Here is a 55265-nt window from a genome sequence, read left to right as displayed (position 1 = left end):
CTCGCAGGGCACCCCGATCGGTCTCGAGGCCAAGAAGTACCTCGACGCCGGCAACCTGGTGCCGCCGGAGATCACCGTCAACATGGTGCGCGAGCGCCTCGTGGAGCCGGACGCGGTCAAGGGCTTCATCCTCGACGGCTTCCCCCGCTCCGTGGAGCAGGCCGAGGCGCTGTCCGGCATTCTCGCCGACGCCAACGTGGAGCTCGACGGCGTGCTGTCGTTCGTGGTCGACGAAGACGCCGTCGTGGAGCGCATGCTCGCCCGCGGCCGCGCCGACGACACCGAAGACGTCATCCGCAACCGGATGAAGGTCTACGCCGACGAGACCGCGCCGCTGCTGACCCACTACGCCGGTTCGATCACCGAGATCGACGGCATGGGCGAAGTGGCCGACGTGCACACCCAGGTGCTGAGCAAGCTCGGTAAGTAATAGTGGTTCGCTTCCGTAAGCGGAAGGTCGTTCCCTTCCGCACACCCGGCGAACTGGATGCGATGGAGGCGGCCGGCGTCATCGTCGGCGCCGCCCTCGTGGCCTGCCGCCAGGAGGCCAAGCCCGGTGTGACCACCGCCGACCTCGACGAGATCGCCGAAACGGTGATCCGCGAGGCCGGGGCAGTGCCGTCGTTCAAGGGCTACCACGGCTTCCCCGGGTCGATCTGCAGCTCGGTCAACGAGGTCGTGGTGCACGGCATCCCGTCCTCGAAGGTGGTGCTCGCCACCGGCGACCTGGTGTCTGTGGACTGCGGCGCCATTCTCGACGGCTGGCACGGCGACTCCGCCTGGAGCTTCGGCATCGGGCCGCTGTCGAAGCTCGACGAAGAGCTCAACGAAGCCACCCGGATGTCGCTGGAAGCGGGTATCGCGGCGATGATCGCCGAGGCCACCGTGAACGACGTCTCCAAGGCCATCGAAGCCGGGACCCGCGCCGCCGAGAAGCGGTTCGGCCGCTCCTTCGGCATCGTCGAAGGCTACGGCGGGCACGGCATCGGTCGCGAGATGCACATGGATCCGTTCGTGGCCAACGAGGACAATCCCGGGCGCGGCAAGGAGCTGCTGGCGATCGGCTCCACGCTCGCCATCGAACCCATGCTGACGCTGGGCGGTCCCGACACGTCGATTCTCGAGGACGACTGGACCGTCGTGACCGACGACGGCACGCGCGCCTCCCACTGGGAACACACCGTCGCGGTGACCGAGGACGGCCCGCGCATTCTCACACCGCGGCCCTGACCGTCGGCCGGTAGAACGCGACGCCGGCCAGGAGGACGGCTGCGGCGATCAGCGAGTAGGTGTCGCCGATCAGGTGCTGCCACCACGCCCACTCGAGTTCCGGGCTGTGCTGCGGCGATCGCCAGTACGGGACCAGCCAATGCGGTCCGATGGCGAAGACCGCGGTCACGGCCGTGGTGCCGGCGATGAGCGCCGCCCGGTGCGGGCCCCGCACCGCGGCGTCGACCGCCAGGACCAGCGCGGGCACCACCCAGACCCAGTGGTGCGACCACGACACCGGTGAGCAGAGCAGCACCGCCAGCGCGTTGACCACCATCGCCTCCGGTGCACGTCCGGCGCGCAGCAGCCGCACCATCAGGATCGCGGCACAGCCGACCACGATCGTCGCGCCGAGCAGCCACAGCGCGGCGCCGGCGTCCGGGGCCAGTCGCGCGAGCACACCCTTCCAGGACTGATTCGACGAGAAGAACGTCGTCCCGATGCGGTCCGTCCCGGTCAGCACGCCGCCGAACCAGTACTCCAGCGAATCGTGCCACGCGAGGAGGAAGCCGACGGCGGTGGCCGCGGCGGCCGAGCCGATGAGGGTGGCGACGGCGCGGACGTCGCGGTTGAGCAGAAAGAACAGTCCGAACGCCGCCGGGGTCAGCTTCACCGCGGCGGCGAGGCCGATCAGCATGCCGCGCGGCCACCAGGGTCTCTCGACCAGCAGGTCTGCGGTGACCAGGAACATCAGGATCAGATTCACCTGGCCGAAGCCGAGGGTCTCGGTGACCGGCTCCAGCTGGATGGCGACAGCGAGAGCGACGAGCATGAGTCCGACGGCGATCATCCGGTCCAGGTCGGGGCGGATACGGGTGTGGATGAGCCACACCGTGCCGGCCAACGACGCCATCGACAGGGTGGCCATCGCGACCGCGGCGGCCGTGGCGGGCAGGATCGCGAACGGGGTGAAGACGACGGCCGCGAGCGGGGGATAGGTGAACGGCAGCCAGATGTGGTGCACCGGGAACCAGGCGGCGTACAGGTCCACATCGTCGAGCCAGGCCTGCGCGCCGGCGCGATAGACGTCGAGGTCGATCTGGTCGTGGCCGAAGCCGAGCAGCAGGCCGAGAGCGAGGGACGCTGCGAAGGCGACCGCCCCGATCGCGAGCACGCCCACGGGGCGGGGGACGGGCACCTCAGACCTCGAGGAGCAGGGTCACCGGGCCGTCGTTGACCAGCGCGACCTTCATGTCGGCGCCGAACCGTCCGGTCTCCACGTGTGCGCCGCGCGCCCGCAGCTCCGCGACCACCGCGTCGACGAGCGGCTCGGCGACCGAGCCCGGTGCCGCCGCGTTCCAGGTGGGACGACGGCCCTTGTCGGTGTTGCCGTACAGGGTGAATTGGCTGATCACCAGGATGGGCGCGCCGACGTCGGCGGCGGACCGCTCCGGGCCGCCGTCGCCGTCGAAGATGCGCAGGCCCCAGATCTTGTCGGCCAGCTTCGTCGCCTGCGCCGATCCGTCGTCGTGGGTCACGCCGACCAGTGCAACCAAGCCGAGAGCGCCGTCGGCCAACTCCAGGGCGCCGAGGCATTCGCCGTCGACGGTGACCGATCCGGCGCTGACTCGTTGAATGACCGCTCGCACCCCGGTGACCCTACCGGGTGGGCTCGGGGCCGTCCGGGACGTCCGCGGGCGACGACCCGACGACGCGGTCCTGGCGCGCATACAGGACCAGGGAGTCGCCCCGGGTGAAGCCGGCCAGCGTGATGCCGTGGTCGACGGCGAGTTCGGCAGCCATCGACGACGGCGCCGACACCGCCGACAACACGGGGATTCCGGCCATCGCCGCCTTGAGGACCAGCTCGAAGCTGGCACGCCCGGAAACCTGCAGCACCGTGCCGGTCAGGGGCAGCCGCTGTTCGGTGAGCGCCCAGCCGACCACCTTGTCGACGGCGTTGTGCCGCCCGACGTCCTCGCGGACCACCAGCAGCTCGCCACTGCGCGCATCGAACAGGGCGGCCGCGTGCAAGCCACCGGTCTTGTCGAAGGCGGTCTGCTTGGCGCGCAGCCGGACGGGGAGGTCGAGCAGGAAGACGGCGCCCACCCGCACCGGATCGGTGTCCGGGCGAAAGCGCGAGGTGGTGTGGACCGCGGCGAGCGACGTCTTACCGCAGACGCCGCACGCACTCGTGGTGGTCACGTGGCGGGACAGATCGTCCGACGGTGGCGCGACGTGCTCGGCGAGCGTCACGTCCAGCGCCTCGCCGCCCCGGAAGCCGGCGGAGACCACGTCCTCGTGGGACGCGATGATGCCCTCGGCGACGAGGAAGCCGAGACTGAGTTCGATGTCGTCGCCCGGTGTGCGCATGGTGACCGACAGCGGCCGACCGTCGACCCGGATCTCGAGAGGTTCTTCGACGGCCAGCAGATCGGCGCGGGCGTCGGCGGTACCGTCCCGATGCACGCGCAGCACGCGTCGTCGTGCGGTGATTCGTCCCATCGGGGGCGATCCTAACTGTGTGCGATTCTGCTGGGGCGCGATCCTGCTGGGGCGGAAACCAGTCGGGCGCGCTACATGGCCTCTTTGATACCGGCATGCAGGAGCCACCAGTTGACCGGGTAGGCGGTGCAGAAGCCGGCGACCATGGCCAACTGCATCAGCAACCAGAACGTGGCGGTGTCGATGGCCACCGGGCCGCCGAGCCACTGCGGGAAGATCAGCAGCTGGGTGAGGGCCATGAATCCGTACATCCCGATCTGCCACGCAGAGAGTGACAGCACGTCCGCCTTGGTGGCGGCGGCGATGTTGCCGCCGACGCTGCGCTGCGGGTTCATCGGGGCGATCGCCGCGAACTGGAACGTGATACCGAAGGCGAGGGCCACGACGTAGGCGATCACCCAGCCCGCGTAGATCTGATCGTCGAACAGCCAATGCCAACCGCCGAGCACGGCGATCGACGGGATGGCGAAGAGCGCCCACTGCACCACCAGGTCGGCGAGTGAACAGCCGGCGCCGCAATGGCTGGTGCCTACGAAGACCGACACCGGGCGCGAGTGCGGCTTGCCGGACAGGTCGAGCGCGGGCGTCATGGATGTTTGACTTCTTAGGTGTAGAGGTTGTCGACGCTGTCGGGCAGCAGCACGGCCGCCAACCAGCTCACGGCCGAGATCACCAGGGCGCCGAAGATCGCCGACCAGAAGAAGTCATCCACTTGCAGGCCCCAGTGCGTCAGGTTGTTGGTGATCCACGCGGTCAGCTCGAGCATGAACGCGTTGATGACGATGTGGATCAGGCCCAGGGTGATGATGTAGAGCGGGATCGACAGGATCTGGATGATCGGCTTCACGAAGGCGTTCACCAGACCGAAGATCACGGCGATCAGCAGGACGACGCCGAACTTGGCCCACCAGTTCGTGAGCGATCCGAAGTCGAAGTCCAGCCCGGGAACCAGTTCCACTGCCACCCACAGGGAGAAAGCGGTCAGCAGCGTGCGGAGAATGAATGAGCGCATGGAGTCAGTCTGTCAAAGCCTGCCTCGTCGGGCGGCGATTGCCCTGTGTCGCATGCCCCACGCGCACCGATTGGCTCTGACGGCGCAGGTCGCGTAACATTGAACCTCGGTGCGTCGTGCGTTCTCGCATGCGTGCGACCAGTCGCGCGTTGCACCGACCGTAGCGGAAAACACAAGATTCAACCGGGAGACGCTTGCCGCGTCGACCAGAATCGCGGAGGACATGGCTAAGAAAGACGGAGCCATTGAGGTCGAGGGTCGCGTTGTCGAGCCCCTGCCCAATGCGATGTTTCGCATTGAGCTGGAGAACGGCCACAAGGTGCTCGCCCACATCAGCGGGAAGATGCGTCAGCACTACATTCGCATCCTGCCGGAGGACCGGGTCGTCGTAGAGCTCTCGCCCTACGACCTGAGCCGCGGCCGCATCGTCTACCGCTACAAGTAGACCGCCGGGCTCGCGGACGAGTCCGGAACTTGAATAAGGAGAAGCTGACGTGAAGGTCAACCCCAGCGTCAAGCCGATCTGCGAGAAGTGCAAGGTGATCCGCCGTAACGGGCGAGTCATGGTGATCTGCGAAAACCTGCGCCACAAGCAGCGCCAGGGCTGATCCGCGTTCTTCTTCAGGTCCGCTTGAAGAACACAACTGAACACAGGTAAGTGAAGGAACTCCCAGCACCAGCGGGCGCAGACGCGTGCCCGCCTACCCCCGGACAGAGGCCGGGGCCCGTCGCAGAGGCGGGACGGACTGGGAGCAGACCTCTGAAAATCGAAGGAAGAATCACATGGCACGTGTTGCCGGTGTCGATCTCCCCCGCGAGAAGCGGCTGGAGATCGCACTTACTTACATCTTCGGGGTGGGTCGTACCACCTCCAAGGAGATCCTTGCCGCCACCGGTCTGAACCCGGACATGCGCGCCAAGGACCTCACGGACGCTGACGTCAGCAAGCTCCGTGAGTACATCGAAGCCTCGGTCAAGGTCGAGGGTGACCTGCGCCGCGAGGTCCAGGCCGACATCCGTCGCAAGATCGAGATCGGCTGCTACCAGGGTCTGCGCCACCGTCGTGGCCTGCCCGTCCACGGTCAGCGCACCAAGACCAACGCTCGTACCCGTAAGGGTCCGAAGAAGACCATCGCCGGGAAGAAGAAGTAATGCCCCCCAAGTCACGTAGTGCCGGCCCGAAGAAGGGCACTCGTCGTCGCGACAAGAAGAACGTCCCGCACGGCCAGGCGCACATCAAGTCGACGTTCAACAACACGATCGTGTCGATCACCGATCCCGAGGGCAACGTGCTGAGCTGGGCGTCGTCCGGCCACGTCGGCTTCAAGGGTTCGCGTAAGAGCACCCCGTTCGCCGCGCAGCTCGCTGCCGAGAACGCTGCCCGCAAGGCCATGGAGAACGGCGTCAAGAAGGTCGACGTCTTCGTCAAGGGACCGGGCTCGGGTCGCGAGACCGCCATTCGTTCGCTGCAGGCAGCCGGCCTCGAGGTCGGCACCATCTCCGACGTGACCCCGCAGCCGCACAACGGCTGCCGCCCGCCCAAGCGGCGCCGGGTCTAGCGGAGAGGGAGGAAAAGGAAAATGGCTCGTTATACCGGCCCCGCAACCAAGAAGTCCCGTCGTCTTCGCGTCGACCTGATCGGTGGAGACCAGGCGTACGAACGTCGTCCCTACCCGCCCGGCCAGCACGGTCGCGCGCGCATCAAGGAGACCGAGTACCTGCTCCAGCTGCAGGAGAAGCAGAAGGCTCGCTTCACCTACGGCGTCATGGAGAAGCAGTTCCGTCGCTACTACGAGGAAGCCAACCGTCGCTCCGGCAAGACCGGTGACGAGTTGCTGAAGATCCTCGAGAGCCGTCTGGACAACGTCGTCTACCGTGCGGGCCTGGCTCGCACGCGTCGTCAGGCGCGCCAGCTGGTCAGCCACGGTCACTTCACCGTGAACGGCCACTCGGTCGACGTCCCCAGCTTCCGCGTCAGCCAGTACGACATCATCGACGTCAAGCCGAAGTCGCTGGCCACCCCGCCGTTCCAGATCGCCAAGGAGACCCTCGGCGAGCGTCCGGTTCCGGCGTGGATCCAGGTCGTCCCCTCGACTCTGCGTCTCCTCGTGCACAACGTGCCCGAGCGCGCGCAGATCGATGTGCCGCTGACCGAGCAGCTCATCGTCGAGTACTACAGCAAGTAATCGCCGAGGCAGCCAACGCTGTCCCGGTTCACCCTCGAGACCGTCAAATAGCGGGCGGTCGAAGGAGAATCACTCACCATGCTAATTTCCCAGCGACCCACTCTGTCCGAAGAGGTCCTCGCCGAGAACCGCTCGAAGTTCGTCATCGAACCCCTCGAGCCGGGCTTCGGCTACACCTTGGGCAACTCGCTGCGGCGCACGCTGCTGTCGTCCATTCCGGGCGCAGCAGTCACCAGCATCCGCATCGACGGCGTTCTGCACGAGTTCACCACCGTCCCCGGAGTCAAGGAGGATGTCACCGGCATCATCCTGAACCTCAAGGGCCTCGTGGTCAGCTCGGAAGAAGACGAGCCGGTCACCATGTACGTCCGGAAGCAGGGTCCGGGAGCCGTCACCGGCGCCGACATCGTGCCGCCCGCCGGCGTCACCGTGCACAACCCGGATCTGCACATCGCCACCCTGAACGACAAGGGCAAGCTCGAGATCGAGCTCGTCGTCGAGCGGGGCCGCGGCTACGTGCCGGCCGTGCAGAACAAGGCCACCGGCGCCGAGATCGGCCGTATCCCGGTCGACTCGATCTACTCGCCGGTCCTGAAGGTGACCTACAAGGTCGAGGCCACCCGTGTCGAGCAGCGCACCGACTTCGATCGTCTGGTGCTCGACGTGGAGACCAAGAACTCCATCACCGCGCGTGACGCCCTGGCGTCGGCCGGTAAGACGCTGGTCGAGCTGTTCGGCCTGGCGCGGGAGCTCAACGTCGAGGCCGAGGGCATCGAGATCGGACCGTCGCCTGCCGAGGCCGATCACATCGCCGCGTTCAGCCTGCCGATCGAGGATCTGGAGCTGACTGTCCGCTCGTACAACTGCCTGAAGCGCGAGGGTGTTCACACCGTCGGCGAACTGGTGGCGCGTACCGAGTCGGATCTGCTCGACATCCGGAACTTCGGTCAGAAGTCGATCGACGAGGTCAAGGTGAAGCTGCACGGCCTGCAGCTGTCTCTCAAGGACAGCCCGGCCAGCTTCGACCCCTCGCAGGTCGCGGGCTACGACCCGGCCACCGGGATGTGGAGTGATGAGTCGTCGTACGGCGACGACGCTGGTGAGGACTTCGCCGAGACCGAGCAGCTGTAGCTGTCGAAGACCATTTGAGACTGCCGGTCTGCGATCGGCGCCCCTCCTAGGAGAAACCAATGCCCAAGCCCACTAAGGGTGCCCGCCTCGGCGGGTCGGCCAGCCACCAGAAGGCGATGCTCGCCAATCTGGCCACGGCGCTCTTCGAGCACGGCCGCATCACCACCACCGAAGCCAAGGCCAAGCGCCTGCGTCCGTACGCGGAGAAGCTCATCACCCACGCGAAGGCCGGCGAGCTCGCCAACCGTCGCCAGGTGATGAAGGACATCCGCGACAAGGACATCGTCCACAAGCTGTTCGAGGACATCGCTCCGCTGTACTCGAGCCGTGACGGTGGCTACACCCGCATCATCAAGACCCTGCCCCGCAAGGGCGACAACGCGCCGATGGCCGTGATCGCTCTCGTGACCGAGCAGACCGCTTCCACCGAGGCCAGCCGCGCCACCCGCGCCGCTGCGTCCAAGGCTGCTGCGGAGAAGGTCGCCAACCCGGTGGCCGAGGTCATCGACGAGGCCACCGACGCCGAGGTCGAGAACGCCGAAGCCGTGTCCGAGGCCGCCGACGAGAACCAGGCTGCGGCTACCGCAGACGAGGCTCTCGCCGAGGGTGCCGACGTCGACGGTTCCGACGACGCCAAGTAGTCGGGCGCTCTGATTCAGACGCCTGCGAACGAACCCGCCGATCCCCGCGAGGGGGTCGGCGGGTTCGTCGTTTCTCCAATGCTGCGGCTGCGGCTGCTGATCGGGTACGACGGCACCGACTTCTCCGGCTGGGCCACGCAGCCTGGCCGACGCACCGTCTGCGAGACGCTGGAGTCGACGCTCGCGACCGTGCTGCGGGTGCCGGTCCGGCTCACGGTGGCCGGGCGCACCGACGCCGGGGTGCACGCCACCGGACAGGTCGCGCACTGCGACGTGCCGACCGCGGCCCTCGACACTCGCTCCATCGGCGGCGATCCCGCGCGCCTGGTGCGCCGCCTGGCCAAGCTGTTGCCCGCCGACGTGCGCATCAAGTCCGTCGAGGCGGTTTCGGCCGACTTCGACGCCCGTTTCTCGGCGCTGGCACGACGCTACGAGTACCGCCTGACCGACGCCGTCTGGGGCCCGGAGCCGTTGTCGGCGCGCCGCACCGCGGACTGGCCGCGGCCCCTCGATCTAGCGGCACTTAACGCGGCGTCGTCGTCGCTGGTGGGGCTGAACGACTTCGCCGCCTTCTGCCGCTTCCGCGAGGGCTCCACCACCATTCGCGAGCTGCAGGAGTTCGGCTGGCGGCGGGACGACGACGGCGTGCTCGTCGGGCGTGTGGTGGCCGACGCCTTCTGCTGGTCCATGGTGCGGTCACTCGTCGGTGCGGTCGCCGCGGTGGCCGAGGGGCGTCGGGACCTCGACTGGTGCGCCGGGCTGCTCGCCGAGCGGACGCGCAGTGCGCAGGTGCCGGTCGCGCAGGCGCGGGGTCTGGCCCTCGCGGAGGTCTACTATCCCCCGGAGCACGAATGGGCGGCGCGCAACGAGCGCACCCGCGACGTCCGATCGGCCGCGGACCTCGGCGGCGACCTGGGCGGCGACGGCTGCTGCGGCGACTGACCCCTCAGCGGTAGCTCGACAGCTCGATGAGGAGCTCGGCGACCAACGGATTGGGCGTCGCGTCCGTTCGTAGGACCGCCGACACGGGCAGGGTGAACTCGAGGCTGCGCCGGCAGGCGATGCCGGGGGCGAGCGGATCCTCGTAGAGGATGGTCCAGCTGTCGGGCTGATTGATCAGTTCGAAGGCCACCGGATGGCCGGGCCGCGACTGCGGCCCGTAGCGTGGCGTGACGCCGGCGCGGGTGAACACCTTCTCCACCAGTTTGTGCAGCAGCACCTGCTTGTCGGCCGCCGGGAGAATCAGCGGATACTCGGCCAACTCGGCGAGGTTGGGGCTGCGGACGTGTGCTGCGAGCGGGTGGCGCGCGGCGAAAGCGATCACCGGTTGATCCACCCAGAGCGGATCGCGGTACAGCCCGTCCCGATCGACGGTCCCGCGAACCAGTGCCAGATCCGCCTCGCCGCTCGCGACGGCGTCGATGCGCTGTTCGAACGGCTTGAGCAGGAAGTCGATCTCGGCCTCGGGATGGCGCTCGCGGACCGCGGCCACCGCGCTGAGCGCGGCGCGCGCGAAGGACATGTTGGCGGCGACCGCGACACGGTCGGGACGCGGGGTGACCGCGGCGATCGCGTCGTCGCGCAGCGTCAGCATCTGCTCGGCGCGGGGGAGTAGAAGCTCGCCCGCCTCGGTGAGCGTCACGGTGCGTCCGCTGCGGTGGAAAAGTTCGACACCCAGTTCGCGTTCGAGGGCGGCGACCTGGTGGCTGACCGCACTCTGGGACACGAAGCACGCGCGCGCGGCGGGCGAGAATCCCCCGTGTTTCGCGACGGCGACGAGGTAGATCAGCTGCCGAAACTCCATGACCTCATTGTATAAACAGAACAGATAGGTGCAATTCTATATCCCGTGGTTGTAGTCCTTGTGAAGTCGTCCTGCTATTGGACAGAGTGGTTCCATCGGTCGTCGAACTGGAGGAGTGGACTGTGCGGAGCACCGACGTCGTTGTGATCGGTTCGGGTTTCGGTGGGCTGTCTGCCGCCAAGCAATTGGCCAAGTCGAAGGTGCCGACCACGCTGATCTCGGCGACCCCCGAGCACCTGTTCCAACCGCTGCTGTACCAGGTCGCCACCGGCGTCCTCGACCCCGCGGAGATCGCCCCGCCGATCGCCGACGTCCTCTCCGACTACGAGACGATCGACGTCGTCCAGGGTTATGTGACCGCCCTCGACGCCCAGGCGCAGGTGCTCACCTATGAGACGGCCGACGGTCCGCAGCAGATCGGCTACAAGAAGCTGATCGTCGCGGCCGGCGCCGCGCAGGGCTACTTCGGCCACGACGAGTGGGCCGATCGCACGTTCTCGCTCAAGTCGCTCGACGACGCGACCACGCTGCGCGCCCACCTGTACGACTGTGTGCACGCCCCGCTCAACGACCAGGCCGCACACACCTTCGTGGTGGTCGGCGGCGGCGCGACCGGCGTGGAGATCGCCGGGCAGATCCGCGAACTGCACGACCGGTTCTACACCGAGGTGCCCGCCACCGTGTACTTGGTGGAGGGGGCGGGCGACTTGCTGCCGGTCTACGGCGGCCGTCTCTCGGACTTCGCCCGCGTGACCCTGGAGGAGGCGGGCATCCAGGTGCTGACCAATGCCTTCGTCACCGACATCGCCGACGACGTGGTGACCGTCTCCGGCGCCGACGGCGAGCAGCAGATCACCTCGCGCACCGTCGTCTGGTCGGCGGGCGTGAAGGCCACGCCGCTGGCGGCCGTGATCGCCGAGGCCACTGGCTGCGACACCGATCGCGCTGGCCGATTGCTCATCAACCCCGACCTCACCGTCGGCGGACGGGCCGACGTCTTCGCCATCGGCGACATGACCAGCCTGCGCGGTTACCCGGGTCAGAGCCCGGTGGCCATGCAGCAGGGTCGGCACGCGGCCGACATGATCCGCGGCAAGACCGTCACCGGCACCGCCTTCCGGTACCTCGACAAGGGCTCGATGGCCGTCGTGAACCGGCACAACGCCGTGGTCGACGCCCCGTTCGGCGTCAAACTGACCGGCTTCCTCGGCTGGCTCACCTGGCTCGGCGTGCACCTGTTCTACCTGGTGGGCTTCCGCAATCGGGTGGCGGCGGTGGTGTCCTGGTTCCGGTCGTTCGCCGGCAGCGATCGGCCCGGCTTCGATCAGCTGACGCTGCGCTCGGTTTCCAAGGCTTCGAAGATCGCGCCGAGCAAGTCGTCGTCGCCCACCATCTCGTCGAGTCGCTGACCGGCCGACATCAGCGCGTGCCAGTTGGCCGGGTCGAACTCGATCGGCTCGGTGGTGGCGATGAAGTTCAGGACGAGGTCGACGAAGCGTCGCGGGTCGTCGCGGAACGGGAAGTGCCCGGCGCCGTCGAAGATCTCCACCTGCGCGTGCGGGATGGCGGCGCCGGTCAGGGCGGCGTGATGGACCGGGATCACCGTGTCCTTGCTGCCCCACACCACGAGCAGCGGCAGTCGTTCGGTGAGGTAGGCGCGATCGAGCATGGTCACCGTCTGACCGCGCCAGTCCACGACGGCGCGCAGGGTCCGCGTGAACGCGGCGTGCGCGTGCGGGTCGGTGAGCTCGTCGACGATGCGCAGCAGATCCTGGTGATCGGTGATCAGCGCGCGCGGGGTGAGGCGTTCGGGCAACGCGGGCAGGTCGTCGATTCGCGCCAGTGACCGCGCCGTGCCGCGCACCAGCGGGGCCACGCCGGGCAGCCGCAGACCCCGCAGCAGCAGCGGCACACCGGGCACCGAGGCCAGGCGCAGCACCGGGTTCACATCGGTGGTGACGCCGCCCGCAGCCACCAGCACCAGACGCTGCACGAATCGCGGGAACTGGTAGCAGAACTGCATGGCCACGCCGCCGCCCAGGGAATGCCCGACGACGGTGACCCGGGTGATCCCGAGCACCACCAGCAGGTCGCGCATGCCGTTGGCGAACGCGGCCACCGAGTAGTCGGCCTGCGGCTTCTCCGACAGTCCGTGGCCGAGCAGGTCCGGTGCGATCACCGTGTGGTTCTGGGCCAACTCGTCGATGATCTCGTCGAACGTCGACGAGTTGTCACCGATGCCGTGAATCAGCAGGATGGCCGGTCCCTCGCCGGCGATCCGGAAAGCCCGGCGGTAGCCGTGGATCGTCCGATATTCGATTCGTGCTGTCATACAGGTCTCCCAATGCGGTGGCGCTCCGGCGCGCACGCCGGATGTACACCTCCTATTCAACCCCCGTTCGCCGGGCTATGCCCACTCGGAGGGCCTCATTCCGGTAGGAACGGGGGCTGTCGCCGCAGGGTGGTGCCGCCGAAATCGTCCGCGATGACGGCGGCCAACTCGACGAAGCCGCGCCGCGTGCGACGGCCCAGCAGGTCCAGGTCGATCGCCGCGCCCTCGGCCAGATGGTCGTCGAACGCGATGGTCTGCACGGCTCGGCAGCGCGTCAGGAAGTGCTGCGTCAGCTGGTCCACGTCGATGGACGACGACCCGGGCCGCGCCGAGCTGAGCACCACCACCGCTCGGGAGATCAGGTGCCCGAAACCGTGACCGGCCAGCCAGTCCAGGGTGGCCCCGGCGCTGCGGGCGCCGTCGAGCGCGGGCGAGCTGACCAGGATCACCGCGTCGGCGAGATCGAGCACGCCGCGCATTGCGGAATGCGACAACCCGGTCCCGCAGTCAGTGAGCACGATGTTGTAGTAGCGCTGCAGGACGGCCATCACACCGCGGTACTCGTCCTCGCTGAAGGCCTCGGCCGCGGCCGGATCGCGCTCGGAGGCCAGTACTTCCAGGCGGCTCGGCGCCTGCGAGGTGTGGGCGCGCACGTCCGAGTAGCGGTGGATCGCCGGATCGGCCAGCAGGTCGCGCACCGTGGAGTCGGTCTGCAGCGGAATGCGTTGGGCCAGCGTGCCCAGGTCCGGGTTGGCGTCGACGGCGATCACCCGATCCCCGCGCAGGGACGCGAAGGTGGACCCCAGTCCGACAGCGGTGGTGGTCTTGCCGACGCCGCCCTTGAGGGACAGTACCGCGATCCGGTAGTCGCCGCGGACCGGCCGTCGTACCCGTTCGAGCAGTTCCTGGTACTCCAGTTCGGCGGCCGACTGGCCCGGGTTCACCGCGCCGCCGGTCAGGCTGTGCACGGCGCGCCGCCAGCCGCCGGCGGGTGGCCGTCGTGCCTTGCGCAGCAGGGCCACCTGATCGAGGGCGGGACCGCGCGCGTACCCGGGCGACGGTGCCGGTGGCAACGGGGGTGACGGGGGCGGCGGCGTCGCCTGCAGCGGCGTTGCCTGCGGTGGTGGCGGCGGCGGTGGTGGCTGGTGGTCGGTGAGCCACGGCGGCAGCGTCGCAGGCGTCTCGGTCATGATTTCCCCCTCCGGTGATCGGGCGATGTCCCGAAGTGGCGAACGCTACGCCGGTCCCGGGCGCGCCACGCCCGAGAACACAGCGATGGAACCGGACTCGCCGCCGCAACGTCCAAGTGCGACGGGCCGCTGGTCAGCGCCCTGATCGACATCGCGTCGATCGGCATGTCGAGGGAACCGAAACGGCTGCCGCTGCGTCTAAACCACCATGAACCAACTCCATGAGGCGGCGTCGCCCTGCGGCGGCCTGGCCGTGACCACCACCGAAGAAGGACTGCCCGTGCGGGTCCGCATCGCGCCCGCTCAACTGTCGGCGAACCTGGACGTGGTCGCCGCGCGGGTGGTGGCGCTGTGCGCCCTCGCGCGCGGCGCCGGCGCCCATCGGCGACGCCTGGAACTGGCCGAGACCGGCACCCCGTGGGAGGTGCTCGACGCGCTCGGGCTGCCCGACCGGGCCGGGCTGCTCCGCCTGGAGGTCGACGCCGACCGCTGGTGCGGTGCGCGGTGAACGCGGACGTCGAGGTGGCCGGGGACACTGAGATGGCCGGGGACACGGGAGCGGGGGCGATGGATCGGATCACGGCGCGGGCCGCGGCGCAGCTCGCGGTGTTGGAGCAGGTGCGCGGCGATCTCACCGCGTTGTCGTCGACCGCCTCGGTCGACGACGGACGGGTCACGGTGCGCTTGGACGCGGGCGGCGGGCTGGCCGACCTGCACCTGGCCCCGGGTGCGGCGCAGGGCGACGCCGAACGGTTGGGTCGACTGATCACCGAAGCCGCCGCCGCGGCCGACCTCGAGTTGTGCGCGGCACGCGAGGCGATCCTCGCCGCGTTCACCGAGCAGTTCGACGACACCTCGGTGGAGTTCGCCGACACGCCGGGCGCGGAGGGAACCGGAGCGGTCCCGGCAACGTCCAATTGTCAGCCCACCGTGGTGCGGGAGCGGTCTTCAGCAGTCAGGAGCAACGATGAGTGAGATGACGGTCGCGGCCGGAGCCGTGGAATCGTTCGCCGCCGCCAGCGCCGCCTTGGGCGCGGCCACCGCGGCGGCCGGCGTGGCCGATGCGGGCGCGTCGGCGGTGCTGGCCGGGGCGTTCGGCGTGATCGGCCAGGAGTTTCTGGCCGCCTTCGCCGTGGCGCAGGCGAACCACCTCGCCGCGGTCGGGTCGCTGGCCGCCGTGCAGTCGGCGACCGCCGCCGCGGCTACCGCCGGTCTGGCCGCCGTGCAGGCAGCCGATGCGGCGGGCGGCGCCGGAATCGGCGCGTCATGAGTCCGACCGGAACGGGCACCGAGACCATCGGCGACCTGTTGGCGCCCACCGGGCTGCTCGACGTGCTCGACCTGACGCCCGCGCAGCTGCTCGATCCGCTGGCTCTGCTGACCCCGCTGCACGGTCTGCTCAGTGCGTTCGGGACGGGCGTGCTGCCCACCGGACCGGGGGATCCGACGGCCATGCTGAACGGTCTCGCGCAGACGTTGCAGACCGGCGTCGGGGCGGCGAGCGCCGCGATCGAGGCGCTCAGCGGGTTGTGGGCGGGCGACGGCGCGGCGGGCGCCGCGGCGAAGACGGCGCTCGCCGCGGGCAACGCCGGCGCGCTGGCCGCGCAAGGGGCGGCGATGGCAGCCGACCTGCAGGGCGGACTCGCCGTGGTGGGCACCGGCCTGGCGGCGCTGCAGGGCGTGATCGCCAAGACCGCGGGTCTGATCGCCGCCACCATGCCGGCCATCATGACCCCGCCCGGGCAGGCGGCGGCGCTGGGCTTCGCCGCCGAGGGCGTGACCGAGGGCCTGGCGGTGATCGCGGCGACCCGCGCGCAGCTCGCCGTCCCGACCGCCAAAGTGGCCGTCGACGGCGCGCCGGTCCCGGTGACACCGCCGCCGATCACCGCCGACACCGTGACCGGACTGCTGCAGGCGGCGCTGCCCCTGGTGTCGTCGGGTCTGCAACTCGTCGGGAACCTGGCGGCCCCGCCACCGACGCAGGCTGCGCCGACACCCACGGGCACCCCGCGCGTGCTCGGCGCACCGTCGCCCACCACGCCGGTTCTGCCGACCGCGGGAACACCGCCCGCTGTCGGCGCCGCCCCGGCCGGGGCCACGCCGTCGGCGACGCCGACCTCCGGCGCCGCGCCCACGGTCCGGCCGGTGGGCGTCGTCGACGTCCCGGCCGCTCCGGAACCGGCGTTGGCCGAGCGGCCGGTCAGCGGTGAACCGGTGGCCGGGGCCGAGGCGACCCCGTCGACACCCGGCTGGGACTGCCCGGTGACATCCGACGACAACCTTTGACCGGATCCCGAGGTGATCCGGCACCGAGAAGAGGAGCAAGCACATGTACGGCAACGGATTGAATCTGGACGTGGTGGCCGGTCAGGCCGCCACCTCCACGATCAAGGGGATCGTGGGTGACATGCGGGGCGTGATCGGTCGGATCAAGGCCTCCGCGGCCAGCGGACTGGGCGACTGGAACGGCGCGGCCGCGAAATCCTTCGACACCACCCATACCGACTGGCACACCACCGCGGTGCGCCTGGAGCAGGCGCTCAACGCGATCGAGAGCAAACTGACCACCGGTTTCCTCGGTTACGACGACTCCGACGCGGACGCGGGCAAGCAGATCGTCGGCTCGGCCGGCCTGAATCTCTGAGCCCCGCGACGACCGGCAGCACACGAGCAACAGCACACGAACATCCACACACCATCACCAACACGGGAACTGACGGGGGAGCACATCATGGGAGCGACGATTCGCTACAACTTCGAGGGCCTGGGGACCCTCGCCGCAGACTTGAAGGCACAGTTCGGACGGCTCGAGGAGCTGTCCGGGCAACTCAAGCGGCAGGTGCAGGCGCTGGAAGCCAACTGGCACTCCGGGGGCGCGGCCGCGTACCGGGGCGCGCAGGCCGACTGGGACCGTCTGTTCGCCGACGCCCGCCTGCGGTTGGACGGCCTCGGGTCGGGCGTCAGCAAGGCGAGCACGCGGATGCAGGAGACCGATCAGCGGGTCGGCAAGTCCTTCGCCACCTGACCGGAACACGGGCGCCGAGAATTCGGTGATATCCGGCGGATCGGGCCGTACGGCCCGATCCGCCGGGTGCCGTGCGCGTGCGCCGATTACGCTGACACTTCCCCGGACTGCTCCGATGTGTCCGGAACAACTGTTGTCGTCCGTTCGGGTGAGCGGAGAAGTGGAGACCAGCGTGTCGACAGAGGGCTCGAAGCGCGCGATCGTGGCCGCGTTGTTGGCCAACGGCGGAATCGCCATCGCCAAGTTCACCGGTTTCGCGATCACCGGCTCGTCGTCGATGTTGGCCGAAGGCGTCCACTCTGTCGCCGACACGTCCAACCAGGGTCTGCTGCTGTTCGGTCAGAACCGCGCCCGTAAGGACGCCGACCAACTGCATCCGTTCGGCTACGGCCGCGCCCGCTACTTCTACTCGTTCGTGGTGGCGCTGGTCCTGTTCTCACTCGGCTCGCTGTTCGCGCTGTACGAGGGCTACCAGAAGATCAAGCACGCCGACGACCACGGCCTCGACTCGCCGATCGTGGCCGTCGTGATCCTGCTGGTCGCGATCGCGCTCGAGTGCTACAGCTTCTTCACCGCCTACAAGGAATCCAAGCCGCTCAAGGGCGACGCGTCGTGGTGGAGCTTCATTCGCAACTCGCGCAGCCCCGAACTGCCCGTCGTGCTCCTCGAGGACACCGGCGCACTGATCGGTCTGGTGCTCGCGCTCGGCGGTGTCGGCCTGACCATGGCCACCGGCGACGCGATCTGGGACGGCATCGGCACCGTCTGCATCGGCGTGCTGCTCGGTTTGATCGCCGTGGTCCTGATGGTCGAGATGAAGAGCCTGCTGATCGGCGAGGGCGCCACCGAAGCCGAAGAGCTGGCGCTGGCGCAGGCGCTGCCCGGCGACGGCGTGGAGCGCGTCATCCACATGAAGACCCAGTACCTCGGCCCGGAGGAGTTGCTGCTGGCGGCCAAGATCGCCATCGCGCCCGGTTCGGACGCCGCGCAGGTCGCCGCGGCCATCGACAACGCGGAGTCGCGCGTGCGGGCGGCGGTACCGCACGCACGGCTGATCTACCTGGAGCCGGACATCGATCGCGCATCCCTCTGTGACACCGGCCGGTGACGACCGGGGGGCACGCAGCGCACAGGTGCGCTAACGTCAGGAAAATCGCGAACGAGAGAGGTGCCCGATGACGGAAACCGCGAACAGCGGCGCGCAGCGGCAGACCTGGACTTCCAACCGGGGGTTCATCCTCGCGGCCATCGGCTCCGCCGTCGGCCTCGGCAACATCTGGCGCTTTCCCGGCGTCGCCTATGACAGCGGCGGCGGCGCTTTTCTGATTCCCTACCTGATCGCCCTGGTCACCGCGGGTCTGCCGATCCTGTTCCTGGACTACTCGATCGGCCAGCGCTTCCGCGGTGCGGCTCCGCTGGCTCTGCGTCGCCTCACCAAGCGCGCGGAGGTGATCGGCTGGTTCCAGACCATGCTGCTGTTCATCATCTCGGTCTATTACGCCGCGGTGATCGCCTGGGCACTGAGCTACTTCTACTTCTCCTTCGGGAACAAGTGGGGCAGCGACACCACGGCCTTCTTCCTCAGCGATTACCTGCACGCCACCGACGAAGCCGGTGTCTCCACCGACCTGGTCGCCGGGGTCGCGTGGCCGCTCGCCGCCGTGTGGGTGCTGATCATCGTGATCCTGGCGCTCGGCATCGCCAACGGCGTGGAGAAGGTCAACGTCATCGGCATCCCGCTGCTGATCCTCGGCTTCGGCGCACTGGTGATCCGCGCGGTGACCCTGCCGGGCGCCACCGACGGTCTGAACGCACTGTTCACCCCGGACTGGGGTGCGCTGACCGACCTCAACGTGTGGATCGCCGCGTACAGCCAGATCTTCTTCTCCATGTCCATCGCCTTCGGCATCATGATCGCCTACTCGTCCTTCCAGCGGCGCCGGGCCAACATGACCAGCTCCGGCCTGGTGGTCGGGTTCGCGAACTCCTCGTTCGAGATCCTCGCCGGTATCGGTGTCTTCTCGGCGCTGGGCTTCCTCGCCAACCAGCAGGGCGTCGGCGTGGGCGAGTTGGAGGGGCTGACCGGCCCCATCCTCTCGTTCGTGACGTTCCCCGCGGTGATCTCCGAGATGCCCGGCAGCGTCCTGTTCGGCGTGCTGTTCTTCGGCTCGCTCGTGATCGCCGGCTTCACCTCGCTGGTGTCGCTGGTGGTCGGCGTCTCGATCGCCGTGCAGGAGAAGTTCGGCCTCTCGCAGCGCACCGCGGCGGTCACCGTGGGCGTGGTCAGCGCGGTGGTCTCGTTCTCGCTGTTCGCCACCACCACCGGTCTGTGGACGCTGGACACCGTCGACCAGTACGCCAACAACGTCGGCGTGGTGCTGTCCGCGATCGTGATGACGGTCTCGGTGGTCTGGGTGGCCCGCAAGGGCGACCTGCTGCGCCGTCACCTGAATGCCATCTCGACCTTCAAACTCGGGCGCTGGTGGCTGGTGCTGATCGGCATCGTCGGGCCGATCTTCCTCACCGTGATGCTGGTGCAGAAGGTGATCGACCTGATCAGCGACGGCTACGAGGGCTACCCGGACTGGTACCTCAACGTGTTCGGCTGGGGCACCGTCGGCCTGGCCGTGGTCGGCGCAATCTTGTTCACGGTGGCCAGTTGGGGCGGGCGTGACGACAAGGACTTCCAAGCCTGGCCCTCGGACGAATTCCTGGAAGGACAGAAGCGATGACCGGACCCGCTATCACTCTCCTCATCGTCGCGATTCTGCTGGTCTGGGGAGGCCTCATCGGCAGCATCAGCTATCTTCGAGCCCGCGCCGAAGTGGATCCGTCGACGCTGCCGCCACTGCCCGACGACGTCGTCGACGAGGCGCGGCAGCAGCAGGAAGCGCATCCCACGCGCGACACCTGATCGCACCGAGGAAGGCAGGCCGTGGACAATCCGTTCAAACGGGTCAAGTCCGTAGAACAGTCGATCGCCGATACCGACGAACCGGGCACTAAACTCCGACGGGAGCTGACCGCCTGGGACCTCACCGTCTTCGGTGTCGCCGTGGTGGTCGGTGCCGGCATCTTCACGCTGACCGCGCGCACCGCGGGCAACGTCGCCGGTCCCTCGGTGTCGCTGGCCTTCGTCATCGCCGCCGTGGCCTGCGGCTTGGCCGCACTCTGCTACGCCGAGTTCGCGTCGACCGTCCCGGTGGCCGGTAGCGCCTACACCTTCTCGTTCGCGGCCTTCGGTGAATTCGCGGCGTGGATCATCGGCTGGGACCTGTTCCTGGAGCTCGCGCTGGCGGCCTCGGTGGTCTCGCTCGGCTGGTCGGCGTACCTCGGCAACATCATGGGGACCCCGGCCACCGTGCACCTGTTCGGTGCGGTCGAGTTCAACTGGGGTGCGGCGCTGCTGATCGCGGTGCTCACCACGTTGCTGGCGCTGGGCACCAAACTGTCCTCGCGCGTGTCGGTGATCATCACCGCGCTCAAGGTGGCGGTGGTCCTGCTGGTGATCATCGCCGGCGCCTTCTACATCGACACCAAGAACTACACCCCGTACATCCCGGAGGCGGTGCCGCAGTCCGACACCGGTGGCAGCGTGTGGACGCAGAGCCTGCTGTCGGCGGTGACCGGCGCCGAGGGCAGCAACTTCGGCTGGTACGGCCTGCTCGCGGCGGCGTCGCTGGTCTTCTTCGCCTTCCTGGGCTTCGACATCGTCGCCACCACCGCCGAGGAGACCAAGAACCCGCAGAAGGCGCTGCCCCGCGGCATCCTGGCCTCGCTCGGCATCGTGACCGTCCTGTACGTGGCGGTGACGCTGGTGGTCACCGGCATGGTGCCGTACACCGACCTGGCCGACAAGGTGGATCCGAGCACCGGAGAGGTGATCGGCTCGACGCTGACCACCGCCTTCAACGCCCACCAGGTGACCTGGGTGGAATGGATCATCAACCTGGGCGCGCTCGCCGGTCTGACCACCGTGGTGATGGTGATGCTGCTCGGCCAGGCCCGCGTCGGTTTCGCCATGGCACGGGACGGCCTGCTGCCGCGCGGACTCGCCAAGACCAGCCGCCGCGGCACCCCGGCCCGGTTCACCGTGCTGGTCGGCGTCAGCTCGGGCATTCTCGCGGCCTTCTTCCCGATGGGCACCCTCGAAGAGATGGTCAACATCGGCACCCTGTTCGCCTTCATCCTGGTCAGCATCGGCGTGATGGTGCTGCGCCGCACCCGTCCCGATCTGCCGCGCGGCTTCCGCGTGCCGCTGATGCCGCTGATCCCGATCCTGTCGGTGCTGGCCTGCCTGTGGCTGATGATCAACCTGTCGGTGGAGACCTGGCTGCGTTTCCTGGTCTGGATGGCGCTGGGTCTGATCGTCTACTTCAGCTACGGGTACCACCGTTCGGTCTACGCGGAACGGGCGCGGGCCGAGCAGGCTGCGGCTGCCCAGCGACTGACCAGCTAACGTGGTAGGCCGCATGCCAGTACGTGTTTGACCGAGAGGGAACTTATGACCACCGCGCCCCACAGCGCACTGACGGCCGACGTCGTCAACGGAATCGACTTCAAGGTCGCCGACCTGTCACTGGCCGAGTACGGCCGCAAGGAGATCCGTCTCGCCGAGCACGAGATGCCGGGCCTGATGGAGCTGCGCCGCGAGTATGCCGACGTGAAGCCGCTGGCCGGCGCCCGCATCTCCGGTTCGCTGCACATGACCGTGCAGACCGCCGTGCTCATCGAGACCCTCGTCGACCTCGGCGCGCAGGTGCGCTGGGCGTCGTGCAACATCTTCTCCACCCAGGACCACGCGGCCGCGGCCGTCGTCGTCGGCCCGTACGGCACCGTCGAGGAGCCCACGGGCGTCCCGGTGTTCGCCTGGAAGGGCGAGACGCTGGAGGAGTACTGGTGGGCCGCCGATCAGATGCTCACCTGGCCCGACGAGCCCGCCAACATGATCCTCGACGACGGCGGCGACGCCACCATGCTGGTGCTGCGCGGCGCCGAGTTCGAGAAGGCCGGCGTGGTGCCGCCGACCGACGACGACCACCCCGCCGAGTACAAGGTGTTCCTGGCGCTGCTGCGCCAGACCCTCGCCGCGGACCCGCAGAAGTGGACCGTCATCGCCGATTCGGTGCAGGGCGTCACCGAGGAGACCACCACCGGCGTGCTGCGCCTGTACCAGTTCGCCGCCGCCGGCGAGCTGGACTTCCCGGCCATCAACGTCAACGACTCGGTCACCAAGAGCAAGTTCGACAACAAGTACGGCACCCGCCACTCGCTGATCGACGGCATCAACCGCGGCACCGACGTGCTGATCGGCGGCAAGAAGGCCCTCGTCTGCGGCTACGGCGACGTCGGCAAGGGCTGCGCGGAGAGCCTGGCCGGGCAGGGCGCCCGCGTGCAGGTCACCGAGATCGACCCGATCAACGCGCTGCAGGCGCTGATGGACGGCTACGACGTGGTGACCGTGGAAGAGGCGATCGGCAACGCCGACATCGTCATCACCTCCACCGGCAACCTGGGCATCATCACCTTCGAGCACATGAAGCAGATGAAGAACCAGGCCGTGCTGGGCAACATCGGCCACTTCGACAACGAGATCGACATGGCCGGCCTGGAGAGCGCCGAGGGTCTGACCCGCATCAACATCAAGCCGCAGGTGGACCAGTGGGTCTTCCCCGACGGCAAGAGCATCATCGTGCTCTCCGAGGGGCGCCTGCTGAACCTGGGCAACGCCACCGGCCACCCGTCGTTCGTGATGAGCAACAGCTTCGCGAACCAGGTGATCGCACAGATCGAGCTGTGGACCAAGAGCGACGAGTACGACAACGAGGTCTACCGCCTGCCCAAGCACCTCGATGAGAAGGTCGCGCGCATCCACGTCGAGGCGCTCGGCGGCTCGCTGACCAAGCTCACCAAGGAGCAGGCCGAGTACATCGGCGTCGACGTCGACGGCCCGTACAAGCCGGAGCACTACCGCTACTGAGTCACCTCACACAACGTCCCCCGGCCGATCGGCCGGGGGACGTTGTGCATCGACACGGTGGTAGAGCGGCGCTACGGGAGCACGATCTCGAAGGCCGGGTCCGACGGATCGACGACGGCGAACAGCTGCGCGAGGGCGTCCGCATCGCCGTCGACGGTGAGCCCGGCCGCGTGCGCCGCCGCCAGATCGCCGCTCGCCAGCGCGGGCAGCGCCGCGGCGGGCACGGTCACCGTGACCGCGACGTCGCCGGGCCGATCCGGTGCCTGGACGAGTACGCCGTGGCGCAGTCTCGTGCACAGCGTGCTGTCGTGCCCGGGGAAGTGCCAGCGGGCTGTGAAGTCGAGGTCCCAGGCGCGCGGGCCGTCGATGGTGATGGCCAGGCCGGTGAAGAACATCTCCGGGGTCAGATTGGTGAGCATGTCGGCGGACGCGGTGGCCGTGGGGGTGCCGAAGTTGCCGTGCCGCAGTTCGTACGCGCCGGACAGGTAGGCGCTGCGCCAGGTCCCGTTCTCGGCGCCGAAACCGAGCGCCTCCAGCGTGTCCGCGAGCAGTGCCTTGGCATCTGCGTGGTCGGGTTCGGCGAACACCACGTGGTCGAGCACCTCCGCCGCCCAGCGCAGATCGCCGTCGTCGAAACTCTTGCGGGCCTTGGCGACCACGGCGTCTGCGCCACCCATGAACTCGACGTAGCGAACGGCGGCGGCCTCCGGCGGGTGCTGCCACAGGCGGGCCGGGTTGCCGTCGTACCAGCCCATGTAGCGCTGGTAGATCGCCTTCACGTTGTGACTCACCGAGCCGTAGTAGCCGTGCGTGCTCCACACGCGATCCAGCGCCGGCGGCATCTGCATCCGCTCGGCGATCTCGGCGCCCGTGTAGCCCTGGTTGAGCATGCGCAGGGTCTGATCGTGCAGGTAGGCGTACAGGTCGCGCTGGATCTCCAGGAAGGCGACGGCGCGGTCGTGGTCCCAGGTGGGCCAGTGGTGCGAGGCGAAGACGACGTCGGTCTGGTCGCCGAACAGGGTGATCGCTTCGGTGAGGTAGTGCGCCCAGATGTGCGCGTCGCGGACCACCGCGCCGCGCAGGGTGAGGATGTTGTGCAGGGTGTGCGTCGCGTTCTCGGCGATGCACAGGGCCCGCCGGTCCGGGAAGTGGAAGTGCATCTCGGCCGGCGCCTCGGTACCCGGGGCTAGTTGGAAGACGATCGGCACGCCGTCGACGGTGAGCTGCTGGCCGGTCTCGGTGATGGAGACGGTCGGTGCGATGAGGGTGACGGTGCCGGTGGAGGTGGTCTGCCCCAGACCGGCGCCCACGCCGCCCTCGGCGTTGCGCGGCAGCGCCGCCCCGTACATGTAGCCGGCGCGGCGGGCCATCGCGGCGCCCGCGTACAGGTTCTCCTCGATCGCCGGTTCCAGGAAGCCGACCGGCGCGATGATCGCCACCTCGCCGGCGTCGACCGCCTCCTGCGTGGTGACGCCCTTGACGCCGCCGAAATGGTCGACGTGGCTGTGCGTGTAGATGACGGCCACCACCGGTCGGTCGCCACGGTGGGTGCGGTAGAGCGCGAGCGCCGCGGCGGCGGTCTCGGTGGAGATCAGCGGGTCGATGACGATGACGCCGCGCTCGCCTTCGACGAAGGTGACGTTCGACAGGTCGAAGCCGCGGACCTGGTAGATCCCGTCGGTCACCTCGAACAGGCCGTGCCGCGCCACCAGCTCGGACTGCCGCCACAGGCTCGGGTGGACGGTCGGCGGCGCCTCGCCGGAGATGAAGTCGTAGGAGTCGCAGTCCCACACCACGCGACCGTCGGCGGCCGTGATGGTGCCGGGCGAGATGGTGCCGAGGAAGCCGCGCTGGGTGTCGGCGAAATCCTGGGTGTCGTCGAACGGGTACGTCTCTGGCATGCGGGCCTCTCCCGGACGTGGCCGCAGCTCGGATAGCCGCAGCCGACGCTCTTCACCCTAAGCGGGGTCGGCGGGGCCGCACCGGGTTTTCGTCACGGCACCAGATCGAGGATCGCGTGCACGGCGGCGTCGCCGTCGGCGACGGTCCACGGCGAGATCCAGTGGGCGTCGACGAGATCCAGGTACGAGCGGTAGACGCGGGTCTGCAGGTCCGCGTCGCGCTCGTAGGCGTCCTTGGCGCGCCCGGCGTCGTCGTCGGCCCGGCCCTGCGCGCGTTCCATCGCGATCTCCGGCGGCACGCCCAGCAGCAGCTGGTGATCGGGGACGGGGAGCCCGAAGCGGGTGAACTCCAGGTCCGCGACCCAGCGCACCACCTCGCCGTCGGGGCCCTGGTCCAGGCGCGCGGCGCTGTAGGCGGCGTTGGAGGCCACGTACCGGTCGCACAGCACCAGGTCGTGCTCGTCGCAGGCCCGGCGCAGCCACTGGGACCAGCGGCGCCGGTCGAGGGCGAACAGCAGCGCCATCGCGTAGGCGCTCGCGCTGAGGTCGCCGTGTTCGCCGTGCAGGGCTTCGGCGGCCAGGTCGGCTTCCACCGACGAGCCGTAGCTGGGGAACGACGTGGAGGTGATCGTCATCGCGCGACCGGCCGCGGCCTCGTGGAACTTCCCGACGATGGTGTTCTTGCCTGCGCCGTCCAGACCTTCGATGGCCACCAGAATTCCCATGCCGGGAATCGTAGCCCGCTCGGCCCGGCGCGCCGGTCCGCGACCTCGCCCGCATCCCGTGCCACGATGGTGGCCATGAAGCCGCGGATTCTGGTTGTCGACGACGATGCCTCGCTGGCCGAGATGCTGACCATCGCCCTGCGTAACGAAGGCTTCGAGCCGTACGTGGTGGGCGACGGCTCGGAGGCGCTGCCTGCGGTGCGGGAACTGCGCCCGGACCTGGTGCTGCTGGACCTGATGCTGCCCGGCATGAACGGGATCGACGTCTGCCGCGCGGTGCGCGCCGAGTCGGGTGTGCCGATCGTGATGCTGACGGCCAAGACCGACACCGTCGACGTGGTCCTGGGCCTGGAGTCGGGCGCCGACGACTACATGGTGAAGCCGTTCAAGCACAAGGAGCTGGTGGCGCGCATCCGCGCCCGCCTGCGTCGCACCGGCGACGAGCCGGCCGAGGTGCTGGCCATCGGGCCGGTGGAGATCGACGTGCCCGCGCACAAGGTCACGCGCGACGGCGTCCCGATCTCGCTGACTCCGCTCGAGTTCGATCTGCTGGTGGCGCTCGCCCGCAAGCCGCGTCAGGTGTTCACCCGCGACGTGCTGCTGGAGCAGGTCTGGGGCTACCGTCACCCGGCCGACACCCGCCTGGTCAACGTCCACGTCCAGCGTCTACGCGCGAAGGTCGAGAACGATCCGGAGAATCCTGAGATCGTGCTGACCGTGAGGGGGGTCGGCTACAAGGCCGGTCCGCCGTGATCAATCGACGGCGACTCGATCGCACTCTGCACGCCATCCAACGCGCGGCCGCACGCATCGGCCGCGCGTTCGGTTCGCTGTGGCGTCGTTCGCTGCAGCTGCGCGTGGTGGTCTCCACCCTCGCGCTGAGTTTCGTGGTGCTGCTCGGCGTGGGTTTCCTGCTGATCAGTCAGATCACCGGCCGCCTGCTCGACGACAAGCAGGCCGTGGCGCTGAACCAGCTGGAACGCTCCCGGCTGCTGGTGGAGCGCGTGCTGACCTCCAGCGATGCCAGCGCGTCGACGCAGACCCGGCTGGCGCGCGCCCGGTCGTTGCTGACCGACGCCGACACCGATGCCGCGCAGGTGCCGTCGGCCGGCGGCGTCTACGACACCGTGCTGCTGGTTCCCGGCCCGGCCGGCCAACCGCCGGTGGCCGGGGTGGGTCCGGTCTCCGACATCTCGCTCCAGTTGCAGGAGATGGTCGCGCGCGGCCAGGTCGCCTACCAGTTCACGTCGGTGCGCAGCGGCGACGCCGCGGTGCCCGCGCTGGTGGTCGGCACCCCCGTGGAGACCGCCATCTCCGATCTCGAGCTGTACATGGTCTTCCCGATGGGCGGGGAGCAGAAGACCGTCTCGCTGGTCCGCAACACCATGCTGGTCGGCGGCGTGGTGCTCCTCGGACTGCTCGCGGCGATCGCCTGGCTGGTCTCCCGGCAGGTGGTGGGGCCGCTGCGCTCGGCGTCGCGCATCGCCGTGCGCTTCGCCGACGGGCGTCTCGCCGAGCGGATGCCGGTGCGCGGCGAGGACGAGTTCGCCCGCCTGGCGGTCTCCTTCAACGACATGGCCGAGAGCCTCTCGAAGCAGATCACCCACCTCGAGGAGTTCGGCGGGCTGCAGCGCCAGTTCACCTCCGATGTCTCCCACGAACTGCGGACGCCGTTGACCACGGTCCGGATGGCCGCCGACATGCTGTACGAGAGCCGTGAGGACTTCGATCCGCTGCAGCGCCGCAGCGTCGAACTCATGGACAAGGAACTGGACCGCTTCGAGACCTTGCTGACCGAACTGCTGGAGATCTCGCGGCACGACGCCGGGCAGGCCGACCTGGCCGCCGAGCGCATGGACATGGCGATTCCGATCGAGGCGGCGCTGGCCACCGTCGAACCGCTGGCCGCCGACACCGGCACCGAGCTGGTGATCGACCTGCCGAGCGAGCCGGTGCTCGCGGAGATCGATCCGCGTCGCATCGAGCGGGTGCTGCGGAACCTGCTGGCCAACGCCATCGATCACGGCGAGCACCGTCCGGTCACGTTGACCATGCGGTCCGACGGCGACGCGGTCGCGGTGACCGTGCGGGACCAGGGCATCGGCCTCAAACCGGGGGAGGAGAAGTTGGTCTTCAATCGGTTCTGGCGCTCGGATCCGTCGCGGGTGCGCCGCTCCGGCGGCACCGGTCTGGGCCTGGCGATCAGCATCGAGGACGCCCGCCTGCATCAGGGCCGGTTGGAGGCCGCGGGTGAACCGGGAGTCGGTTCCACCTTCCGCCTCACGGTGCCGCTGGTGCGCGGACACCAACTGCTGGGCAGTCCGCTGCCGCTCAACCCGCAGGTGTCACCGCCCCCGAGCTCCGGTTCCGGAGCGTCGAGTTCGAACGGAGGGTCGACCCGATGACCGCTCGGCTGCCCCGTCTGGCCGCCTCCTGGATGCTGGTGCTCGCGCTGGTCGTGACCGTGACCGGCTGCGTCGCCATCCCGGACTCGTCCTCGCCGCAACCGGTGGAGGGCTTCACGCGTTCCCTGCCGACCAACCTGGTGCCCACACCGCGGCGCAGCGACGACCCGGAGACGCTGGTCCGTAACTTCTTCAAGGCGATGGCCGAGCCGGCCGTCGGCCACCGCGCCGCACGCCGCTTCCTGACCCCGGGTGCCTCCGACCGCTGGGACGACCAGGGGCCCATGACGATCCTCAAAGAGACCCGCGTGGTGGTCGATGAGCGCAGCGAGAGCGCCGTGCGCCTGCGCGTGCTGGGGGAGAAGACCGGCACGCTCAGCGACATCGGACGGCTGACCCAGGCCTCCGGCGACATGGTGATTCCCCTGACGCTGTCCAAGGAGAACGGCGCGTGGCGGGTGTCCGGCGATCCGCCGGCCGGGACGATCACCGACAGCGCCCAGTTCGACGCCACCTACCGGCTCGCCGAGCTGTACTACCCGGATCGCACCGCGACCCGACTCGTCGGCGACCCCCGCTGGTTGTACGGCCTGACGGTCGATCCCACCGCCCTGCTCAATCGACTGCTCGCCGGTCCCGCTCCCGACCTGACCGGCGCGGTGGCGACCGGTGCGGAGAAGGATTTGGAACTGCGCGGACCGGTGGTGGTGGAGGGCGACCGCGTGGTGGTGAACCTGGGCGGTTCGGTGGATCCGGACGCCCGCCTGCGCACGGTGCTCGCCGCCCAGTTGATCTGGACGCTCGAGGCCGCGGGGATTCGCGGCACGTACCTGATCTCCGCCGACGGGGTGCCGTTGATCGCCGAGCGCAGCGACGGCTGGCGCACCGCCGACGTGGAAGCCTTCGACCCCGACCCCGGGACCGGCGATCAGCCGCTGCACGTGCTGAGCGGCGGGCTGTTCCGGGTCACGCCGTCGGGTTCGGTGCCCGTCGCCGGCCCGCTCGGCAACGCCACCGACCTGCGGGCGGCGGCGATCTCGGCCAAGCGCACGCGGGTGGCGGCGGTCGCCGACCGCGGCGGTCGGCAGGTGCTGTTGCAGGGCCCGTACGGCGGCGAGGTCACCGAGGTGCTGACCGCCGCCGAGATCACCTCACCGAGCTTCGGTGCGCTCACCGACACCGGTTACGCCCTGGTCGACGGTCGGCCGGTCCAGTGGAGTGTCGGCGACGGCGCGGCCGCCCGGGTGGTGCCGCTGGACTTCGGTGAGGTCACCGCCGTCGCACCCGGCCGCATCACGGCGTTCCGGGTCTCACCCGACGGCGTGCGCGTCGCGCTGCTCGTCGACGGCCGCGTCCTGTTCGCCGCACTGTCGGTGAGCGATCGCGGAGCGCCGTCGTTGACCGGCGTCAGTCCGGCGTCGACCGGGATCAGCACGCCGGTGGTGTCGATCGCGTGGGGCGGCGCCACCACCGTGTACCTGTCCCGTACCGGCACCGAGACGCCGGTGCTGCGGAGCCGGGTCTCCGGGCTGCCCCCGCTGCCGCTGGTCTCGGGCAACCTGAAGCCTCCGGTGGGCGCAGTCGCGGCCACCCGGTCGACGGTGTACGTCGCCGACCTGCGGTCGGTGATGGAGCTGGGTACCGCCCCCGGCAGCGCCGATCAGTACTGGACGTCGGCGGGACAGACGCCGGCCCGGGCGATTCCGGTGGTGCAGGCGGGCTGACCCGCCGAGCGGCCCGCCTGGGGATTCGACGGTAGACACCGTGGAGGACGGCTCCGCACCATGAAGTGATGGGCGGGGAAGTGATGGGCGGGGAAGCGATGGGCGGGGAAGCGATGGGCGGGGCGTCGAGAGCCGGAGAGGTGCTGGCGGCGGCACTGGACCTGGCGGCCCCCGCGGAGTGCGGCGGCTGCGGTCGGCCGGGCACGCCCTGGTGTCGGCGGTGCGCGAGCGCCGTCGTCGACGACCCGATCGCCCTCACCCCGCGGGTGGAGCTCGACGTCGCGGCGTGGGCCGCCGGTCGCTACCGCGGTCCGCTCGCGCGCGCCGTCGTCGAGCTCAAGGAACACCGTCGTCGTGATCTGATCCCGGTGCTGGGACAGGTGCTGTCACACGGACTGCTGCGGCTGGCCGAGTGGGAGCAGCTGCCGACCGCGCGGCGCCTGGCGCTGATCCCCGCTCCGACCCGCGCGGTGGCGGCCCGCCGTCGCGGCGGCGACCCGGTCACCGCCATCGCCCGGTCGGCGGCCGATCGTCTCGGCCCGCACGTCGCGGTGGTGCCGCTGCTGTCCACCGCGCCGTGGACCCGGGATTCGGCGGGGCTGTCCGCGGGTCGACGGATGGCGAACCTGCACGGCGCGGTCGCCGTGTCCCGGACTCGTCCGGCCGGCCTGCGACCGCCGCATCGCGACGTCGCCGTCGTGCTGATCGACGACGTCCTCACCACCGGAGCGACCGCCGCGGCGGCCGTCGCCGCACTGCGCGGGGCGGGGATCACGGTGGCCTCGGCGGTGGTGGTGGCGAGTGCCTGATGCGTCGTGCGACACGTTCGCTTCCCACTCCCGTGGAAATGTGGAGAAGCCGAGGCAGAACGGATAACGTCGACAGTGACAGCGAGGCGTTGCACTGCTGGATCTCTGGCAGTTTCGCTGCACCCAGATGGCGCGCAAAACCCTTGCGCGACTAGCGAATTGCACCTGCCCGGGATGGCGAATCCCGGGCAGCGCGATCGGAGGAGGATGTCGATGTCGGTTGTTCATCGCAAAGGACAGCGCGAGCCCAAGGGCCCTGCCCCCACCGCAGCCGAAGTGGACCAGGCGTTCGAGCGGCCGGCCTTCGTGCCGACCGTCGCCGAACCCGCCGAGCCGGATGCCGAGGTGGTGATCAGCGGGCGCAACGTGGTGGTCCCCGGACACTTTCGGGTGTACGTCGGCGACAAGCTCGCCCGGCTGGAGAAGTTCGATCCTTCGTTGACCCGCTTCGAGGTGGTGCTCTACCACGAGCCGAACCGTCGCCAGCAGAAGCAAGCGCAGGTGGTGGAGGTCACGGCCCGCGGTGACGGGCCCGTGGTCCGTGCCCAGGCCAGCGGTGAGAACTTCTACGCGGCCACCGAGCAGGTGATCGACAAGCTGCAGAAGCGGCTGCGTCGTGCCCGCAACCGCAACCGGATCCGCAAGACCGGCCCCGGTCGGCCGATGAGCCTGTCCGAGGCGGTGGCGCCCGGCGCGCTGGTCGACGACCCGAACCCGGAGACCCTCGAGGAAGCCGAGGACCGCTGGGACGACGGCACGGCCTACGAGCCCGGTCAGGTGGTCCGAATCAAGGATCACGACGCCGCGCCGATGACCGTCGACGACGCCCTGTACGAGATGGAGCTCGTGGGTCACGACTTCTTCCTGTTCCACGACAAGGAGTCGGACAAGCCGTCGGTGGTCTACCGCCGCCACGCCTTCGACTACGGCTTGATCCGCCTGAATTGACACTGTGAACCGGGCTGGCCTGAACGCCACGCCGGTCCGGACCGCTACCATGGAATCCGGTCTGCACGACGAGTGCAGACCGGATTCTTGACGTTCACGACCGATGGGGACTGTGACACCGTGCTGAACAAGCTGCTGCGCCTGGGTGAGGGCCGCCTGGTCAAAAGGCTCGACGCCATCGCCGACCAGGTCGAGGGCCTCTCCGGCGAGATGGAAGCCTTGAGCGACGATGAACTGCGCGCGAAGACCGAGGCCTTCCAGGAGCGCTTGGAGAAGGGCGAGACCCTCGACCACCTGCTGGTGGAGGCGTTCGCCGTCGCCCGCGAGGCGTCCTGGCGCGTACTGGACCAGAAGCACTTCCACGTCCAGATCATGGGCGGCGCCGCCCTGCACTTCGGCAACATCGCCGAGATGAAGACCGGTGAGGGCAAGACCCTGACCTGTGTGCTGCCCGCGTACCTGAACGCGCTCGGCGGCAAGGGCGTGCACGTGGTCACCGTGAACGACTACCTCGCCAAGCGCGACGCCGAGCAGATGGGCCGCGTCCACCGCTTCCTCGGCCTGCAGACCGCGGTGATCCTGACCGGCATGACGCCCGATCAGCGTCGCGTGGCCTACGGCGCCGACATCACCTACGGCACCAACAACGAGTTCGGCTTCGACTACCTGCGCGACAACATGGCGCACAGCCTCGACGAACTGGTGCAGCGCGGCCACAACTACGCCGTCGTCGACGAAGTGGACTCGATCCTCGTCGACGAGGCGCGGACCCCGCTGATCATCTCCGGCCCGGCCGATTCGTCGAGCAAGTGGTACAGCGAGTTCGCGCGCATCGCCCCGCTGCTGGAGAAGGACGTCCACTACGAGGTGGACATCAAGAAGAAGACGATCGGCGTGCACGAGAGCGGTGTCACCTTCGTCGAAGACCGCCTCGGCATCGACAACCTCTACGAGCCCGCCAACTCGCAGCTCGTCGGCTACCTGAACAATGCGATCAAGGTGAAGGAACTGTTCCACCGGGACAAGGACTACATCGTGCGCAACGGCGAGGTGCTGATCGTCGACGAGTTCACCGGCCGCGTGCTCGACGGCCGCCGGTTCAACGAGGGCCTGCACCAGGCCATCGAGGCCAAAGAGAACGTCGAGATCAAGGCCGAGAACCAGACGCTCGCGCAGATCACCCTGCAGAACTACTTCCGCCTGTACGACAAGCTGTCGGGCATGACCGGTACGGCCGAGACCGAGGCCGCCGAGTTCCAGCAGATCTACAAGCTCGGCGTGGTGCCCATCCCCACCAACAAGCCGATGATCCGCGCGGACCAGTCGGACCTGATCTACAAGACCGAAGAGGCCAAGTTCGCGGCCGTCGTCGACGACATCGCCGAGCGGCACGAGAAGGGCCAGCCGGCGCTGATCGGCACCACCAGCGTGGAGCGTTCGGAGTACCTGTCGCGTCTGCTCAGCGAGCGCGAGATCAAGCACACCGTGCTGAACGCCAAGTACCACGCGCAGGAAGCGCAGATCATCGCCGAAGCCGGCCGCACCGGTGCGGTCACGGTGGCCACCAACATGGCCGGTCGCGGTACCGACGTGGTGCTCGGCGGCAACCCGGAGATCATCGCCGACAGCCGCCTGCGCAAGGCCGGGCTCGATCCGGTGAACACCCCCGACGAGTACGAGGCCGCGTGGGACGAGGCCATCGAGGTGGCGCGCGCCGCCGCCGCCGACGAAGCCGTTGCGGTGGTCGAGGCCGGCGGTCTGTACGTGCTCGGCACCGAGCGGCACGAGTCGCGTCGTATCGACAACCAGCTGCGCGGTCGTTCCGGCCGTCAGGGTGACCCGGGCGAGTCCCGGTTCTACCTGTCGCTGGGCGACGAGCTGATGCGTCGCTTCAACGCTGCGGCGCTGGACACCATCATGACCCGCTTCAACCTGCCCGACGACGTGCCGATCGAGGCCAAGATGGTCACCCGTGCCATCCGCAGCGCGCAGACGCAGGTCGAAGAGCAGAACTTCGAGATCCGCAAGAACGTCCTCAAGTACGACGAAGTGATGAACGAGCAGCGCAAGGTGATCTACGCCGAGCGCCGCGACATCCTCGAGGGCGACGATCACCGCGAGCAGGTCCGCCAGATGGTCGTCGACGTGGTCGGCGCCTACGTGGACGGTGCGACCGTCGAGGGCTACGCCGAGGACTGGGACATCGACGAGCTGTGGTCGGCGCTGGGCAACCTGTACCCGATCTCCCTGGACGCTGCGGAGGTCTTCAAGGTCAACGAGTACGGCGAGCGCGACGACCTCGATCGCGAGGCGCTGCGCGAGATCGTGGTCGAGGACGCCCTGGCCGCCTACGACCGACGCGAGGCCGAACTGGCCGCGATCGGCGGCGACGATGCCATGCGCCAGCTCGAACGCTCGATCCTGCTGATGGTGCTCGACCGCAAGTGGCGCGATCACCTGTACGAGATGGACTACCTCCGCGAGGGCATCCACCTGCGGTCGATGGCCCAGCGCGACCCGGTGGTGGAGTATCAGCGCGAAGGCTACGACATGTTCATGGGCATGCTCGAAGGCATGAAGGAGGAGACGGTCACCCTCCTGTTCAACGCGCAGGTGCAGGCCCAGGCGCCCGGCCCGGCGCTCGGCAGCTCGGTCAGCGACATGCTGGCCGGCGCCGATCTGGGCGGCGCCGCGGCGGCCGCGGACGACGAGTCGCAGATCACCTACAGCGGTCCGGCCGAGGACGGGTCCACCGAGGTCCGTTCGGCGGTGGAGGAGCTGTTCTCCGGCACCCCGTCGGAGGTGCTCGACCCCGACGCCGGTTCGGCCGAGGCGGTCACCGGCTCGCGCAAGGAGCGCCGCGCCGCGGAGCGACGCAACCGTCGCCGCAAGTAGCACTGTCGCAAGTAGGCACCCCGCTGCGGGAGAAGCAACTGATTTCCCACTGATCCGGCGCGTCGTGGAACCGAAATGGTTCCACGCGCGTCGGATGTGTATGAGGGGGACACTGCTCGAGACTCAACCACCGCCGACCCTGCTGCACGGGGCGGCTTCGCCACCGTCGAACGGGGCGGCTCAGCCACCGTCGAACGGGGCGGCTCAGCCACCGCAGGAGGGTGCGGTGCCGCCGCCGGAGGCGCCATCGCCGGATCTGCAAGCGGTCACGGCGGCGCGCGCCGCCGCGGTGGCCGTGCTGGCGCGCACGTTGGAGGTGCTCGACGGCCGGCGCCCGCGGGGACAGTTGGCCGGCGCGGTGGCCGAACCGGTGCTCGCGCAGATCACCGTCCTCCTGCAGCATGGCATCGCCGGGGAGAGTGTCGACTGCGCCCGACTGCACCGTCTGCACGTGCAGCTGCGCTCGAGCGTGGCGGCCGAGTTCTTCGGCACCTCGGTGCGCGGCGAACGGGTGCGGGCGCTGGCCGGTCGCCTGGAGTGCCGCGAGGTGCGGGTGTCGTCGCCGGGAACCGCCCGTCGCACCTGCGCACGCTGGGTGGTCACCGAGTTCGCGATCGTCTGAACGGCGCCCCGCCGGGCCGCCTCGGTGGAGAACGTCGCCCCGGTACGCGTGCGGACCGGGGCGTTCTATCATCGACTCATCATGGTGAATCGACTGTCGCCGGACGAAGCGATGTTCTATTTCCTGGACGGGGACGGTTCGACGACCCATCTGGGCGCCCTGCTGATCCTGGACCCGGCGCGCACCGCCGACGGTCGGCCGCCGCTGACCTATGCGCGCCTGGTCGCCCTCGCCGAGAACCGCCTGCAGTCGGTCCCGCACTACCGGCAGAAGGTCACCGAGGTACCCCTCGGGCTGGCCCGGCCGCTGTGGGTGGACGATCCCGATTTCGACATCACCTTTCACGTGCGACTGTCGGCGCTGCCGCAGCCGGGCAGTGACGAGCAATTGCAGGAGCTGATCGCGCGCGTCCTGTCCCGCCCGCTCGATCGCACCCGCCCGCTGTGGGAGATGTACCTGATCGAAGGCCTCGCCGACGGTCGGCTGGCGATCCTGACCAAGACCCATCGCGCCCTGCTCGGGGACGGGACCGCGCCGGAGATGAGCGAAGTCGTCGCCGATCCGACGGCCGACGCGGAGCCGCTACCGGACGAGCTGTGGATGCCGGGCCGGCCGCCGGGCGGGCACAGCGTCGCGCTGGGTGCGTTGGCCGAAGCGTTCGCCCGTCCCGGCGAACTCCTGGAGTCCTTCTTCCAGAGCAGCGGGCCGGTCGCCGACCTCCTCACGCTCGCGGACCGCTCGGCCCGCCTCGTGGGCAGCACCGTGCAGCAGCTGGTCAACACCGCGCCGGACAGCGCGCTGAACACCGATACGAGCGCCGCCCGGCTGTTCACCTGCACCAGCGTTCCGCGCGCGGACTGCGTGCGGATCGCCGAGCACTTCGAATGCAGCTTCAACGACGTCGTCCTCGGCATCATCACCGGGGTGATGCGGCGGTGGACGCTGTCGGTGCAGGAGTCGATCGGGCACGGCGAGACCATCCGCGCGGTGCTTCCGCTGGGGGCACGCGAACCGATCAGCGACGACCGTCGCGACGGCGGCTGGATGGGCGAGGGCGGCGCGGAGTTCGTCACCGACCTGCCGGTGGGGGAGGACGCCCCGGCGGTGCGCCTGCTGCAGGTGGCCGGGCTCGCCGACCGCTACTCGCAGTCCCAGCGCCGGATGACCGCGGGACTGCGCCCGATGTTGCCAGAACTGGGCGTGGTGCCGTTCGCGGACCTGTCGACCCGGGTGTTCAACAGGCTGTTCGAGCGCTCCTACAACGTTCCGATCCGGATGAGCGACCACCGGATCGAGCCGCTGTACGTCGGCGGTGTCCCGGTGGCGGAACTGTTCAGCATTCCCGCGCTCTTCGGGCAGCGGGCCCTGGCGATCAGCGTGAACGAGTACGACGAGCACGTCGAGTTCGGCTTCGTCGCCGACCGGAACGTGGTCGGTGATCTGCCGGCGATGGTCGAGTACGTGACCGAATCGCTGGACGAACTGGCGGTCGGCGGTTTCGGACCGCGTCCCTTCGATCCCGAGGTGAACTCATGAGGGTGTATCTGCCCGCCACACTGGCCGATGTGCAGCGACTGCTCGACGACGGGCAGTGGATGCCGTTGGGCGGCACCGGCTTCGCGTTGACCCCCGCTCTGCGGGAGGCGTACTCGGCCGGCGACGACGAGGAACTCGCCGAGGTCGCGCAGCGGGAAGCGGCCCGCGCCAGCATCCGCCTGCTCGCCGCCACCGAGTCCGAGCTGCCGGTACGCCGCGTGGTGGTGGTGGCCGAGCGGACCGACGCCGTCCCGCGTCCGGACCTGGATACCGCGGTGGTCCGGATCAGCGGCCCGGTGACCGAGAAGCAGGTGGTGGCGGTGCACGTCGACGGCGCCGACGCGGAGCCGTCGGTGCGCGCGGCGGTGGAGTGTATCGACGCCGCCGACTTGGGCGACGAGGACGCGGAACTGACGCTCGGCGACGCCGAGGACCACGACCTCGCCTGGTTCGCCACCCAGGAACTGCCCTTCCTGCTGGAACTCCTCTGACGCGTGCGCCAACTCTCGGCTTGCGCTGGGACATTACGGTTCCGTAAGTTACGGTTCCGTAGGTAGGCTGGTCTGGAAAGGGAGTCGCAATGGGTTCATGGCGGGAACGGTTCGAGGCGCCGGCGTTGGCGGCGTCGTCCAACAGCAGGCGATCGCAGTGGCTGCGGGCCACGTTCGCACGGGTCACCACCCCGCTGCTGCCCGACGACTATCTCCACCTGGCCAATCCGCTCTGGTCGGCGCGCGAACTGCGCGGCAAGATCGTGTCGGTGACCGCCGAGACCACCGACTCGGCGACCATCGTGATCCGTCCGGGGTGGGGCTTCTCGTTCGACTACCACGCCGGCCAGTACGTCGGCATCGGTATCCCGGTCGACGGCCGGTGGACCTGGCGCTCGTACTCGCTCACCAGTGATCCGGACACGTCCCGCGGCGACAAGACCATCGCGATCACCGTCAAGGCGCTGCCCGAGGGCTTCCTGTCCTCCCATCTGGTGAACGGCCTGGCGCCCGGCACCGTGGTGCGGTTGGCCGCGCCCGCCGGCGAGTTCGTCCTGCCCGAGCCGCTGCCGGAGAAACTGCTGCTGGTCACCGCGGGCAGCGGTGTGACGCCGATCGTGTCCATGCTGCGCACCATGCGTCGTCGCGGGCATCGCGGCGACGTGGTGCTGGTGCATTCGGCGCCCGCCGAGGCCGACGTCCTGTTCGGCGACGAGCTCGCGGCGATGGCGGAGGAGGGGCTGATCACTCTGAAGTCCTGGTACACGCGCACCGACGGCCGGCTCGACAGTCAGGCGCTGACCAAGCTGTGCCCGGACTGGGCGCAGCGGCAGACGTGGGCGTGCGGGCCGGGCGGTTTCCTGGACATGCTGACCGACGCCTACGAGGGGGCCGGCGTGGCCGACGCGCTGCATATCGAGCGGTTCGCGCTCGAGCGCGGCGCGCACGACGCCCAGGGCGGCACGGTGACCTTCGGTACCCGCGACAAGCAGATCGAGGTCGACGGCGCCACCACGCTCCTCGAGGCGGGCGAGCAGGCCGGGGTGCCCATGCCGTACGGCTGTCGGATGGGTATCTGCCAGACGTGCGTCGTGATGCTCGACAAGGGCGCCGTCCGCGACCTGCGAACCGGGGTCGAACACGTCGAGGGCGAGCGCATTCAGACGTGTGTGAGCGCAGCCGCGGGCGACTGCACGCTGGATGTTTAGCCCAGAGGCTGGACAACCTACGATCCCGTAACCTACGCTGGCGTAAGTTACGGAAACGTAGGAAGGAGCGCCTGTGGCAATCAAGGACATTCCGGAGTACGCGCATTTGAGCGAGGACGACGTGGCAGCCATTGCCCGGGAACTCGATCAGATCCGCACCGACATCGAGGCCGATCGTGGTGAGCGTGATGCCCGGTACCTGCGGAACACCGTGCGCCTCCAGCGCGGCCTGGAACTCGGCGGTCGAGCACTGATCTTCGGTTCCGGCAAGCGCAGCATGTGGTGGGCCGGTGCCGGCGCCCTCGGCGTCGCCAAGATCATCGAGAACATGGAGCTCGGGCACAACGTGATGCACGGGCAGTGGGACTGGATGAACGATCCCGAGGTGCATTCGACGTCGTGGGAGTGGGACAACGCCGGTCCCAGCGCCCACTGGAAGCACCAGCACAACTTCGTCCATCACAAGTACACCAATGTGCTCGGGATGGACGACGACGTGGGCTACGGCCTGCTCCGGGTGACCCGCGATCAGCGGTGGCGCCCGTTCTACCTCGGCAACATCGCGTGGAATACGCTGCTGGCGCTGGGTTTCGAGTACGGCGTCGCCGCGCAGCACCTCGAGTTGGCCAAGAAGCGCACCACCGAGGAAGAGAAGCTCGAGCTCAAGAAGAACCTGAACGTCGTCGGGCGCAAGATCGGTAAGCAGGCCGCCAAGGACTACGTCGTGTACCCGGCGCTCGTCGGTGCGGCCACCCGCAGCCGCCGCGGCTTCCGCAAGGCATTGACCGCGAACCTCCTGGCCAATGTGATCCGCAATGTCTGGACCAATGCGGTGATCTTCTGCGGGCACTTCCCCGACGGAGCGGAGAAGTTCACCAGGCGGGACATGGCCGTGGAGAACCAGGGTGAGTGGTACCTGCGTCAGATGCTCGGCAGCGCCAACTTCCGCTCCGGGCCCACGCTCGCCTTCATGAGTGGAAATCTCTCGTATCAGATTGAGCACCACATCTTCCCGGACCTGCCGAGCAATCGCCTGGCGGAGATCTCCGTGCGAGTGCAAGCGATTTGCGCCGAGTACGACCTGCCGTACACCACCGGCTCGTTCCCGGTTCAGTACGCCAAGACCTGGCGCACCATCGCCAAGCTGTCGCTGCCGAACAAGTACCTCAAGGCCACCAGCGACGATGCGCCGGAGACGGCCTCGGAGCTGCGCTTCAAGTCTGATCCGGAGCAGCGTTTGGTCGCGCAGGTCGATCCGCGGACCGGACGTCGGCGGGGACTGAAGTCGGCGATGGTGCGGTTGCGCGAGCGCCGCCGCGGGGGGCCCAGTGCGGTCGATTCTCAGCGCGGTCTTGCGGCATAGCGGGCGTCCGTGGCCAAGAAATCTGACACACAGGCATAATGGTTTGTAATGGCCATCTCAGACATCAATGAATACGCGCACCTGAGTGATGCGGACGTCGAAGCCCTCGGCGTCGAACTCGATGCGCTGCGTCGTCGTATCGAATCCGAACTCGGTGAGAGCGACGTGAAGTACCTGCGGCGCACCATCATGGCCCAGCGTGCCCTGGAGGTGGCCGGACGGCTCGCGCTGTTCGGCAGCCACCGCAAGTCGTTCTGGGCGGCGGGCACCGTCGCGTTGTCGCTGGCCAAGATCATCGAGAACATGGAACTCGGGCACAACGTGATGCACGGGCAGTGGGACTGGATGAACGACCCCGAGGTGCACTCCACCTCGTGGGAGTGGGACATGGTGTGCGCGGCCCCGCACTGGAAGCACTCGCACAACTACATCCATCACAAGTACACCAACGTGATCGATATGGACCACGACGTCGGCTACCGCACCCTGCGGGTGACCCGCGACGAGCAGTGGGAGCCGAAGAACCTGGCGCAGCCGCTGGTCAACATGCTGCTGGCGCTGACCTTCGAGTGGGGTATCGCGCTGCACGACCTGGAACTGAAGGAAACGCTGCGCGGTGAGAAGCCGCGCGAGGAGACGATTCCGGAGTTCAAGCGTTTCGGCCGCAAGGCCGCTCGGCAGCTCGGCAAAGACTACGTGCTCCTCCCCGCGCTGACCGGCCGGAACTTCAAGCACACCCTCACCGCGAACCTGACCGCGAACGTGGTCCGGAATCTGTGGGCATACGTGGTGATCTTCTGCGGGCACTTCCCGGACGGCGCGGAGAAGTTCACCGCCGACACGCTGAAGGAAGAGACGCGGGGCCAGTGGTACCTGCGTCAGATGCTGGGCACCGCGAACTTCGACGCGGGTCCGGTGATGGCCTTCATGAGCGGCAACCTCTGCTACCAGATCGAGCACCACCTGTATCCGGACCTGCCGAGCAACCGCCTCGCCGAGGTCTCGGTGGCCGTGCGCGAACTGTGCGACAAGTACGACCTGCCGTACAACACCGACACCATCACCATGCAGTACCTGCGGACGCTGCGGACCATCAACAAGTTGGCGCTGCCGGACCGGTTCCTGCGGGACTCCGTCGACGACGCCCCGGAGACCGCTTCGGAACGCCGGTTCGACGACCTGCCCGCGCAACCGGGCGGGCTGCGTACCGCGCTGCGTGCGCTCAAGGCCCGACGCGGCAACGGTTCGCTGCGGCATCGCCCGCTGATCTGACGCGGCGTCAGGCGTCGGGGCTCTCCGGTCCGGGATCGGCCGGGCCCACGTCGCGCACCGCGGCCAGCAGTTCCCGCACCGCCATCGCGCGTCGGTGGGAACTGTCGGTGAGCTGATCGAGTCGGCATTCGGGATCGGCCGGCGGCCCCAGGTGGGTGCAGCCGCGCGGGCAGTCCTCGATGGCCTCGCGCAGATCGCCGAAGGCGTCGATGATTTCGGCGGGCGTCACATGCGCCAGGCCGAACGAGCGGATACCCGGCGTGTCGACCACCCAGCCGGGCGTCGGCAGCGGCAGCGCCACCGACTGCGTCGAGGTGTGGCGGCCCTTTCCCACGCCGGAGACGCGGCCCACGGCGCGCTCGGCATCCGGTACCAGGCGATTGACCAGCGTCGATTTGCCGACGCCGGAATGGCCGATGAGGGCGGTGAGACGGCCGTCGAGCACACCCTGGAGTTCGGTGAGGTCGTCGTCGCGTCCGGCGACGATCACCGGCAGATCCAGGTCGGCGAAGTGGGCCGCGAACTCGGCCGGTCCGGCGAGATCGGATTTGGTCAGGCACAGAATCGGCGACAGCCCGCCCGCGTAGGCCGCGGCCAGGGCGCGTTCGACGAAGCCCGTGCGCGGCGGGGGATCGGCCAGAGCGGTGACGATCAGCAGTTGATCGGCGTTGGCCACCACGATCCGCTCGTACGGGTCGGTGTCGTCGGCGGTGCGCCGCAGGACGGTGCTGCGCTCGTCCACCCGCACGATGCGGGCGAGGGTGTCCGTTCGCCCGCTCAGGTCACCGACCACACCCACCTGATCGCCCACCACCACGGGGGTGCGGCCGAGTTCGCGGGCCCGCATCGCGACGAGCCGCCGGTCGGGGTCGCCGTCGATCACGCAGCCCCATCGGCCGCGGTCCACCGACACCACCATCGCCGTGGCGGCGTCGGCGTGGGCCGGACGCTTCTTGGTGCGCGGACGGGTGCCTTTTCCCGGACGGATCCGGACGTCGGACTCGTCGTAGGAACGGGCGGACCGGCTCATCGCGTTCCGGCGCCGACCAGCGCCGCCCACTGGGCGGGGAAGTCGGGCATGGTTTTCGCGGTGGTCTCGACGTTCTCGATCAGCATTCCCGGCACCACCAGGGCGAGGGCGCAGCCGGCCGTGGCCATCCGGTGGTCGGCGTAGCTGAGCCAGGTGTCCGGCCGCAGGTTCTCCGGTGCGGTACCGACGATCACCAGGCCGTCGGGAGTTTCGGTGGCGTGGCCGCCGAGGCGGTTGATCTCGGTGGACAGCGCCGCGAGCCGATCGGTCTCGTGGCCGCGCAGGTGCGCGATGCCGCGCAGCGTGGAGGTCCCCTCGGCCACCGCGCACAGGGCGGCGATGGTGGGGGTCAGCTCGCCCACCGCGTGCAGGTCCAGGTCCACCGCGGTCAGGCGCTGCGGACCGGTCACGGTGAGGAGCCCGTCGTCCGATCGCGTGGCGACCGCACCCATGCGTTCCAGGATGGGCACGATCTGCGCGCCGGGCTGGGTGGTCTGGGCGGGCCAGCGGGGTGTCGACACCGAGCCGCCGGTGATCGCCGCCGCCGCGAGGAACGCGGCCGCGTTCGACAGATCCGGTTCGATCTCCCAGTCCACCGCGCGGATGGGTCCGGGCGCCACCGACCAGCGGGTCACCGTCCCGTCGGGACCGGCCTCGGTGACCACTGCGACTCCCGCGGCGGCCATCATCTCGACGGTCATCTCCACGTGCGGCATGGACGGCACCGGCGGGCCCTCGTGGACGATCTGCGCGCCGTGGGTGAACCGGGCCGCCGACAGCAGCAGTCCGGAGACGAACTGGGAGGAGGCGGAGGCGTCGATGGTCACCGGGCCGCCGGGCAGGGTGCCGTCGGCGTGGACGGTGAAGGGCAGTCGGTCGCCGTCGATGTCGGCGCCGAGGGTGCGCAGGGCGTCGAGCACGGTGCCCAGCGGGCGGTGACGGGCCTGCTCGTCGCCGTCGAACTCGATGTCGCCGGTGCTCAGCGCCGCGACCGCGGGTAGGAAACGCATCACGGTGCCGGCCAGGCCGCAGTCCACGGTCCGGGTGCCCGCGGGCGTATCGGCGGCAGGCGGGATCGGGGTCACGGTCACATCGGTCGGATCGTCGTCGGCAAAGGCGAGTCCCGCCCCGAGGGCGGCCAACCCGTCGAGCATCAGATCGGTGTCGCGGCTGCGAAGGGTTCCGGTCAGGCGCGACGGCCCGTCGGCCAGCGCGGCCAGGATGAGCGCCCGGTTGGTGATGGACTTGGAGCCGGGCAGTTCGACGGTGGCGGAAATCGGGAGGTCAGCGGTCGGTGCGGCCCAAGCAGTCATGGGTCCCAGTCTGTCATGATCGGTCTCGCCGACGGCCCGGCGCGTCTGCCCGGGCGGTCAGCGGAGGTCGCGCCGGAGGGGGTGATCGTCGGGAATCTGCACCAGGATCAGGCCGCGCCCGTCCGGGTCGTGGATGGTCATCTCGATCAGCCCCCACGGTTTGGTCTCCGGTTCCGCGATGATCTCGACGCCCGCGGCCACGAGTTCGGCGCGGGCGGCGGCGAGGTCGCGCACTTGCAGCCACAGCAGGTCCGCGGGGGTGGGGACGTCGCCGGCCAGGTGGCCGGGAATCTCGATCAGGCCGGCGCCGGCGTGGAAGACGGTCCCGCCGGGATACTCGCGGGCCACGGGCAGCGACAGGACGTCGCGATAGAAGTCGGTGAGGGCCGCTGGGGCGGTCGAGCGCAGCAGCACCCGGCTGGTCACGATCTCCATGTTCTCCACGGTAGTCAGGTTCTCCACGGTGGTCCGGGAACGGCCGTCCGCGGACTACCGTCGATGCCATGACCGAGCGTGGATGTCGTGGCTGAGCACAGCGCGGGCATTCTGCTGTATCGAGGCGGCGGCGACCGCCTGCGAGTGCTGCTGGTGCACCCGGGCGGACCGTACTGGGCGAAGAAGGACGAGGGCGCGTGGTCGCTCCCGAAGGGCATCATCGAGCCCGGCGAGGATCCGTTCGGCGCGGCGTGCCGGGAGTTCGCCGAGGAGACCGGACAGCCGCCGCCGACGGGGACGCCCATCGATCTGGGCCGGGTGCGATTGCGCAGCGGCAAGTATGTGGACGGGTTCGCGGTGGAAGGCGATTTCGACCCGAAGACCCTGCGCAGCAACACCTTCACGATGATCTGGCCGCCCCGCTCGGGGATCGCCGCCACCTTCCTCGAGGTCGACCGGGCGGACTGGTTCGACGTCGAGATCGCCATCCGCAAGGCCAATCCGGCGCAGGCGGAGCTGATCACGCGGCTGCGCGAGATCCTCGACCCCGACCGGTAGGGGGGGGCCACCCCGACCTTCGAGGTGCCCCCCTACCGCGGACCTGACGGTGACGGTCGGGTCAGAAGCTGAAGAACCACGGATTCGTGGAGCACACCAGCTTCGGGTAGCGCTGCGGATCCAGGGTGTGCAGGGCGATCGACAGTGCCCGGGGCGAGTACGACAGGGAGATGTGGTCGGAGGTGTCCGCCTCGCAGCCGTCCTGCAGCGTGATGTTCTGGACGTTCGAGTAGCCGCGGAGGAACGTCAGATCATAGGGAGTGGTCACCTCGTCGTAGCGGGATCCGACGATCGTGTACCGGACGTCCGGGTAGACCCGGTGGTGCCTGCTGTCGCGGTATGGAGCCTCGTTGTTGACGTACTTGACCGTCGGAGAGTCGACGGTCTGGTCGATGCCCGCGGAACCGACCAACAGGGTCACCGGGGCGAGCACGTCTAGGCCGACGTTGTTGATCGCGCGACCGAGCCAGCCGATGCCGAGCAGGGTGGTGCCGTTGTTGGTGGCGCCGTAGGTGATCAGGTTATCGACCTTGCGATGGCCGTTGAACCGCTTCATCCAGTAGCGCGCGAGGAGCCCGCCCTGCGAGTGCCCGATCAGGTCGACCTTCTCGGCGCCGGTCTTCGCCAGCACCTTGGTGATGTAGGGATCGATTTGTTCGGCGGAGCGACTCACCTCGGCCACCCCGTTGGTTCCGGGGAGGACGGTGCCCAGGCCGCCGACGTCGAGCAGATCGGTGCGGCCGTAATTCGGCGCGAAGACGCAGTAGCCGGCCTTCTTCAACGCGGGGGCGAAGGCCGCCCAGTTGTCGTAGGCGTTCTCCCAGGTGCCGTGCAACAGCACCACCGGGTTGTGTCCGGGCTTGGGCTTGCAGTTCCAGTCGTTGGCGCCCGGCGGTGCCGCCAGGGGATGGACCTGGCTGTAGGCGAACGCGGGCCAGAAGCCGCCCTGCCGCGGCCCCTCGCCTGTCGTCGACGGCACGGGCGGCAGCTTCCGGGTGGGACCGGTCCAGTCGACCTGGTGGGTGCCGGCGTTGACGGCACGACGCCCGACCGGCGAGCCCGCGTTGATGTAGTCGGTCAGTTGCTGCACCGCGGCGGCATCCGAGGTCGGATCGGCGGGCGGTGCGGCGTGCGCCGGAGCCAGCTGGGCGGCGGTGCCGCACATCGCGATCGCGGCGACGATCGCGACGATTCTGCCCCTTCGGGTGATGGACGTCATGCTCGGGTTCTCCTTTGCTCCCACGCCATAACTGGCCGGTAACTTACGGGTGAGTACGTCACCGTAGTAGTGAGATTCGGCTCACGTCAACCAACGTGGGAGTACGAGTGTTCACTTAATTGGACAATTGGGTGTGTCATATTTCCGCAGGTAATTCCGATATGCGGATGGGATGCGACCGTTTTGGTGGACGGGTATTCCGATTGTGGTGAGGGTGTGGGCGGGGGCGGCGGGCCCGTGACCGGCGAAGACCGTTATCGCCGGATCGAGCGGTATCAATCACGCCGCTGGGTAGGATCAGGCCGCGAACGGCCGCCGGGGGGGCGGCCCGGGGGAACGTCGGGGAGGACGAGAGATGGCTCGCAGCGGGGAGATCGGAGTTCCGGCGGCGACCGCCATCGGTGTCGGCGGCATGATGGGTGCCGGGCTGTACACCCTGGTCGGGCTGGCGGCCGGGACGGCCGGTGTGTGGATCTGGGTGTCGTTCCTGGTCGGCGGCGTGGTCTCGCTGTTCAGCGTCTACTCGTACGCCAAACTCGGTGCGCGGTTCCCCAGTCGCGGCGGCGCCGCCGAGTTCCTGATCCGCTGATTCGGCGACGGCATCGTCTCCGGCGGGTTGAACGTCTTCCAGTTCCTCGGCTGGATCATCGCGATGGCGCTGTACGCGAGCGGTTTCGCCGGTTATATGCAGCACCTGACCGGACTCGGAGGCAACGAGTGGGCGGGGAAGGCGATCGGCGTCGGGCTGGTGCTGTTCCTGATGGGTGTCAACTTCATCGGCGCCAAGATCGTCGGTCGCACCGAGCTGCTGGTGATCGGCGTCGAACTGGTCATCATCGTCGGCTTCGTGGCCTTCGCCGCGGTGAAGGCCCAGCCGGCCGACTTCAGCGATCAGGTGGGCGGCGACGGGGTGCTCGGCATCCTGGTGGCGGCGGGCATGCTTTACGTCACCTACGAGGGTTTCGGGGTGGTCACCAACTCCGCGGGCAACATGGCCGATCCCAAGAGGCAGCTGCCGCGCGCCATGTACTCGGCGCTGGCCATCGTGATCGCGGTGTACGTGGCCGTGGCGGTAGTCGTGGTGATGGTGATGAGCCTGCAGCAGATCGACGCCGACGCCGGACACGTGCTGTCCGAGGCGGGCCGCGCGGTCCTGGGCCAGACCGGCTTCCTCATCATCAGCGCCGCGGCCCTGCTCGCCACGGCCTCGGGCGTCAACTCGACCCTGTACGGCAACGCCAACCTGGCCTACACCGTCGCCAAGTCGGGGGAGATGCCGGCGGACTTCGCGCGCGGGGTGTGGCGCTCGGGTACCTGGGGGCTGGTGGCCGCCGGGATTCTGACCTGCCTGTTCGTGCTGTTCTTCCCGCTCTCGGCGGTGGGGCAGATGGCCAGCCTGGCGTTCCTCATCGTCTACGGCTCGGTGAGCCTGGGGCACCTGCGGGTGCGCCGCCAGACCGGCGCCAAGGCGTACCTGCTGATCGCGTCGGTGGTGCTCAATGCCGCGCTGTTCGCGCTCCTGCTCTACTACTCGATCACCTCCGGGGAGGCGAGCACCTGGATCGCGCTGCTCGCGGTCCTGGTCTTGAGCTTCGTCTTCGAATACCTCTACCGCCGGATCACCGGCCGGAAGCTGCGGATCAGCGCGGAGTCGCTCGCGGCCGAGGGCGCGGTGACGTCGGGGCGGCCCGCACCCGCCGCCGCTCCGGCTCCCGCGGCCGCCGACGACTGAGCGGTCAGCGCCCGGCGAGGAACTCGCCGAGCCGGGACAGGCCCTCGTTGAGATCGTCCTCGCTCGTCGCATAGGAGAGCCGTACGTACCGCTCGGCGCCGATCTCGCCGAAGTCCTTGCCGGGGGTGAGCGCGACCCGCGCCCGATCCAGCGCCTGATCGCAGAACTCCGACGCCGACAAGCCCGTGCCCGAGACGTCGACGTAGACGTAGAACGCACCGTCCGGGGTCACCGGCACCGGCAGGCCGATCTCCGCCAGCCCGTCGAGCACCAGCTGTCGGCGGCCCCGCAGAATCGCGCGCCGCTCCTCGGCGAGCGCGATCGTCTCCGGTGTGAAGCAGGCCAGCGCGGCGACCTGGGCGGGCGTCGGCGGACAGATAAAGAAATTCTGGGCGAGCTTCTCGGCGACCGGGACCATTTCCTCGGGCACCACCATCCAGCCCAGTCGCCAACCGGTCATGCCGAAGTACTTGGAGAAGCTGTTCACCACGATCGCACCCGGATCCGCGGCGGCGATACTGCGCGGCGCGGTGCCGTCCGGGGCGTCGTCGGCCAGCCCCAGGTAGATCTCGTCGACGATCCGCCAGCCGCCGCGGTCGGCCACCGCGCCGGTCAGCGCCAGCAGGTCGTCGTAGGGCAGGGACGTCCCGGTGGGATTGGCGGGGGAGGCGGTGATCACCCCGCGGGTCCGGTCGGTCCACGAGGCCTCCACGGCGGCGGCGTCGAGCTGGAAGCGGGTCGCCGGGCCGGTGGGCACCAGCCGCACGTTCGCGCCGAAGCTCTCCGCGAAGCGGCGATTGCACGGGTACGAAGGATCGGCGACGAGGACCTCGTCGCCGGGGTCGATCAGGGCCGCGCAGGACAGCAGCAGCGCGGCCGAGGCTCCGGTGGTCACCACGACGCGCTCGGGAGCGATCGGGGCGCTCAGCCGGTCGCGACTGAACTCGGCGATCGCCGCACGCAATTCTCCGGTGCCGGTGGCCCCGGTGTACGGCATGGGGCGGCCGTCGGCGATCCGGCGGATCTCGGACAGGAACGCCGGGGGTGCGCCGAAGTCCGGCTCACCGATGTTCAGCTTCACCACGTGCGCGCCGCGGGCCTCGATCTCGGCGGCGCGTCGACCGTATTCCATGGCGTAGAACGGGGTGACGGCATCGGCGCGGCGGGAGAACTTCATGACCTTAGATCTTAGGTCGGCGCGGCGAGGGTCCGTCAGTCGGGAATCCAGTTGAACTGGTCCGGGTCGGGGCCGCCGCGAGCGTTCGCGTCCAGTGCCGCGATCCGGGTCATCTGCGCCTCGGTCAGCACGAAGTCGAAGAGGGCGAAGTTCTCCGCCATCCGGGTCGGGGAGACGGTCTTCGGGAACACCACGTCGCCGCGCTGGATGTGCCAGCGCAGCACCACCTGGGCCACGGTTCGGCCGACCTCGTCGGCGATCGCCGTCAGCACCGGATCGCCCAGCACCTTGCCCTGCGCGATCGGGGACCAGGCCTCGGTGACGATGCCGTGCTCGTGGCCGAAGGCGCGCAGCGCTTCCTGCTGGAAATACGGGTGCACCTCGATCTGGTTCACCGCCGGGACCGTCGCGGTCTCGGTCAGGATCCGCCGCAGGTGCGGGATCTGAAAGTTGGAGACGCCGATGGTGCGGGTCAGGCCTTCCGCGGCGAACCCCTCCATCAGGCGCCATGTGTCGACGAAGTCGCCGACCGCGGGCATCGGCCAGTGAATGAGGTACAGGTCCATCGGGCCGCCGAGGGCCTCCACCGAGCGCGCGGTCGCGGCCTTGGCGGCGTCGGCCTCGTGGGAGTTGTTGTTGAGTTTGCTGGTCACGAAGATCTCGTCGCGTGCGATCCCGGACTCGGCGATGGCCTCGCCGACGCCGCGTTCGTTGCCGTACATCTGGGCGGTGTCGATGTGGCGGTATCCCGCCTCCAGGGCAGCGAGGACCGCGGCCTTGGTCTCGGCGGGCGGAATCTGGAAGACGCCCAGGCCGAGTTGGTCGATGGCGACGCCGTTGTTCAGGACGAGGTGGGGAACCGAGCTCATGCTCTGTTCAAGCGGCGCGACCCGACGAGGTATTCCCGGGCGCGTGTTGGCGTGCCGGTGGTTCCGGGGGAACCCCGATCTTCACCCCTAGATCCCGGCTCCGGCCGTGACACCGGCGCCGATTACGGGCACGGTGGAGCCATGAGTACTTCGACATCCACCGGCACCTCGTTCTGGAAGATCCTCGCGATCGTCATCGGCGTGCTGATTCTGATCTCCATCGGCTGGTCGCTGGTCAAGGCCTTCATGTGGCTGGTGGTGGTGGCGCTGGTGATCGTGGGCGCCTTCACCGTGTTCAAGGCGTTCGCGAAAAGCTAGCGCCGGATCAGCTGTGGCTCCGGTCGCGGCCTCGGCCGGTCACGGGCGCACGACGAACTTGCCGCGCGGGTGGCGGCCGGCGACGGCCGCGAGCGCTCGCCCGGTGTCGGCGAGGTCGTAGACACCCGCGATCTCCACGACGATCCGGCCGGCAGCGGCGTCCTCGAGCAGGCCGGGGACGGCGTCGCGACGATGCCGCTTGGACTGCGGGCCGCTGCCGTCGATGACGGTGATGCCGTCGCCGGTGCGCCCCCACGCCGCGATGCTGACCACGCGGTCGGCCGGCACCAGACCCAGCGAGACGTCGATCGCCGCATCGGTGCCCGCGGTGTCGGCCACGGCCGTGACCGGTGCCGGCGCGACGGCGCCGATCGCAGTGGCCAGGTCGCCGTCGTAGGCGACCGGGAGGGCGCCGAGGCCGCGCAGATAGTCGTGGTTGGCCGCGGACGCGGTCGCGATGACCGTCGCGCCGAGAGCGACCGCCCGCGCGACGACGATGGAACCGACCGCCCCGGCGCCGCCGTGCACCAGCAGCACGTCGTCGGCGGTCAGCCCGAGGGTCGCCGCGATATCGGCGGCGGTGACCCCGGCCAGCAGCAGGGCCGCCGCACGCTCCCAGCCGAGCGCGGACGGTTTGCGGTGCACGTTGGCCGCCGGTGCGGTGACGAACTCGGCGAAGGCGGCGCGAGCCGGATACACCACCACCTCGTCGCCGATCGCGAAACCGGAGTCCGCGCCCGCGGCGTGCACCACTCCGGCCGCTTCGCCGCCCAGATCCAGGGGCAGCTTCGCGGGGTCGGTGCCCATCTGTCCGCGGACCAGCTTCGCGTCGAAGGGATTCACCCCGGCGGCCCGCACGCGCACCACCACCTCGTCGGGGCCGGGCTCGGCCACGTCGGCGGGAACGAGCCGCACCGACTCGGTGGGCTCGCCGTACCGGGTCGCGACGATCTTCTGCGCCATGCCGTCCTTCTGTGCCATGCCGTCGAGAGTAAACACGATCGACCGCGTGGGGTGGGGCCCGGCGCCCCGCGGGCCGATAGCGTTGCGGGGGAGTTCATCGAGAGAGGACGGCCATGCTGCCACTGAGTGTTCCGGGTTGGGTGCCGATCAACGCCGAGCAGCAGCGCTGATCGGGCGCGCACGGTGCCTCGTCGTCTGCTCGCCGACCTCGCCGATGTGGTCGGCGCGGGTCATGTCCTGACCGATCCGGCGATCGTCGCCGGCTACCTCACCGATTGGACGGGACGGTGGAGCGGCGCCGCGCTGGCCGTCGTGCGCCCCGCGGACACCGCCGAGACCGCGGAGGTGGTGCGCCGGTGCGCGGCGGCTGGTGTGGCGATCTGCCCGCAGGGCGGCAACACCGGTCTGGTGGGCGGCGGCGTGCCACCGGCCGACGGCGCGACGGCGATCGTGCTCTCGAGCACCCGGCTGACCCGCCTCGACGGCGTCGATGCGTCGGCCCGCGCCGTCGGGGTCGGCGCGGGTGTGACGTTGGCGCAGGTGCAGCGCACCGCGGCCGCAGCGGGCCTGGCGTTCGGTGTGGACCTGGCCTCCCGTGATTCGGCGACGGTCGGCGGCATGATCGCGACCAACGCCGGTGGCATTCACTTCGTCCGCTACGGCGGCATGCGGGCCCAACTGCTCGGCATCGAGGCGGTGCTCGCCTCCGGCGAGGTCCTGCGGCGTTGGCGTCCGCTGCGCAAGGACAACGTCGGCTACGACCTGCCCGGACTGCTGGCCGGCAGCGAGGGCACGCTGGCGGTGATCACCGGGGCCCTGCTGTCGCTGGTGCCGCCGAGCCGGAGCGGTGCGGTGGCCGTGGTCGGTGCGGACAGCGTGGCGCACGCATCGGCGTTGATCGACGCGGTGGAGCGGGCCGGGATGACCATGCAGGCGGCCGAGTTGATGACCGCGGCGGGCCTGGACCTCGTGCATCGCCACGGGCTGCGTCGGGCCCTGCCCGCGGGCACTCGCTTCGCCGTGCTGATCGAGGTCGCCGGTGCCGATGTCGGCGAGTTGGCGGCGGTGCTCGACCGGGCCGCGGCGGCCGCGGCCGTGCTCGACGACACTCCGGCGGCGGAGTTGTGGGCGCTGCGCGAACGGCACACCGAGTCCATCGCGCGCGACTCGAGCACCCCGGTGGTCAAGCTCGATCTCACGGTCCCCGCCGCCGCGATGGATGCGTTCGTGGCGACCGTGCAAGAACTGGCCGCCGCCGCGGGGGCCCGCCCCATCCTGTTCGGGCATCTCGCGGACGGGAATCTGCACGTCAACCTGCTCGACGTCGAGCCGGGGCGCGCCGAGGAGCTGACCGATCGCGTCCTGCGCGCCGTCGCCGCACTCGGCGGCAGTATCAGCGCCGAGCACGGGGTGGGGCGGGCCAAGGCGCCCTGGCTGTCGCTCGGGCGTAGCCCGGTGGACGTGGCGACCATGCGGGCGGTCAAGCGCGCGCTGGATCCGGACGGGTTGCTCAATCCGGGGGTGCTCGGCCTCTGAGATCCGGGCACCGGCCCTGTGTTCGGCGCGTGACCTGAGTTACTGTGAGTGTCTGTCACAGTAACTTTTAGGTGGGCTATTGATGGGTACAGAGAACCTCGACCACGACGCGGTCATCGTCGGCGCGGGCTTCGGCGGTATGGGTGCCGGGATCGAGTTGCGACGCCAAGGCCTGGAGAATCTGGCCATCCTGGAGCGCGAGGACGATCTCGGCGGTACCTGGCACGTCAACCACTATCCGGGGCTGGCCGTCGACATCGCGTCGGTGACCTACTCGTACTCGTTCGAGCCCAACCCGCACTGGTCGCGGCTGTTCGCGCCCGGGGCCGAACTCAAGAAGTACGCCGAGCATGTCGCCGACAAGTACGACCTGCGCCGGTTCATGGAGTTCGGGGTGGTCGTCGAACGGGCGGAATGGAACGACGACGGACAATTCTGGACCGTGTACACCGCCGACGGCCGCAGTCGCACCGCTCGCTATCTGGTCACCGCGACCGGCTTCCTGTCCCAGCCGCACACGCCGGACTTCCCGGGCATGGAGACCTTCGCCGGCAAGATCATCCACACCACCGCCTGGGAAGACGGCTACGACTTCGCCGGTCAGCGTGCCGCGGTCATCGGCACCGGTGCCACCGCGGTGCAGCTGATCCCGGAGATCGCGCGGAAGGCCAAGGCGCTCACCGTGTTTCAGCGCACGCCGATCTGGGTGGTGCCCAAGGTGGATTTCCCGATCCCCGCCCCGGTGCAGGCCGTGTTCGCCAAGGTGCCGCTCACGCAGAAGGCCGCGCGGCTGGTCAACACGAGCATGCTCGAGGCCTTGATGGTGCTGGGCGTGTTGCACTACAAGCAGGCCAAGCCGGGCAACCGGCTGGCGGTGCTGCTGGCCAAGGCACACCTGCGCGCCCAGGTGCGCGACGCCGACACCCGTCGCAGACTGACCCCAACGTACGACTTCGGATGCAAGCGCCCCACCTTCTCCAATACCTACTTCCGGGTGTTCAACCAGCCGAACGTAAGCCTGCAGACCTCGTCGATCGAGCGTGTGGAGCCGGACGGCATCGTCTGCGCGGACGGCACCAAGGTCATGGTGGACACGCTCGTGCTGGCGACCGGATTCAATCTGTGGGACACCAACTTCCCGGCCTTCGAGATCATCGGACGGGACGGCCGGAACCTGGGTCAATGGTGGCGAGAGGGACGTTTCCAGGCCTACGAGGGCATCACTGTCCCCAAGATGCCGAACTTCCTGAGCCTGAACAGCCCGTACTCCTACAGCGGGCTGAGCTACTTCACCACCATCGAGGGGCAGATGAAGCACATCGCACGGCTCTTCGGCGAGCTCCGTCGCCGCGGCGTCGACACCTTCGAGGTGACCGAGGAGGCCAACACCCGCTTCCTCGACCGCTCCACCGCGGCGCTGGACTCGTCGGTGTTCTACGCGGGCGACTGCACCGGGTCGCGCAGCTACTACTTCAACCAGCACGGCGAAGCGACGCTGCTGCGGCCCAGCTCCACCCTCGCCACCCTCCGCGAGATGGAGAGCTTCCCGCTCGAGGACTACACCTTCGCCTGACCCGGGCGCGTCCGGGCCCTAGTGCTGCTCGGGGTCCTTCGGTTCGACGATCACCGAGTCGATCACGGCCGGGTTCTGCGGCGTCGGCGGTGTCGCAGGCTGCGGGACGTCGTACGGGGCCATGGACACCTCCTGGGGTCGGTGCTGGCTCCGATACAGCGCCTCGGCCTCGGACAGCCGGACGATCGTGACCTTGTCCGCCAGCTTCGGGTCGAGCCCGTTGTTGCGCAACAGATGTCGGCGGTAGATGTTCATCAGCGCCAGCTGGAAGTACAGCAGCGGAATCGCCAGGAGCAGGATCATGCCCGCGCGGACCATCCAGCTGCCGGGCACGAAGCACAGCCCGATCGCGATCGGCAGGAACGGGATGAAGCCGCGCAGCAGGTAGCGCACGACGTGCCCGCGGCCGGTGATGTCCTTGCGCACCCAGTCGGACATCTCCGGGGGCAGCCGTCGGCCCAGCAGGTAGCCGATACGTTGCAGCGGTCCGGGCCGGGTGGCGCTCATGAGACGGGCTCCAAGAGTTCGGGGCCGTTGTTGGCGACCCGGTTGACCAGCGGGGACACCTCGCGGATCGTGATGGCCTCGACCAGCGACGCGGCGGGCGGCGCCAGCAGATCCGGATCCACCGGATGGTCCGGATCGAGCCAGGCCTGCCAGTACTCCAGCGGCATGATCAGCGGCATCCGGTCGTGCACCTGCGTCAGGTGCCCGACGGCGTCGGTGGTGAGGATGGTGGCGCTGGAGATCCAGGCGTCGTCGTCGCCGGCCTCCCGGGCCTCCGGCGACCGCCACGCGCCCCACAGTCCGCCCATGAACAGCCGGGAGCCGTCGGCGGGGGACATGTAGAACGGGATCTTCTGCGGCTTGCCGTTGGCACCGACCGGTCCTCTGCGCCACTCGTACCAGCCGTCCATCGGGAACAGGCAGCGCTTGTTCTTGGCGGCGGCGCGGAAGGCGGGCTTGGTCTGGACGGTCTCGGCGCGGGCGTTGAACAGTAGCGGCCCCTTGCCGAACTCCTTGGTCCACGGCGGCACCAGGCCCCACCGCATGGCGCGCACCCGCCGCTCGATCGGCTGGTCGGCGTCGTTGCCGTCGTGCCGGTCGACGACAGTCAGCACGGTGGTCGTCGGCGCCACGTTGTAGTTGGCGGTGCTGGCGACGTCCTCGGGAACCTCGTTGCGCGCGTCGATCTCGGCGGCCAGGCGTGCCGGGTCCGTCGTCACCGCATAGCGTCCACACATGACCCCCATTGTCCCACGTCGTCGGCCGGTCGCCGCGCCCGCTGGGAGCGGTCGCTGTCACAGAGCGGTCCACCGTGGTCATAGTGACCACGGTGCGCCCGGATATGCCGGCGAAGCTGCTCGCGAGGGGGCCTTTGGAACAAGACCGGGGGTCGGGGTGTTGGCATATCCAGAGGAACCGACCCAGAAGTGAAGGGGACGTCGTGACTGCGGCAACCGTCGACAGGCCTACAGCGCAGCGGAGTCTGCGCGGCTCGCTAGCCTCGGGCTTTCATCGCTGAATTCGCCTGGCCTGCCGTTTTCATGAAGAAAGGTGCTCTGAGCTGCAATAATTGTTGTTGCGAAACGACAATCACAAGCAGGGCAAGGAGCACCTTTCTGGTG

The 55265-nt window shown here is 69.1% G+C and carries 59 protein-coding genes (1 of these 59 running past the window's edge); 40 read left to right on the top strand and 19 right to left on the bottom strand.

Going from position 1 to position 55265, the window contains the following annotated elements; all coding sequences use genetic code 11:
* Both ABD989_RS13170 and map read left to right on the top strand, forming a co-directional pair.
* On the top strand, window positions 1-430 hold the 3' portion of the coding sequence (locus tag ABD989_RS13170) for an adenylate kinase (RefSeq protein ID WP_246991842.1). Its footprint begins 116 nt before the window's first position; only the last 430 of its 546 coding nucleotides appear in the window; its start codon lies beyond the left edge, outside the window; it ends in the stop codon at window positions 428-430.
* Between the two features lie 62 nt (window positions 431-492).
* Window positions 493-1230, top strand: a complete 738-nt coding sequence (map, locus tag ABD989_RS13165) for a type I methionyl aminopeptidase (protein ID WP_246996758.1) — start codon at window positions 493-495, stop codon at window positions 1228-1230.
* Here the strand turns inward: map and ABD989_RS13160 are convergent.
* The 5 genes from ABD989_RS13160 to ABD989_RS13140 form a co-directional block, all read right to left on the bottom strand.
* On the bottom strand, window positions 1214-2407 hold the full coding sequence (locus ABD989_RS13160) for a glycosyltransferase 87 family protein (RefSeq protein WP_345313835.1): 1194 nt from the start codon (window positions 2405-2407) through the stop codon (window positions 1214-1216). The two genes, map and ABD989_RS13160, sit on opposite strands and share 17 nt — an antisense overlap.
* A gap of 1 nt (window position 2408) precedes the next feature.
* Window positions 2409-2858 carry a D-aminoacyl-tRNA deacylase gene (dtd, locus tag ABD989_RS13155; protein ID WP_345313834.1) on the bottom strand — a complete coding sequence of 150 codons (450 nt, stop codon included), beginning with the start codon at window positions 2856-2858 and terminating at the stop codon, window positions 2409-2411.
* 10 nt (window positions 2859-2868) lie between these two features.
* Complete coding sequence (gene fdhD / locus ABD989_RS13150; protein WP_345313833.1) at window positions 2869-3714, bottom strand: formate dehydrogenase accessory sulfurtransferase FdhD; 846 nt, start codon at window positions 3712-3714, stop codon at window positions 2869-2871.
* 71 nt (window positions 3715-3785) lie between these two features.
* Window positions 3786-4304, bottom strand: a complete 519-nt coding sequence (locus tag ABD989_RS13145; protein WP_345313832.1) for a DUF4396 domain-containing protein — start codon at window positions 4302-4304, stop codon at window positions 3786-3788.
* A 14-nt stretch (window positions 4305-4318) separates the two neighbouring features.
* On the bottom strand, window positions 4319-4726 hold the full coding sequence (locus tag ABD989_RS13140) for a phage holin family protein (RefSeq protein ID WP_345313831.1): 408 nt from the start codon (window positions 4724-4726) through the stop codon (window positions 4319-4321).
* 223 nt (window positions 4727-4949) lie between these two features.
* On the opposite strand from ABD989_RS13140, the gene infA reads away from it, so the two are divergent.
* The 8 genes from infA (at window position 4950) to truA (ending at window position 9626) form a co-directional block, all read left to right on the top strand.
* Entirely contained in the window at window positions 4950-5171 is a 222-nt protein-coding gene (infA, locus tag ABD989_RS13135) for a translation initiation factor IF-1 (protein WP_003418601.1), read from the top strand.
* Between the two features lie 49 nt (window positions 5172-5220).
* Window positions 5221-5334, top strand: a complete 114-nt coding sequence (rpmJ, locus tag ABD989_RS13130; protein ID WP_024332746.1) for a 50S ribosomal protein L36 — start codon at window positions 5221-5223, stop codon at window positions 5332-5334.
* 175 nt (window positions 5335-5509) lie between these two features.
* A complete protein-coding gene (gene rpsM / locus ABD989_RS13125; protein WP_246991831.1) occupies window positions 5510-5878 on the top strand; it encodes a 30S ribosomal protein S13 in 369 nt (122 codons plus the stop codon).
* Entirely contained in the window at window positions 5878-6285 is a 408-nt protein-coding gene (rpsK, locus tag ABD989_RS13120; RefSeq protein ID WP_345313830.1) for a 30S ribosomal protein S11, read from the top strand. The genes rpsM and rpsK overlap by 1 nt, the downstream gene beginning before the upstream one ends.
* Before the next feature lie 21 nt (window positions 6286-6306).
* Window positions 6307-6912, top strand: a complete 606-nt coding sequence (rpsD, locus tag ABD989_RS13115; RefSeq protein WP_345313829.1) for a 30S ribosomal protein S4 — start codon at window positions 6307-6309, stop codon at window positions 6910-6912.
* A gap of 78 nt (window positions 6913-6990) precedes the next feature.
* Window positions 6991-8043 (top strand): DNA-directed RNA polymerase subunit alpha, encoded by a 1053-nt coding sequence (locus ABD989_RS13110; RefSeq protein ID WP_246991825.1) that lies wholly within the window; start codon window positions 6991-6993, stop codon window positions 8041-8043.
* Window positions 8044-8102: 59 nt separating this feature from the next.
* A complete protein-coding gene (rplQ, locus tag ABD989_RS13105; RefSeq protein WP_345313828.1) occupies window positions 8103-8684 on the top strand; it encodes a 50S ribosomal protein L17 in 582 nt (193 codons plus the stop codon).
* A 78-nt stretch (window positions 8685-8762) separates the two neighbouring features.
* On the top strand, window positions 8763-9626 hold the full coding sequence (truA, locus tag ABD989_RS13100; RefSeq protein WP_345313827.1) for a tRNA pseudouridine(38-40) synthase TruA: 864 nt from the start codon (window positions 8763-8765) through the stop codon (window positions 9624-9626).
* A gap of 4 nt (window positions 9627-9630) precedes the next feature.
* On the opposite strand, the gene ABD989_RS13095 is transcribed toward truA, so the two are convergent.
* Window positions 9631-10488, bottom strand: coding sequence for a LysR family transcriptional regulator (locus ABD989_RS13095; RefSeq protein ID WP_345313826.1), 858 nt, complete (start codon window positions 10486-10488; stop codon window positions 9631-9633).
* Between the two features lie 122 nt (window positions 10489-10610).
* Between ABD989_RS13095 and ABD989_RS13090 the strand changes: the two genes are divergently transcribed.
* A complete protein-coding gene (locus tag ABD989_RS13090) occupies window positions 10611-11897 on the top strand; it encodes an NAD(P)/FAD-dependent oxidoreductase (RefSeq protein ID WP_345313825.1) in 1287 nt (428 codons plus the stop codon).
* Here ABD989_RS13090 and ABD989_RS13085 read toward each other — a convergent pair.
* Both ABD989_RS13085 and ABD989_RS13080 read right to left on the bottom strand, forming a co-directional pair.
* On the bottom strand, window positions 11813-12820 hold the full coding sequence (locus tag ABD989_RS13085; protein ID WP_345313824.1) for an alpha/beta fold hydrolase: 1008 nt from the start codon (window positions 12818-12820) through the stop codon (window positions 11813-11815). The two genes, ABD989_RS13090 and ABD989_RS13085, sit on opposite strands and share 85 nt — an antisense overlap.
* Window positions 12821-12915: 95 nt before the next feature.
* Window positions 12916-14037: a MinD/ParA family ATP-binding protein gene (locus ABD989_RS13080; protein ID WP_425556537.1), complete on the bottom strand. Its 1122-nt coding sequence runs from the start codon at window positions 14035-14037 to the stop codon at window positions 12916-12918.
* Between the two features lie 181 nt (window positions 14038-14218).
* On the opposite strand from ABD989_RS13080, the gene ABD989_RS13075 reads away from it, so the two are divergent.
* The 11 genes from ABD989_RS13075 (at window position 14219) to ahcY (ending at window position 23015) form a co-directional block, all read left to right on the top strand.
* The gene (locus ABD989_RS13075; RefSeq protein WP_345313823.1) at window positions 14219-14518 is read left to right on the top strand and encodes a hypothetical protein; all 300 of its coding nucleotides are present in this window, start codon (window positions 14219-14221) and stop codon (window positions 14516-14518) included.
* Window positions 14515-14985, top strand: coding sequence for a YbaB/EbfC family nucleoid-associated protein (locus ABD989_RS13070; RefSeq protein WP_345313822.1), 471 nt, complete (start codon window positions 14515-14517; stop codon window positions 14983-14985). Before ABD989_RS13075 ends, ABD989_RS13070 begins: the two co-directional genes overlap by 4 nt.
* Window positions 14978-15280, top strand: a complete 303-nt coding sequence (locus tag ABD989_RS13065; RefSeq protein ID WP_345313821.1) for a hypothetical protein — start codon at window positions 14978-14980, stop codon at window positions 15278-15280. The genes ABD989_RS13070 and ABD989_RS13065 overlap by 8 nt, the downstream gene beginning before the upstream one ends.
* On the top strand, window positions 15277-16296 hold the full coding sequence (locus tag ABD989_RS13060; protein ID WP_345313820.1) for a hypothetical protein: 1020 nt from the start codon (window positions 15277-15279) through the stop codon (window positions 16294-16296). Before ABD989_RS13065 ends, ABD989_RS13060 begins: the two co-directional genes overlap by 4 nt.
* 43 nt (window positions 16297-16339) lie before the next feature.
* Entirely contained in the window at window positions 16340-16654 is a 315-nt protein-coding gene (locus ABD989_RS13055) for a WXG100 family type VII secretion target (protein WP_246991810.1), read from the top strand.
* Between the two features lie 87 nt (window positions 16655-16741).
* Entirely contained in the window at window positions 16742-17035 is a 294-nt protein-coding gene (locus ABD989_RS13050) for a WXG100 family type VII secretion target (protein ID WP_345313819.1), read from the top strand.
* A 172-nt stretch (window positions 17036-17207) separates the two neighbouring features.
* Window positions 17208-18143: a cation diffusion facilitator family transporter gene (locus tag ABD989_RS13045; protein ID WP_345313818.1), complete on the top strand. Its 936-nt coding sequence runs from the start codon at window positions 17208-17210 to the stop codon at window positions 18141-18143.
* 67 nt (window positions 18144-18210) lie between these two features.
* A complete protein-coding gene (locus ABD989_RS13040) occupies window positions 18211-19767 on the top strand; it encodes a sodium-dependent transporter (protein WP_345313817.1) in 1557 nt (518 codons plus the stop codon).
* On the top strand, window positions 19764-19949 hold the full coding sequence (locus ABD989_RS13035; RefSeq protein WP_246991803.1) for a MetS family NSS transporter small subunit: 186 nt from the start codon (window positions 19764-19766) through the stop codon (window positions 19947-19949). The genes ABD989_RS13040 and ABD989_RS13035 overlap by 4 nt, the downstream gene beginning before the upstream one ends.
* Window positions 19950-19970: 21 nt before the next feature.
* Window positions 19971-21494: an amino acid permease gene (locus ABD989_RS13030; RefSeq protein ID WP_345313816.1), complete on the top strand. Its 1524-nt coding sequence runs from the start codon at window positions 19971-19973 to the stop codon at window positions 21492-21494.
* 45 nt (window positions 21495-21539) lie between these two features.
* Window positions 21540-23015, top strand: a complete 1476-nt coding sequence (gene ahcY / locus ABD989_RS13025; protein ID WP_345313815.1) for an adenosylhomocysteinase — start codon at window positions 21540-21542, stop codon at window positions 23013-23015.
* Window positions 23016-23086: 71 nt separating this feature from the next.
* Here ahcY and ABD989_RS13020 read toward each other — a convergent pair whose 3' ends face one another.
* Together ABD989_RS13020 and ABD989_RS13015 are read right to left on the bottom strand one after the other, a co-directional pair.
* Window positions 23087-24916, bottom strand: coding sequence for an alkyl/aryl-sulfatase (locus tag ABD989_RS13020; protein ID WP_345313814.1), 1830 nt, complete (start codon window positions 24914-24916; stop codon window positions 23087-23089).
* A 92-nt stretch (window positions 24917-25008) separates the two neighbouring features.
* Window positions 25009-25641 carry a dTMP kinase gene (locus tag ABD989_RS13015; protein WP_345313813.1) on the bottom strand — a complete coding sequence of 211 codons (633 nt, stop codon included), beginning with the start codon at window positions 25639-25641 and terminating at the stop codon, window positions 25009-25011.
* Between the two features lie 66 nt (window positions 25642-25707).
* On the opposite strand from ABD989_RS13015, the gene mtrA reads away from it, so the two are divergent.
* The 12 genes from mtrA (at window position 25708) to ABD989_RS12955 (ending at window position 40914) form a co-directional block, all read left to right on the top strand.
* Window positions 25708-26394, top strand: coding sequence for an MtrAB system response regulator MtrA (gene mtrA, locus ABD989_RS13010; RefSeq protein WP_345313812.1), 687 nt, complete (start codon window positions 25708-25710; stop codon window positions 26392-26394).
* Complete coding sequence (gene mtrB / locus ABD989_RS13005; protein ID WP_345313811.1) at window positions 26391-28046, top strand: MtrAB system histidine kinase MtrB; 1656 nt, start codon at window positions 26391-26393, stop codon at window positions 28044-28046. Before mtrA ends, mtrB begins: the two co-directional genes overlap by 4 nt.
* The gene (locus ABD989_RS13000) at window positions 28043-29770 is read left to right on the top strand and encodes an LpqB family beta-propeller domain-containing protein (RefSeq protein ID WP_345313810.1); all 1728 of its coding nucleotides are present in this window, start codon (window positions 28043-28045) and stop codon (window positions 29768-29770) included. The genes mtrB and ABD989_RS13000 overlap by 4 nt, the downstream gene beginning before the upstream one ends.
* 98 nt (window positions 29771-29868) lie before the next feature.
* Entirely contained in the window at window positions 29869-30579 is a 711-nt protein-coding gene (locus ABD989_RS12995; protein ID WP_425556536.1) for a ComF family protein, read from the top strand.
* Between the two features lie 213 nt (window positions 30580-30792).
* Window positions 30793-31527: a ribosome hibernation-promoting factor, HPF/YfiA family gene (gene hpf, locus ABD989_RS12990; RefSeq protein WP_345313809.1), complete on the top strand. Its 735-nt coding sequence runs from the start codon at window positions 30793-30795 to the stop codon at window positions 31525-31527.
* Window positions 31528-31647: 120 nt separating this feature from the next.
* A complete protein-coding gene (gene secA / locus ABD989_RS12985) occupies window positions 31648-34422 on the top strand; it encodes a preprotein translocase subunit SecA (protein ID WP_345313808.1) in 2775 nt (924 codons plus the stop codon).
* Between the two features lie 226 nt (window positions 34423-34648).
* Entirely contained in the window at window positions 34649-35044 is a 396-nt protein-coding gene (locus ABD989_RS12980) for an Rv3235 family protein (protein ID WP_246991777.1), read from the top strand.
* 81 nt (window positions 35045-35125) lie between these two features.
* The gene (locus ABD989_RS12975; RefSeq protein WP_246991775.1) at window positions 35126-36580 is read left to right on the top strand and encodes a wax ester/triacylglycerol synthase domain-containing protein; all 1455 of its coding nucleotides are present in this window, start codon (window positions 35126-35128) and stop codon (window positions 36578-36580) included.
* Window positions 36577-37071, top strand: a complete 495-nt coding sequence (locus ABD989_RS12970) for a DUF6912 family protein (protein ID WP_345313807.1) — start codon at window positions 36577-36579, stop codon at window positions 37069-37071. The genes ABD989_RS12975 and ABD989_RS12970 overlap by 4 nt, the downstream gene beginning before the upstream one ends.
* 89 nt (window positions 37072-37160) lie before the next feature.
* Complete coding sequence (locus ABD989_RS12965) at window positions 37161-38279, top strand: ferredoxin reductase (protein WP_345313806.1); 1119 nt, start codon at window positions 37161-37163, stop codon at window positions 38277-38279.
* Window positions 38280-38352: 73 nt separating this feature from the next.
* Entirely contained in the window at window positions 38353-39642 is a 1290-nt protein-coding gene (locus tag ABD989_RS12960; protein ID WP_345313805.1) for a fatty acid desaturase family protein, read from the top strand.
* Between the two features lie 48 nt (window positions 39643-39690).
* Window positions 39691-40914, top strand: a complete 1224-nt coding sequence (locus tag ABD989_RS12955; protein ID WP_345313804.1) for a fatty acid desaturase family protein — start codon at window positions 39691-39693, stop codon at window positions 40912-40914.
* Window positions 40915-40921: 7 nt separating this feature from the next.
* On the opposite strand, the gene rsgA is transcribed toward ABD989_RS12955, so the two are convergent.
* From rsgA to ABD989_RS12940, 3 genes are read right to left on the bottom strand one after another with little or no spacing between them, the layout of a single operon-like run.
* Window positions 40922-41944, bottom strand: a complete 1023-nt coding sequence (gene rsgA, locus ABD989_RS12950; RefSeq protein ID WP_345313803.1) for a ribosome small subunit-dependent GTPase A — start codon at window positions 41942-41944, stop codon at window positions 40922-40924.
* Window positions 41941-43257: a 3-phosphoshikimate 1-carboxyvinyltransferase gene (gene aroA, locus ABD989_RS12945; RefSeq protein WP_345313802.1), complete on the bottom strand. Its 1317-nt coding sequence runs from the start codon at window positions 43255-43257 to the stop codon at window positions 41941-41943. Before aroA ends, rsgA begins: the two co-directional genes overlap by 4 nt.
* 57 nt (window positions 43258-43314) lie before the next feature.
* A complete protein-coding gene (locus tag ABD989_RS12940) occupies window positions 43315-43692 on the bottom strand; it encodes a VOC family protein (protein WP_345313801.1) in 378 nt (125 codons plus the stop codon).
* Window positions 43693-43779: 87 nt separating this feature from the next.
* Here ABD989_RS12940 and ABD989_RS12935 point away from each other — a divergent pair, with 87 nt between their 5' ends.
* Window positions 43780-44250 carry an NUDIX hydrolase gene (locus ABD989_RS12935; protein WP_345313800.1) on the top strand — a complete coding sequence of 157 codons (471 nt, stop codon included), beginning with the start codon at window positions 43780-43782 and terminating at the stop codon, window positions 44248-44250.
* A 61-nt stretch (window positions 44251-44311) separates the two neighbouring features.
* Here the strand turns inward: ABD989_RS12935 and ABD989_RS12930 are convergent, their stop codons facing one another.
* Window positions 44312-45469 carry an esterase/lipase family protein gene (locus ABD989_RS12930; protein ID WP_345313799.1) on the bottom strand — a complete coding sequence of 386 codons (1158 nt, stop codon included), beginning with the start codon at window positions 45467-45469 and terminating at the stop codon, window positions 44312-44314.
* 355 nt (window positions 45470-45824) lie between these two features.
* Here ABD989_RS12930 and ABD989_RS12925 point away from each other — a divergent pair, with 355 nt between their 5' ends.
* Together ABD989_RS12925 and ABD989_RS12920 are read left to right on the top strand one after the other, a co-directional pair.
* Window positions 45825-46058 (top strand): hypothetical protein, encoded by a 234-nt coding sequence (locus tag ABD989_RS12925; RefSeq protein WP_345313798.1) that lies wholly within the window; start codon window positions 45825-45827, stop codon window positions 46056-46058.
* A gap of 27 nt (window positions 46059-46085) precedes the next feature.
* Window positions 46086-47201, top strand: a complete 1116-nt coding sequence (locus tag ABD989_RS12920) for an APC family permease (protein ID WP_345313797.1) — start codon at window positions 46086-46088, stop codon at window positions 47199-47201.
* Window positions 47202-47205: 4 nt separating this feature from the next.
* On the opposite strand, the gene ABD989_RS12915 is transcribed toward ABD989_RS12920, so the two are convergent.
* Together ABD989_RS12915 and ABD989_RS12910 are read right to left on the bottom strand one after the other, a co-directional pair.
* Window positions 47206-48378, bottom strand: a complete 1173-nt coding sequence (locus tag ABD989_RS12915) for an aminotransferase class I/II-fold pyridoxal phosphate-dependent enzyme (protein WP_345313796.1) — start codon at window positions 48376-48378, stop codon at window positions 47206-47208.
* Between the two features lie 35 nt (window positions 48379-48413).
* The gene (locus ABD989_RS12910) at window positions 48414-49247 is read right to left on the bottom strand and encodes an aldo/keto reductase (RefSeq protein WP_345313795.1); all 834 of its coding nucleotides are present in this window, start codon (window positions 49245-49247) and stop codon (window positions 48414-48416) included.
* Between the two features lie 141 nt (window positions 49248-49388).
* On the opposite strand from ABD989_RS12910, the gene ABD989_RS12905 reads away from it, so the two are divergent.
* Window positions 49389-49565 carry a hypothetical protein gene (locus ABD989_RS12905; protein ID WP_345313794.1) on the top strand — a complete coding sequence of 59 codons (177 nt, stop codon included), beginning with the start codon at window positions 49389-49391 and terminating at the stop codon, window positions 49563-49565.
* A gap of 39 nt (window positions 49566-49604) precedes the next feature.
* On the opposite strand, the gene ABD989_RS12900 is transcribed toward ABD989_RS12905, so the two are convergent.
* Window positions 49605-50546: an alcohol dehydrogenase catalytic domain-containing protein gene (locus tag ABD989_RS12900; RefSeq protein ID WP_345313793.1), complete on the bottom strand. Its 942-nt coding sequence runs from the start codon at window positions 50544-50546 to the stop codon at window positions 49605-49607.
* A 165-nt stretch (window positions 50547-50711) separates the two neighbouring features.
* On the opposite strand from ABD989_RS12900, the gene ABD989_RS12895 reads away from it, so the two are divergent.
* Together ABD989_RS12895 and ABD989_RS12890 are read left to right on the top strand one after the other, a co-directional pair.
* Window positions 50712-52064: an FAD-binding oxidoreductase gene (locus tag ABD989_RS12895; protein ID WP_345313792.1), complete on the top strand. Its 1353-nt coding sequence runs from the start codon at window positions 50712-50714 to the stop codon at window positions 52062-52064.
* 82 nt (window positions 52065-52146) lie between these two features.
* Window positions 52147-53637 (top strand): flavin-containing monooxygenase, encoded by a 1491-nt coding sequence (locus ABD989_RS12890; protein WP_345313791.1) that lies wholly within the window; start codon window positions 52147-52149, stop codon window positions 53635-53637.
* A gap of 18 nt (window positions 53638-53655) precedes the next feature.
* Here the strand turns inward: ABD989_RS12890 and ABD989_RS12885 are convergent, their stop codons facing one another.
* Window positions 53656-54144: a DUF5313 family protein gene (locus ABD989_RS12885; RefSeq protein WP_345313790.1), complete on the bottom strand. Its 489-nt coding sequence runs from the start codon at window positions 54142-54144 to the stop codon at window positions 53656-53658.
* Window positions 54141-54881, bottom strand: coding sequence for an SOS response-associated peptidase (locus tag ABD989_RS12880; protein WP_345313789.1), 741 nt, complete (start codon window positions 54879-54881; stop codon window positions 54141-54143). Before ABD989_RS12880 ends, ABD989_RS12885 begins: the two co-directional genes overlap by 4 nt.
* Window positions 54882-55265 lie beyond the last annotated feature (384 nt).

The organism is Gordonia alkaliphila, from assembly GCF_039542465.1.
In the GTDB taxonomy this organism is placed as follows: domain Bacteria; phylum Actinomycetota; class Actinomycetes; order Mycobacteriales; family Mycobacteriaceae; genus Gordonia; species Gordonia alkaliphila.
The sequence above is the reverse complement of the archived record's forward strand: the minus strand, read 5'-3'. Positions and strand labels throughout refer to the sequence as shown.

Excerpts from the sequence above, each read along its gene's own strand:
- ABD989_RS12915 (WP_345313796.1), bottom strand. The coding sequence starts at position 48,378 with ATGAAGTTCTCCCGCCGCGCCGATGCCGTCACCCCGTTCTACGCCATG.
- rplQ (WP_345313828.1), top strand. The coding sequence starts at position 8,103 with ATGCCCAAGCCCACTAAGGGTGCCCGCCTCGGCGGGTCGGCCAGCCAC.
- ABD989_RS13110 (WP_246991825.1), top strand. The coding sequence starts at position 6,991 with ATGCTAATTTCCCAGCGACCCACTCTGTCCGAAGAGGTCCTCGCCGAG.
- ABD989_RS13065 (WP_345313821.1), top strand. The coding sequence starts at position 14,978 with ATGAGTGAGATGACGGTCGCGGCCGGAGCCGTGGAATCGTTCGCCGCC.
- ABD989_RS12910 (WP_345313795.1), bottom strand. The coding sequence starts at position 49,247 with ATGAGCTCGGTTCCCCACCTCGTCCTGAACAACGGCGTCGCCATCGAC.
- ABD989_RS13015 (WP_345313813.1), bottom strand. The coding sequence starts at position 25,641 with ATGGGAATTCTGGTGGCCATCGAAGGTCTGGACGGCGCAGGCAAGAAC.
- ABD989_RS12925 (WP_345313798.1), top strand. The coding sequence starts at position 45,825 with ATGGCTCGCAGCGGGGAGATCGGAGTTCCGGCGGCGACCGCCATCGGT.
- ABD989_RS12880 (WP_345313789.1), bottom strand. The coding sequence starts at position 54,881 with ATGTGTGGACGCTATGCGGTGACGACGGACCCGGCACGCCTGGCCGCC.
- hpf (WP_345313809.1), top strand. The coding sequence starts at position 30,793 with ATGTCGGTTGTTCATCGCAAAGGACAGCGCGAGCCCAAGGGCCCTGCC.
- ahcY (WP_345313815.1), top strand. The coding sequence starts at position 21,540 with ATGACCACCGCGCCCCACAGCGCACTGACGGCCGACGTCGTCAACGGA.
- ABD989_RS12900 (WP_345313793.1), bottom strand. The coding sequence starts at position 50,546 with ATGGCACAGAAGGACGGCATGGCGCAGAAGATCGTCGCGACCCGGTAC.
- ABD989_RS13085 (WP_345313824.1), bottom strand. The coding sequence starts at position 12,820 with ATGACAGCACGAATCGAATATCGGACGATCCACGGCTACCGCCGGGCT.
- truA (WP_345313827.1), top strand. The coding sequence starts at position 8,763 with ATGCTGCGGCTGCGGCTGCTGATCGGGTACGACGGCACCGACTTCTCC.
- ABD989_RS13060 (WP_345313820.1), top strand. The coding sequence starts at position 15,277 with ATGAGTCCGACCGGAACGGGCACCGAGACCATCGGCGACCTGTTGGCG.
- ABD989_RS12970 (WP_345313807.1), top strand. The coding sequence starts at position 36,577 with ATGAGGGTGTATCTGCCCGCCACACTGGCCGATGTGCAGCGACTGCTC.
- ABD989_RS12965 (WP_345313806.1), top strand. The coding sequence starts at position 37,161 with ATGGGTTCATGGCGGGAACGGTTCGAGGCGCCGGCGTTGGCGGCGTCG.
- ABD989_RS13075 (WP_345313823.1), top strand. The coding sequence starts at position 14,219 with ATGAACCAACTCCATGAGGCGGCGTCGCCCTGCGGCGGCCTGGCCGTG.
- ABD989_RS13140 (WP_345313831.1), bottom strand. The coding sequence starts at position 4,726 with ATGCGCTCATTCATTCTCCGCACGCTGCTGACCGCTTTCTCCCTGTGG.
- ABD989_RS13035 (WP_246991803.1), top strand. The coding sequence starts at position 19,764 with ATGACCGGACCCGCTATCACTCTCCTCATCGTCGCGATTCTGCTGGTC.
- map (WP_246996758.1), top strand. The coding sequence starts at position 493 with ATGGAGGCGGCCGGCGTCATCGTCGGCGCCGCCCTCGTGGCCTGCCGC.
- ABD989_RS12975 (WP_246991775.1), top strand. The coding sequence starts at position 35,126 with ATGGTGAATCGACTGTCGCCGGACGAAGCGATGTTCTATTTCCTGGAC.
- aroA (WP_345313802.1), bottom strand. The coding sequence starts at position 43,257 with ATGACTGCTTGGGCCGCACCGACCGCTGACCTCCCGATTTCCGCCACC.
- infA (WP_003418601.1), top strand. The coding sequence starts at position 4,950 with ATGGCTAAGAAAGACGGAGCCATTGAGGTCGAGGGTCGCGTTGTCGAG.
- rpsD (WP_345313829.1), top strand. The coding sequence starts at position 6,307 with ATGGCTCGTTATACCGGCCCCGCAACCAAGAAGTCCCGTCGTCTTCGC.
- fdhD (WP_345313833.1), bottom strand. The coding sequence starts at position 3,714 with ATGGGACGAATCACCGCACGACGACGCGTGCTGCGCGTGCATCGGGAC.
- mtrA (WP_345313812.1), top strand. The coding sequence starts at position 25,708 with ATGGTGGCCATGAAGCCGCGGATTCTGGTTGTCGACGACGATGCCTCG.
- ABD989_RS12930 (WP_345313799.1), bottom strand. The coding sequence starts at position 45,469 with ATGACGTCCATCACCCGAAGGGGCAGAATCGTCGCGATCGTCGCCGCG.
- rsgA (WP_345313803.1), bottom strand. The coding sequence starts at position 41,944 with ATGAGCCGGTCCGCCCGTTCCTACGACGAGTCCGACGTCCGGATCCGT.
- ABD989_RS12940 (WP_345313801.1), bottom strand. The coding sequence starts at position 43,692 with ATGGAGATCGTGACCAGCCGGGTGCTGCTGCGCTCGACCGCCCCAGCG.
- ABD989_RS13145 (WP_345313832.1), bottom strand. The coding sequence starts at position 4,304 with ATGACGCCCGCGCTCGACCTGTCCGGCAAGCCGCACTCGCGCCCGGTG.
- ABD989_RS13055 (WP_246991810.1), top strand. The coding sequence starts at position 16,340 with ATGTACGGCAACGGATTGAATCTGGACGTGGTGGCCGGTCAGGCCGCC.
- ABD989_RS12890 (WP_345313791.1), top strand. The coding sequence starts at position 52,147 with ATGGGTACAGAGAACCTCGACCACGACGCGGTCATCGTCGGCGCGGGC.
- ABD989_RS12905 (WP_345313794.1), top strand. The coding sequence starts at position 49,389 with ATGAGTACTTCGACATCCACCGGCACCTCGTTCTGGAAGATCCTCGCG.
- ABD989_RS13020 (WP_345313814.1), bottom strand. The coding sequence starts at position 24,916 with ATGCCAGAGACGTACCCGTTCGACGACACCCAGGATTTCGCCGACACC.
- ABD989_RS12885 (WP_345313790.1), bottom strand. The coding sequence starts at position 54,144 with ATGAGCGCCACCCGGCCCGGACCGCTGCAACGTATCGGCTACCTGCTG.
- ABD989_RS13050 (WP_345313819.1), top strand. The coding sequence starts at position 16,742 with ATGGGAGCGACGATTCGCTACAACTTCGAGGGCCTGGGGACCCTCGCC.
- ABD989_RS13095 (WP_345313826.1), bottom strand. The coding sequence starts at position 10,488 with ATGGAGTTTCGGCAGCTGATCTACCTCGTCGCCGTCGCGAAACACGGG.
- rpsM (WP_246991831.1), top strand. The coding sequence starts at position 5,510 with ATGGCACGTGTTGCCGGTGTCGATCTCCCCCGCGAGAAGCGGCTGGAG.
- ABD989_RS13000 (WP_345313810.1), top strand. The coding sequence starts at position 28,043 with ATGACCGCTCGGCTGCCCCGTCTGGCCGCCTCCTGGATGCTGGTGCTC.
- ABD989_RS12955 (WP_345313804.1), top strand. The coding sequence starts at position 39,691 with ATGGCCATCTCAGACATCAATGAATACGCGCACCTGAGTGATGCGGAC.
- ABD989_RS12995 (WP_425556536.1), top strand. The coding sequence starts at position 29,869 with ATGGGCGGGGAAGCGATGGGCGGGGCGTCGAGAGCCGGAGAGGTGCTG.
- ABD989_RS13040 (WP_345313817.1), top strand. The coding sequence starts at position 18,211 with ATGACGGAAACCGCGAACAGCGGCGCGCAGCGGCAGACCTGGACTTCC.
- rpsK (WP_345313830.1), top strand. The coding sequence starts at position 5,878 with ATGCCCCCCAAGTCACGTAGTGCCGGCCCGAAGAAGGGCACTCGTCGT.